General features: G+C 52.9%; 37 protein-coding genes, 1 tRNA gene and 2 pseudogenes (1 of these 40 only partly in view). 13 read left to right on the top strand and 27 right to left on the bottom strand.

The features are described 5' to 3' along the window. Together BLO43_RS09410 and BLO43_RS09415 are read right to left on the bottom strand one after the other, a co-directional pair. A protein-coding gene (locus BLO43_RS09410) for a ribonucleoside-diphosphate reductase subunit alpha (protein WP_090906842.1) crosses the window boundary here: on the bottom strand, positions 1-2,150 show its 5' portion. It extends 685 nt beyond the left edge of the window; the window shows 2,150 of its 2,835 coding nt (coding positions 1-2,150); it begins with the start codon at positions 2,148-2,150; the stop codon falls past the left edge of the window. Between the two features lie 239 nt (positions 2,151-2,389). Then, positions 2,390-3,475: a rhomboid family intramembrane serine protease gene (locus tag BLO43_RS09415; RefSeq protein WP_090906843.1), complete on the bottom strand. Its 1,086-nt coding sequence runs from the start codon at positions 3,473-3,475 to the stop codon at positions 2,390-2,392. A 207-nt stretch (positions 3,476-3,682) separates the two neighbouring features. Here BLO43_RS09415 and BLO43_RS09420 point away from each other — a divergent pair, with 207 nt between their 5' ends. The 5 genes from BLO43_RS09420 to BLO43_RS09440 all read left to right on the top strand — a co-directional run bounded on the left by BLO43_RS09420 (position 3,683) and on the right by BLO43_RS09440 (position 9,053). Further along, positions 3,683-4,918 carry a TIGR03790 family protein gene (locus BLO43_RS09420; protein ID WP_090906844.1) on the top strand — a complete coding sequence of 412 codons (1,236 nt, stop codon included), beginning with the start codon at positions 3,683-3,685 and terminating at the stop codon, positions 4,916-4,918. Between the two features lie 121 nt (positions 4,919-5,039). Next, entirely contained in the window at positions 5,040-6,788 is a 1,749-nt protein-coding gene (argS, locus tag BLO43_RS09425) for an arginine--tRNA ligase (protein ID WP_090906884.1), read from the top strand. 210 nt (positions 6,789-6,998) lie between these two features. Beyond that, entirely contained in the window at positions 6,999-7,541 is a 543-nt protein-coding gene (locus tag BLO43_RS09430) for an SPOR domain-containing protein (protein ID WP_254773409.1), read from the top strand. 60 nt (positions 7,542-7,601) lie between these two features. Next, entirely contained in the window at positions 7,602-8,252 is a 651-nt protein-coding gene (locus BLO43_RS09435; RefSeq protein ID WP_090906845.1) for a thiol:disulfide interchange protein DsbA/DsbL, read from the top strand. Between the two features lie 48 nt (positions 8,253-8,300). After that, positions 8,301-9,053: an SDR family oxidoreductase gene (locus tag BLO43_RS09440; RefSeq protein WP_090906846.1), complete on the top strand. Its 753-nt coding sequence runs from the start codon at positions 8,301-8,303 to the stop codon at positions 9,051-9,053. Between the two features lie 112 nt (positions 9,054-9,165). On the opposite strand, the gene BLO43_RS09445 is transcribed toward BLO43_RS09440, so the two are convergent. The 3 genes from BLO43_RS09445 to BLO43_RS09455 are packed head-to-tail and all read right to left on the bottom strand — an operon-like array spanning position 9,166 to position 13,330. Next, complete coding sequence (locus BLO43_RS09445) at positions 9,166-10,398, bottom strand: multifunctional CCA addition/repair protein (protein ID WP_090906847.1); 1,233 nt, start codon at positions 10,396-10,398, stop codon at positions 9,166-9,168. Positions 10,399-10,419: 21 nt separating this feature from the next. Next, a complete protein-coding gene (locus tag BLO43_RS09450) occupies positions 10,420-11,358 on the bottom strand; it encodes a complex I NDUFA9 subunit family protein (RefSeq protein WP_090906848.1) in 939 nt (312 codons plus the stop codon). Further along, complete coding sequence (locus BLO43_RS09455) at positions 11,345-13,330, bottom strand: lytic transglycosylase domain-containing protein (RefSeq protein ID WP_090906849.1); 1,986 nt, start codon at positions 13,328-13,330, stop codon at positions 11,345-11,347. The genes BLO43_RS09450 and BLO43_RS09455 overlap by 14 nt, the downstream gene beginning before the upstream one ends. A 108-nt stretch (positions 13,331-13,438) precedes the next feature. Between BLO43_RS09455 and BLO43_RS09460 the strand changes: the two genes are divergently transcribed. Then, positions 13,439-14,803, top strand: a complete 1,365-nt coding sequence (locus BLO43_RS09460) for an NAD-dependent succinate-semialdehyde dehydrogenase (RefSeq protein ID WP_090906850.1) — start codon at positions 13,439-13,441, stop codon at positions 14,801-14,803. A gap of 102 nt (positions 14,804-14,905) precedes the next feature. Here the strand turns inward: BLO43_RS09460 and gdhA are convergent, their stop codons facing one another. Then, on the bottom strand, positions 14,906-16,249 hold the full coding sequence (gene gdhA / locus BLO43_RS09465; RefSeq protein WP_074630340.1) for an NADP-specific glutamate dehydrogenase: 1,344 nt from the start codon (positions 16,247-16,249) through the stop codon (positions 14,906-14,908). A 260-nt stretch (positions 16,250-16,509) separates the two neighbouring features. Between gdhA and BLO43_RS09470 the strand changes: the two genes are divergently transcribed. Next, entirely contained in the window at positions 16,510-17,700 is a 1,191-nt protein-coding gene (locus tag BLO43_RS09470) for a murein transglycosylase A (RefSeq protein ID WP_090906851.1), read from the top strand. A gap of 67 nt (positions 17,701-17,767) precedes the next feature. Here BLO43_RS09470 and BLO43_RS09475 read toward each other — a convergent pair whose 3' ends face one another. Further along, a complete protein-coding gene (locus BLO43_RS09475) occupies positions 17,768-18,484 on the bottom strand; it encodes a DsbC family protein (RefSeq protein WP_090906852.1) in 717 nt (238 codons plus the stop codon). Positions 18,485-18,565: 81 nt separating this feature from the next. Next, positions 18,566-19,735, bottom strand: coding sequence for a UbiH/UbiF family hydroxylase (locus tag BLO43_RS09480; RefSeq protein WP_090906853.1), 1,170 nt, complete (start codon positions 19,733-19,735; stop codon positions 18,566-18,568). A gap of 239 nt (positions 19,736-19,974) precedes the next feature. Between BLO43_RS09480 and BLO43_RS09485 the strand changes: the two genes are divergently transcribed. After that, positions 19,975-20,050, top strand: a tRNA-Met gene (locus BLO43_RS09485). 1,287 nt (positions 20,051-21,337) lie between these two features. Here the strand turns inward: BLO43_RS09485 and BLO43_RS09495 are convergent. Further along, on the bottom strand, positions 21,338-21,619 hold the full coding sequence (locus BLO43_RS09495) for a hypothetical protein (RefSeq protein WP_090906855.1): 282 nt from the start codon (positions 21,617-21,619) through the stop codon (positions 21,338-21,340). Between the two features lie 331 nt (positions 21,620-21,950). On the opposite strand from BLO43_RS09495, the gene BLO43_RS09500 reads away from it, so the two are divergent. Then, the gene (locus BLO43_RS09500) at positions 21,951-22,277 is read left to right on the top strand and encodes a BON domain-containing protein (RefSeq protein WP_090906856.1); all 327 of its coding nucleotides are present in this window, start codon (positions 21,951-21,953) and stop codon (positions 22,275-22,277) included. Between the two features lie 77 nt (positions 22,278-22,354). Here BLO43_RS09500 and BLO43_RS09505 read toward each other — a convergent pair whose 3' ends face one another. Together BLO43_RS09505 and BLO43_RS09510 are read right to left on the bottom strand one after the other, a co-directional pair. Further along, positions 22,355-23,794, bottom strand: a complete 1,440-nt coding sequence (locus tag BLO43_RS09505) for a LeuA family protein (RefSeq protein WP_090906857.1) — start codon at positions 23,792-23,794, stop codon at positions 22,355-22,357. A gap of 151 nt (positions 23,795-23,945) precedes the next feature. Then, complete coding sequence (locus BLO43_RS09510) at positions 23,946-24,719, bottom strand: Kazal-type serine protease inhibitor domain protein (protein ID WP_090906885.1); 774 nt, start codon at positions 24,717-24,719, stop codon at positions 23,946-23,948. A 189-nt stretch (positions 24,720-24,908) separates the two neighbouring features. Here BLO43_RS09510 and BLO43_RS09515 point away from each other — a divergent pair. Both BLO43_RS09515 and BLO43_RS09520 read left to right on the top strand, forming a co-directional pair. Then, a pseudogene (locus BLO43_RS09515) lies at positions 24,909-25,088 on the top strand (integrase core domain-containing protein); the annotation flags it as partial. Positions 25,089-25,190: 102 nt separating this feature from the next. Further along, positions 25,191-25,451, top strand: coding sequence for a hypothetical protein (locus BLO43_RS09520; RefSeq protein ID WP_074630330.1), 261 nt, complete (start codon positions 25,191-25,193; stop codon positions 25,449-25,451). Positions 25,452-25,758: 307 nt separating this feature from the next. Here the strand turns inward: BLO43_RS09520 and BLO43_RS09525 are convergent, their stop codons facing one another. The 16 genes and pseudogenes from BLO43_RS09525 to BLO43_RS09605 all read right to left on the bottom strand — a co-directional run. After that, positions 25,759-27,513, bottom strand: coding sequence for an FAD-dependent oxidoreductase (locus BLO43_RS09525; protein ID WP_254773410.1), 1,755 nt, complete (start codon positions 27,511-27,513; stop codon positions 25,759-25,761). Then, the gene (locus tag BLO43_RS09530) at positions 27,513-27,836 is read right to left on the bottom strand and encodes a UBP-type zinc finger domain-containing protein (protein WP_090906858.1); all 324 of its coding nucleotides are present in this window, start codon (positions 27,834-27,836) and stop codon (positions 27,513-27,515) included. Before BLO43_RS09530 ends, BLO43_RS09525 begins: the two co-directional genes overlap by 1 nt. A gap of 595 nt (positions 27,837-28,431) precedes the next feature. Beyond that, entirely contained in the window at positions 28,432-30,264 is a 1,833-nt protein-coding gene (gene nhaA, locus BLO43_RS09540) for a Na+/H+ antiporter NhaA (protein ID WP_254773411.1), read from the bottom strand. A 719-nt stretch (positions 30,265-30,983) separates the two neighbouring features. Beyond that, a complete protein-coding gene (locus BLO43_RS09550) occupies positions 30,984-31,313 on the bottom strand; it encodes a P-II family nitrogen regulator (protein ID WP_254773412.1) in 330 nt (109 codons plus the stop codon). A 58-nt stretch (positions 31,314-31,371) separates the two neighbouring features. Continuing rightward, positions 31,372-32,352, bottom strand: coding sequence for a sodium-dependent bicarbonate transport family permease (locus tag BLO43_RS09555; protein WP_090906860.1), 981 nt, complete (start codon positions 32,350-32,352; stop codon positions 31,372-31,374). Positions 32,353-33,108: 756 nt separating this feature from the next. Further along, the gene (locus tag BLO43_RS09560) at positions 33,109-35,763 is read right to left on the bottom strand and encodes an EAL domain-containing protein (protein WP_175443918.1); all 2,655 of its coding nucleotides are present in this window, start codon (positions 35,761-35,763) and stop codon (positions 33,109-33,111) included. Between the two features lie 586 nt (positions 35,764-36,349). Further along, a complete protein-coding gene (locus tag BLO43_RS09565) occupies positions 36,350-37,030 on the bottom strand; it encodes a hypothetical protein (protein WP_090906889.1) in 681 nt (226 codons plus the stop codon). A 78-nt stretch (positions 37,031-37,108) separates the two neighbouring features. Continuing rightward, a complete protein-coding gene (gene pstS / locus BLO43_RS09570; RefSeq protein WP_090906862.1) occupies positions 37,109-38,158 on the bottom strand; it encodes a phosphate ABC transporter substrate-binding protein PstS in 1,050 nt (349 codons plus the stop codon). 21 nt (positions 38,159-38,179) lie between these two features. After that, positions 38,180-38,941 (bottom strand): phosphate ABC transporter ATP-binding protein PstB, encoded by a 762-nt coding sequence (gene pstB / locus BLO43_RS09575; protein WP_254773414.1) that lies wholly within the window; start codon positions 38,939-38,941, stop codon positions 38,180-38,182. A gap of 73 nt (positions 38,942-39,014) precedes the next feature. Then, the gene (gene pstA / locus BLO43_RS09580) at positions 39,015-39,911 is read right to left on the bottom strand and encodes a phosphate ABC transporter permease PstA (RefSeq protein ID WP_090906864.1); all 897 of its coding nucleotides are present in this window, start codon (positions 39,909-39,911) and stop codon (positions 39,015-39,017) included. Beyond that, complete coding sequence (gene pstC / locus BLO43_RS09585; protein WP_090906865.1) at positions 39,908-40,876, bottom strand: phosphate ABC transporter permease subunit PstC; 969 nt, start codon at positions 40,874-40,876, stop codon at positions 39,908-39,910. Before pstC ends, pstA begins: the two co-directional genes overlap by 4 nt. A gap of 124 nt (positions 40,877-41,000) precedes the next feature. Further along, entirely contained in the window at positions 41,001-42,023 is a 1,023-nt protein-coding gene (gene pstS / locus BLO43_RS09590) for a phosphate ABC transporter substrate-binding protein PstS (protein WP_090906866.1), read from the bottom strand. Positions 42,024-42,128: 105 nt separating this feature from the next. Next, positions 42,129-42,284 carry a transposase gene (locus tag BLO43_RS17255; RefSeq protein WP_175443919.1) on the bottom strand — a complete coding sequence of 52 codons (156 nt, stop codon included), beginning with the start codon at positions 42,282-42,284 and terminating at the stop codon, positions 42,129-42,131. Positions 42,285-42,584: 300 nt separating this feature from the next. After that, entirely contained in the window at positions 42,585-43,103 is a 519-nt protein-coding gene (locus BLO43_RS09595; protein ID WP_139149263.1) for a hypothetical protein, read from the bottom strand. A gap of 977 nt (positions 43,104-44,080) precedes the next feature. Beyond that, complete coding sequence (locus BLO43_RS09600) at positions 44,081-44,455, bottom strand: DUF2513 domain-containing protein (RefSeq protein WP_090906868.1); 375 nt, start codon at positions 44,453-44,455, stop codon at positions 44,081-44,083. 910 nt (positions 44,456-45,365) lie between these two features. After that, positions 45,366-45,571: pseudogene (locus tag BLO43_RS09605) on the bottom strand (transposase); the annotation flags it as partial. 615 nt (positions 45,572-46,186) lie between these two features. Between BLO43_RS09605 and BLO43_RS09610 the strand changes: the two are divergent. Together BLO43_RS09610 and BLO43_RS09615 are read left to right on the top strand one after the other, a co-directional pair. Further along, the gene (locus BLO43_RS09610; protein WP_090906869.1) at positions 46,187-46,390 is read left to right on the top strand and encodes a hypothetical protein; all 204 of its coding nucleotides are present in this window, start codon (positions 46,187-46,189) and stop codon (positions 46,388-46,390) included. Positions 46,391-46,597: 207 nt separating this feature from the next. Then, the coding region (locus BLO43_RS09615) for a PAS domain S-box protein (RefSeq protein WP_175443920.1) at positions 46,598-47,346 on the top strand (749 nt) is incomplete at its 3' end.

Consider the following 47,346-nt stretch of genomic DNA (forward strand, 5'->3'; position numbering starts at 1 on the left):
ATGCCGCGATCCCACAGACTTCCGCGATAAGAGGCATAGCGGCCGCGTTCCTCGGCCAATTCTGTGGAGGCCCAATAGGCATGATAGGCGACTGCTTCCATGGCATGGTCGGCAAACTCAACTGCTTCCTGCGAGGCATAGGGGACACGCAGCCTGTGCAGGCAATCCTGAAAACCCATAATACCCAGCCCCACCGGACGGTGCCTGAGGTTTGAATTGCGTGCCTTGGCGACAGCATAGAAATTGATGTCGATTACGTTGTCCAGCATGCGCATGGCGGTGCTGACAGTGCGCTTGAGCTTGCCGGCGTCAAGCTCCCCTTCATTGATGTGGGCCGCCAGGTTGATCGAACCCAGATTGCATACCGCGATTTCATGATCATTGGTATTCAGCGTTATCTCCGTACAGAGATTGGAACTATGCACTATACCGGCGTGATTTTGCGGTGAGCGGATATTGCATGGGTCCTTGAAAGTGATCCACGGATGTCCGGTTTCAAACAACATGCTGAGCATTTTGCGCCACAATTGTTGCGCGGGAATTTTCTTATGCAGACTTAGTTCGCCGCGCGCAACCTTCTCCTCGTAGGAGAGGTAGGCCTGCTCAAATTGCTTGCCAAACTTTTCATGCAAGTCAGGCACGTCGGAGGGTGAAAAAAGCGTCCATTCGCCTCCTTCCATCACCCGCTTCATAAAGAGATCCGGAACCCAGGTGGCGGTATTCATGTCATGGGTACGACGGCGGTCATCGCCGGTGTTCTTCCGCAGTTCCAGAAATTCCTCAATATCCAGATGCCATGATTCCAGATAAGAGCAAACCGCGCCTTTACGTTTGCCGCCCTGATTCACCGCCACCGCGGTATCGGACACCACTTTGAGAAACGGTACCACGCCTTGTGATTTGCCATTGGTACCCTTGATGCGCGACCCCATCGCTCGTACTGGCGTCCAATCATTACCGAGTCCCCCGGCATACTTGGCAAGCAAGGCGTTTTCCTTGATTGCCTCGTAAATGCCATCGAGATTATCCGCCACAGTGGTGAGATAACATGAGGATAGCTGCGAGCGGCGGGTGCCTGAATTAAACAGGGTTGGGGTAGAACTCATGAAATCGAAATTTGACAGTACGTGGTAGAACTCTATGGCGCGTGTCTCGCGGTCAACTTCGTTCAGCGCAAGCCCCATTGCCACACGCATGAAGAATGCCTGCGGCAACTCGATACGCCGGTCCTGTACATGCAGAAAATAACGGTCATACAAGGTCTGTAAACCGAGATAACCAAATTTGAGGTCGCGGCCGGCATCCAGTGTTTTAGCCAAACGCGGCAGATCAAACTGTGCCAGACGTTCATCCAGCAACTCAGCCTCGATACCCTGCTTAATGAAATCAGGAAAGTAATCCGCGTAGCGATCCACCATGTCCTGCTGTATGACTTCTTCGCCCAGCACCTCGAAACGAATGGTATGCAACAACAGGCGCGCAGTGACGTAGCTGTAGGCAGGTTCCTTCTCAATTAAGGCGCGTGCCGACAGGACGAGGGACTTTCTTACCTCTTCCACGGGCACACCGTCGTACAGGTCTTTCAGTGTGGCCTTAAGTATCAGCGTGGCGCTCACCACCTCGCCCAAATTTGCGCAGGAAGATTCGATCAGCGTCAGCAACTGCGCCGTGTCAAGCGGAATTTTGTGTCCATTTTCCACTACATTCAGAATACTGGCCGGCAAATCCACCACCGCCATTTCCTTCTGTTTTGCCCGCTTGCGCGCACGATCCTCGCGATAAAGTACGTAAGAGCGCGCCACATCGTGCTCACCGGAGCGCATCAACGCCAGCTCTACCTGATCCTGGATATCCTCGATATGAAAAGTACCGCCCGCAGGCTGGCGGCGAATCAACGCATTGACCACATCATCGGTCAATCGCGCCACCACTTCGCGGACTCTGGCGGAAGCCACACCTTGGCCGCCGTTGACGGCGATGAATGCTTTCGTCATCGCAATGGAAATTTTGTTCGGCTCGAATGCCACAACAGAGCCATTGCGGCGAATGATCTTGTATTGGGAATAGCGAGAATCCGGCATGGAAGGGGCTGAAGAAAAGTCGTACCCGGGTACTGCCGGGTGGGTTGTATTATCTGTTACAAGCTGCATATCGGATCTCCTCATCGGTACGGAAAATGAATGCTTTCCCATTGACTGAAGTGGGATGCGTGGCGTTACCAAACCACTACATCTAGTATTCCTCGTCAGCACAGTTTACTATTACTAGTGCATCGCGCCATAGTGCAATATTTTTCGAGGTGTGTCAAAGGAAAATATTGAATGGAGTTACCCGTGGCGTTCTAGCTATGCTTGGCTACGATAAGCGACTTCTGATCTGTCAGGCTGGATCATTCCGGCTTGGACGGTTGCCGCGCCTGCTTTGCCATTTCAAGGGCATCACGAATCTGTTCCGGTTTTTGGGCGCGCAGTCCTTCCGCCAAAGCGCGCGAGGCATCCCTGCGGCGCTCGGCATAGTGACGCAGTATTTCCACCGTCGCGGCGGAAGGCAGAGCAGGATTGGGAGGAAGGTGGGAAAGTTGCTCAAAACTTTCTTCGTAACGATCTCCAACCGCTGTGTCGATGCGCCCCGCAAGTTCATCGAACGAGATGCCGCCACGCTTGCCCTCGTCGAGTATGCCTTGCCACGCCTGGCTGATCGCCACATCGTCACGCAAAAATTCCCCAATCTCCTTGCGTGCCAACACCTCTTCGCTCCATCGGTAGGTCCGTACGGGAATCTGACTGATCAGGATGACGAGAGCCAATGCAAAAGCGCTTGCCGCGAGCAGGCGGTTGCGATGGGATACCCGCTTTATTCCATTCACCGGCCGCGCAAGTATGACTCCCCCCAGCATTCCGGTTAAAAAGCCTCCTATGTGCGCGGCGTTGTCGATACCGGTAATTAGAAAACCGAGAATAAGGGTGGCTGCAGTGAAACCGGAGGCTCCCCAGAAAAACCAGCGGAATTCCTGTGGATGAAGATTGTGCCGCTCACGCCAGAGAAATATCAGCAGGGCACCATATATGCCAAAAATGGCACCCGATGCGCCGCCGGACACGGCTAATCCTCGATGTGCGACAAGCGATAGCAGATTACCGGCCAGTCCGCTAACGAAATAGATACCGGCAAAACGAGCGTGTCCATACATGCGCTCAACCAGTTGACCTCCATCCCAGAGAGCCCAGAGATTCAGCGTCAGATGGACAGCGCCGAAATGGAGGAACATGGCGCTACCGAGCCGCCACCATTCTCCATCCTGCGTAGCCGGGCCAAAATTTGCTCCCCAGGCCAGCTGCACGCTGTTGGACGAATGCCACAGGCCCGCGCCGCCGGCGAGCATCGCGACGAAAACCAGTAGATTGATACCCACCAGCAGTTTCGTTACGGGCACCCGTGGCGTTTGCTGGTAAAGAAGATCATGGAGAGGCAGCATGGAATCGTGGATTCATTTTTCTGGAGCCGCTATTATGCATGAGGATGAAATTCGCTTATCCGAACTCGATAAAGTATAAATACCCCTCAATTCTCGATTTGCAACCATCGACTCCGCGGACGATTCTCCAATCCGGTATAGCGTGCCGAAACAGGACTGCCCGAAAATGATTAGATGTCCCCGTGCCATATTGCTTGCCGGTTACCCATGATAAGACTTTTATCACAACTCGCCGTCGCTCTGCTGGTCACGCTGCTGTTCAGGCCCTTGTCTGTCGATGCGCAGGCAAACATCCAGTTGCAGCGCACGGGACTGACGCCGGATGATCTTGCGGTCATTATCAACGACGACGATCCGTTATCACGGCAGATCGGAGATTACTACCGGAAGGCGCGCCATATCCCGGCGGCCAACATGATCCATGTGCGTTTTCAGTCCGGCCATCACGCGTTTTCGAAGGAGGAGTTTCAGCAACTGAAAGCGAAGATCGACCGGGTAACGCCTGCTCATGTTCAAGCCTACGCCGTGGCCTGGGCAGAGCCCTACCGGGTGGATTGCATGTCTCTGACTTCCGCACTGGCTTTTGGTTTCGACGCGGGCTACTGTTCGTCCGGATGTGGCCCGACTACCCCCAGCCCGTATTTCAACTCAGCTAGTCTCAGCCCCGCCAGCGATCATAAATTACGACCCGCAATGATGCTGGCAGGGACCCGTTTCGAAGAGGTTAAAGCGCTGATCGACCGGGGTGTCGCCGCTGACCACAGCTTCCCGGAGGGAAGTGCTTACCTGGTCATTACGTCCGATAAAGCGCGTAGCGTGCGAGCAGGTTATTTCGAACAGACCGCAAAAGAACTGGCTGGGGTTTTCCCCATCGAAATCCTCGAGACCGACGCAATTACCAACCGTCACGATATTCTATTTTATTTCACAGGACTGGCGCATGTGCCGCAACTCCATACGCTGGGTTTCCTGCCGGGTGCGTTGGCTGATCATTTGACATCAGCTGGCGGCCAGCTTACCGATTCAAGCCAGATGAGCAGCTTGCGCTGGTTGGAAGCGGGTGCCACGGCAAGCTATGGTACCGTAGTGGAGCCCTGTAATCATAGGCAGAAATTTCCTTTGCCAGGTATTGCCATGTTTCACTACGCGCTTGGCGCAAGTGCCATTGAAGCCTACTGGAAGAGCGTAGCGTGGCCGGGAGAAGGTGTATTTGTGGGCGAGCCGCTGGCCCGGCCATTTGCACCCAATCTGCGGGAAGTTCGCGCCGGGCAATTCGAATTGCGTATTTTCTCGCCACGCGAACGGCTGCTGAGGATCGAACGATCTCATTCAGCCGCCGGGCCGTTCAAACCCATTGCGCAGCATCCGTCATTGCACCGCGGTGCGAATCTGGTACGCTTTAATTTTGCTGAAAAAGGAGGCTATCTTAGAGTGCGATGGTGATGACACCATTTTTTTACCGATGAGTCCTGCTACATTGCCGCGTAAATCAAACTGGCGAGCGTAATCTGCCTCAACATCGTTATAATAACGATTGCAAATAACCCGTCATTATGACAAAGCCATGAATCCGCCAGCGCAGCCCAACTTCAAATCTCATTTCACCGAACTTCTGCGTCCAATTCTAAGTGAGATCGCCCCGCTAGATTTAGATGTGGATATCGAGTTCGCACGCCCCAAGCAGGCTAATCATGGCGATTACTCCTGCAATCTCGCGATGCAACTGGCCAAGCCGTTGCGTCGGAACCCCCGCGATATCGCCGGTCTGCTCATGAATGCGCTATCCACCTCGCCTTATCTGGAGAAAGTCGAGATCGCGGGTGCCGGGTTCATCAATCTGTTTCTCAAGACGTTCGTCAAACAGTGGTTTCCGCGCTATGTACTGGAAGGTGGCGGAAAGTTTGGTCATGGCAACATTGGTGCGGGTATAAAACTTCAGGTGGAATTCGTTTCGGCCAACCCTACCGGGCCGCTGCATGTGGGTCACGGGCGTGGTGCCGCATTTGGCGCAAGTCTGGCGAATGTGCTGGCGGCCGCCGGATTTTCCGTCTCGCGCGAATACTATGTTAACGATGCGGGGCGGCAAATGGATATTCTGGCGCTTTCCACCTGGCTGCGTTATCTGGAATTGCATGGGGCCGTGTTGCACTTTCCCGGTAGCGCCTATCAGGGTGAGTACGTACGCGATATGGCGCGGCTGATTCATAAGGCACATGGGGAGCGCTATCTGCATCAACCTGATTTGCTGTTTGAGGGCGTCTCCCCCGGAGCGGATGCGGATACCGAGGCCCAGCTCGACCGGTTAATCGCCACGGCCAAAAAATTGCTGGGACAGGATTATGCATACATCCATAATTTTGTTCTTACCGAGCAACTGGGCGATTGCCGCAATGACTTGATGGAATTCGGAGTTGTTTTCGATACCTGGTTTTCCGAGCAATCGTTATTTGACAGCGGCGCAGTAGCGCAAGTGGTGCAATTGCTCGAACAACAGGATTACCTGTATCAGCAGGATGGTGCCAAGTGGTTCCGTTCAACGCATTTCGGCGACGAAAAAGATCGGGTTGTGCAACGAGAAAATGGACAGTTCACCTATTTTGCATCCGACATCGCCTATCATCTCAATAAATTCGAGCGCGGCTTCGAGCGTGTGATCGATGTGTGGGGAGCCGATCATCATGGTTATATCCCTCGGGTGAAAAGTGCCCTGCAGGCATTGACGCTCGACCCGGAAAAACTCGAAATCGCTCTGGTGCAATTCGCGATACTTTACCGTGATGGCCAAAAAGCCTCCATGTCTACTCGTTCGGGAGAATTCGTGACGTTGCGGGAATTACGCCAGGAAGTGGGTAATGATGCGGCAAGATTTTTTTACGTCCTGCGCAAAAGCGACCAGCATCTGGATTTTGATCTGGATCTGGCCAAATCGCAAAGCAATGATAACCCGGTATATTACATCCAGTATGCCCATGCGAGAGTTTGCAGCGTGCTAGAACAATGGGGCGAAGCTTGTGAGACGCTTGTTACCGCGGATATGGCTCCGCTTACGAGCCCGGCGGAATTATCTCTGCTGCAAAAACTGATTGATTATCCCGAAATGGTGGAAGCGGCGGCGAGGGAACTCTCTCCTCATCTGATCGCCTTTTATTTACGGGAACTGGCGGGGGAATTTCACAGTTATTATAATGCTACCCGATTTCTTGTGCCGGAAGTTCCGTTGCGGCTCTCCCGGTTGGGACTGATTGCCGCGGTAAGGCAGGTGCTGATGAATGGGCTGGAGCTGCTGGGCGTGAGCGCTCCCGAGAAAATGTAGAAAAGCATATTCATCCGGTGGTGAGTGGCGAACTCATCCGAAAAGTAAAGGTCAAGTCATGCAAAAAGTCATTATGCGCCATGGCGCTCAGCAAAAAAATGAGCAGCTCATGAGCGGTCAACTGCCGGATTTAGGATAATATTTCTCATGAGTCGAGATTACAAAACCCGTCCTAATTCTCCAGCCTCCGGCATAATGGGGAATCCTCTTTTGCTGGGTTTGTTTATCGGCTATGCGCTGGGTCTACTCAGTGCCATTGGCATGTGGATGGTTATTAACAATGCGCCAAGTCCATTCATCTCCCAGGACAAGCTCGCCGATGGCGAGAAAAGCGCCGCAGGTCAAATTGGCCAAATACAAAAGAGTGCAGCATCCGGTATTGAAGACAAATCGGCGAAAACGCCTGATGGCAAGCCTCGCTTTGAGTTTTACAAAATGCTGCCTGGTGCCGAGGAGTCTGTAACAGAACAGCAGTTCAAACAGGCGGCACAGCAGCCGTCGTCCGGAGATAAGTATTTTCTGCAAGCAGGATCTTTCCAGAATAGCGACGATGCCGATAATCTGAAAGCGAAACTGGCGATGCTCGGCGTAGAAGCGTCTGTGCAATCCGCCGACTTGTCGGAAAAGGGGATTTGGCACAGGGTACGTGTCGGGCCTTTTACCTCAATGGCCGACATCAATCAGGTTCGTGCTTCCTTGCAACAAAATGGCGTTCAGAGCAGTCTCATGAAAGTGCATGAAGGCGCGCAGTAAGGGGCGGCTTATTTTGCAAGCGCCGCAAACAAGGTACTCTGTTTATCTCAAGGAGAAAAAATGAATTCAATGCGTTTATTTGCGGCGGTTCTTCTGCTTATCGGCATGGGTATCACAGGTATCTCCAGCGTTCGGGCCGAACTCGTGGAAGGCCGTGATTACACGGTTCTGACTCAACCCCAGCCAACGGACAGCGGGAAAAATATCGAGGTTCTTGAATTCTTCTGGTACGGCTGCCCGCACTGCTACGCTTTGCATCCACACATCAGCGCCTGGCTCAAGAGAATACCGAAAGATGTAAGCTTTCGTTACGTTCCCGCTATCTTTCGCATCAACTGGACTCCTGGCGCAAAAACTTTTTACGCCCTGGAAGCGCTTGGAGCACGAGACAGGTTGCACGATAAAGTCTACGACGCGATTCATATCGGCAAGATTGACCTGACTAAAGATGAGGTATTGTTTGATTGGGTAGCCAAACAGGGAATAGACCGGCAGAAATTTATCGACGCCTACAATTCTTTTTCGGTGCAGAACCAGCAGGTGCCCCAGTCCGTACGTATGTCGAAGGAGTACCAGCTCACCGGTGTCCCCGCTCTGGTGGTGGACGGCAAGTACCTGACCAGCGGAAGGATGGGTGGCACACCGGAGGATGTCATTAAGATACTGGATGAGTTGATTGAGAAAGTACGCAAGGAGAAGACAAAAAAATAACGTGATATCTCCCCGGCCCGCTTGTTTCACGCAAACCCGGCAAACTTAATGCCGTTAAAAGTGATAATTAGCGGCGCGTCCAGCGGCTTGGGCCGGGCACTGGCGCAACACTATGCAGGCTTGGGTGCAACGGTTGGTTTGATCGCAAGGCGCCAAGACCTGCTGGAAACCCTTTCCGCGGAGCTATCCGGCGCGTCGACCTATGTCGCGGATGTGCGCGATGCGCTTTCAATCCAGGCGGTGGCGCAAGATTTCATGCAGCGCTATGGCTGTCCCGATATCGTCATCGCTAATGCCGGCATCAGTCGCGGCACCCTCACGGAGTACGCCGAAGATAGCAAAGTTTTCGAGAACATCCTCACCACCAATGTCACGGGGATGGTCAATCTTTTTCAGCCGTTTATTGTTGCAATGCGGACATCGGGCCGAGGCAGTCTGGTCGGTATCGCCAGTGTTGCCGGCTATCGAGGTCTTCCCGGCGGTGGCGCCTACTCGGCATCCAAAGCCGCCGCCATCAGCTATCTGGAAAGCCTGCGCGTGGAAATGCACGGCAAGGGTGTGTCCGTCATTACCATTTGTCCCGGCTATGTCGTCACACCGATGACAGCGAATAACCCCTATCGCATGCCATTCATCCTGACGGCGGAAGACGCTGCCGGAAAAATCGCTCGTGTTATCGGGAATAAAACATTGTTCGCCGTGATTCCCTGGCAAATGGCAATCGTCGCACGGGTTTTAAAGTTACTTCCTGATTTTCTCTATGATTGGCTGTTCGCCAAGGCACCACGCAAACCGCGATAAGAATAATTATCACCTTGTCATTTCTTTCAAGTCTGGCAGGCTGCTGCGCGCGACGATAATCAGGCAGGGCAATGGTATTGCGCTTCGCTTATTGACGCGCTACGCGCTGAACTTAAGCCAGTCGTGCCTTGATTTCGTTGATGCGCGCTTCGCTCACCTTCGTATTGATTGCAGCCGGTAAGCGGGTAGAGTCAGCAACGGACCCGGCTAATTCCGCGGCGATTGCACCTGCATCCACACTTCTGGCTGCATAGAACGCTTCGCGCAACCGTTCAGCCTGAGGGTAAGGCCTTTCGGCATAACCGGGCCGGCCGTGAAAGTCGCACGAACAGGCTTGCAGAAATTCTTCGAAGCGTTCCGGCTTGCGATAGGCGTCCACGCCTTGCAGCATGTTCGCAATGGTTGCGGGACGCAGTTCCGCCGCGCGGTGGACGTCACCATGGTAGCGTGCGACAAGCAATGCCAGATCACGCGCATCATTGGGAGTCCGGATGCGTTCGCTTAAGTCCCTCACCAGCTTCACGCTGCGGGCTTCGTGGCCGATATGGCGCGGCCATTCCTCGGGCGGCGTGGTGCCTTTGCCGAGATCGTGGGTCAGCGAAGCAAAGCGTACCGGCAGGGAATAGTCCTTTGACGCGGCGTGATCGATAACCATCATTACATGCACCCCGGTATCAATTTCGGGATGATGTTGCGCCGGCTGGGGTACGCCGAACAACGCATCCACCTCGGGCATGATGCGGGTTAGCGCACTACATGCGCGGAGCGCATAAAACATGCGCGAAGGCTTGTGTTCCATCAACCCGCGAGCAAACTCCTGCCACACGCGTTCCGGCACCAGCGCATCCACCTCACCGTTGTGCACCATCTCGTTCATCAGGGCAAGGGTCTCCGGCGCAATATGAAAGCCGAAGCGCGCGGCAAAGCGCGCTGTTCGCAGTACTCGCACCGGATCTTCGGTGAATGCCGGACTGATATGGCGCAGCACCCCGGCTTCGAGATCGGCCACGCCGTCAAATGGGTCAATGATATTGCCATCCTGATCCTCGGCGATGGCGTTGATGGTGAGGTCACGCCGTGCCAGATCCTCCCGCAACGTGACTTCGGGGGAGGCGTAAACTTCAAAGCCCTTGTAACCGCGCGACACCTTACGCTCGGTACGGGCGAGCGCGTATTGCTCCTGGCTTTGGGGATGAAGAAAAACGGGGAAGTCCTTTCCTACCGGGCGATAGCCAAGCCGTACCATCTCGTCCGGCGAAGATCCCACAACGACGTAATCGTGGTCGGTCACCGGCAGGCCCAGAATCTCGTCGCGTACAGAGCCGCCAACCAGGTAGATTTTCATGAGTGTCGGAGAACGATTTTTTTATCGTCCCGCCCGATGGCGGAAGCGATCGTACCGCTCACGCGGCATATGGTTTGCCAGGTACAGCGGTGCCGCCTCTTCCAGTGCGGTGGGCCGGATACCCCAGACTTCCGCGAGATTACTATGATCAGGACCGCATACGCTATCCGTTTTCATCGAATAATAATTGTCGCGGGTCATGAGCTTGCCGGGCAGAAACTCCATCATCAGTGCCTGCAGATAGGAGAGACTGTCACTAAGGCCGATAATGGCCGGGTTATGTCCCGTTATATGCGCTGCATACGCTACCAATTGCCGCAGGGTGTAGCATTGGGGACCACACAGATCGTAACTCTGACCAATGGTGTCGGGATTCTCCAGGCTTGCCGCGAAGGCCTGTGCCACGTTCTCGACAAACACCGGCTGGAATTTTGCGTCGGGCGATGCCAGCGGCAATACCGGCAGCCACCGTGCCAGCCTAGCAAATAGATTGAGAGAAGAATCCCCGGGTCCGAAGATGACCGATGGCCTGAAAGCAGTGGCCGTCAAGCTGGACGTCATCACGATCCGTTCGCCTTCCCCCTTGGAGCGCAGATATTCGCTGGGGCGATCAATGCCCGCGTTGAGCGCGCTCATATGCAATAACCGCGTTATTCCATTACGCGTACATGCAGCCACGATTTTTCGCGGCAGTTCCACGTGCACGGCTCTAAAGTCACCATGCAGAATGCCGGCCAGATTGATCACCGCATCCATGCCCACCAGCAGGCGATCAAGCGCGGCGGCATCGTGCACGTCGGCTTCCACGACATCCGCTGTCGGCAGCACCAGCAGTTCTTTGGCGCGTTCGCGGTGGCGAGTGGGGATACGTACGTTGATTTCCCGTGTTGTCAGCAGGTTTGCGATATGCTTGCCGACAAATCCGCTGCCGCCAACAATGCATACGTTATTGATTTTCATCTGGCTTGTTTTCTTCCTCTTCAGAAACATTTACGCCGTTCGATTTTGGCGGGATGATGCCAAGACGTTGCGTCAGAGTCCTCATCTGATGACCGAAGGTGCTGGCATAGTACATGGAGTTGCTCATCACCTTTTTTACGTAGTCGCGGGTTTCATTGAAAGGAATGGTTTCGGCATAGATGGCGCCTTCCAGCGGTTTTTCATCACGCCATTGCCGCGCCCGTCCCGGACCGGCATTGTAAGCCGCGGAAGCCATCAGCGACTGGTTGTCGAACAAGGTCAGAACATGCTTGAGATAGTACGTACCCAACATCAGATTGGTATTGATATCGGTGACAAGGGTTTTATGATATTTCTGCATCCCCATTTTTTTTGCTACCCATTTTGCGGTACCCGGCATCAACTGCATCAGGCCCATTGCCCCGGCGCTGGATCTGGCATCGCTAACAAAGCGGCTTTCCTGGCGGATAAGACCGTACACCCAGGCTTCGTCAAGCTCCTGCTGCTTCAAGGCGTCGCGCATCGCCTCGCGATGAGGGGCGGGGAAGCGCAGGCTGAAATCATGCTGTAGCCGGGTTCTATCAGCGGTATGAATGGCGCGATCATAGAGTCCGTTACGTCGCGCGACTTCAGCCGCGGCAAGTAGCTGCCGGTCGTCGAGATCGCGTATCGCCCAAGCCCATTCACGGATGGCCTCGATACGCAGATTCATGCGATACAAAGCGAGCGCCCGCTGAATTCCTGGCGACCGCTCGATAACGGCAATTTCCTCCCTTGTGGCTTTATAAGGTTCGGTAAGCGCACTCATCACGACCCCTAAATCTTCTTCGGCCAGTTGACCATAAAAATTATGCTCGGCACTTAATGGAGCAAGGATGGCATTGGCTTCTACTGTCTTGCCCTGGGCTTTCAGGGCCCGCGCTTTCCAGTAACGCCATACCCCTGTCTCTTTTTCTGTGTCCGACATGGCCTCGATGGTCTCCAATACCAACCCCCAGTCCCCAACGCGCAGCGCCGCGCGGGTTTTCCAGCCAAGCTGTGCATCCGATAGCGGAACCGGTGTGCTGCTGGTACTGGCAGCTTCCCTGAACCAGTCCAGTGCACGCGGGTTAAGTCTGCGCGCAGCCTGATCCGCCAATCGCACCATGAAGTACGATCGGTCCTTCTCGTTGAATTGTCCGCGTATCCGGGTCCAATACACATAAGCCTGGTCAGGGCCGCTGCGAAGCAGGCGCAGCATCGCGAAAAGGGCAATTTCCCGGTCGGCGCGAGTCTTGATCTCGTTCCGATGCTTTTCCAGATAGCGGAGGGGATTGTCCGTGGCGGCGGTCAACTTGCGTTCATTGAGTGCCTGATTACCTGGCAGGTACTGGTTGATGCGTTTCGCCACGCTCACGTTGCCTGTTTCCAGCGCCAGGCGGAGGCGTGTCCACACATCGTCCGATGTCAGTGTTCCCGCGCTAAGAAGTATCTCGAATACCGGTGTACAGCTTGCCGGCAGGTCGCGTCCGTTGAACCATAGCGGGCGCGCCGCGTTAAACGCATTGTCATCGTTTGCGCCAAGGCGCTGCTGCAGGGAATAGCAGGTGAGTTCGGTATCTCCATTAATCCCCCCGGGATACGCCTCCACGAATAGCTCCCATTGCTGAGTCTTGCCTAAAGCTTTCAGCCATTCACCCTGCAGGCGATCACTTAGTGGGCTGTCCTGATAGCGGGTAAGAAACTTTTTAATGGTATCCGCACTCATATTGATATTTTCCAACTGGGGACGGAGCTGGTAGTAAGCGGCGTATGGTTCCAGCACATGTCCTTGAAACCGCTGGGCGTACAAGGCTACGCGGGCGGAGTCTCCCACCTGAAATGCCTGCCTCATGGCGATGAAATCATCGTCCGGGCTGGCCGCGAGGGTACCTGCATAGAGCGCAAAGAATAATCCCGCTGCGCTCGCTGTTCTCGCAAAAAACTTTTTCATAACCTGCTATATATAATAAATATCCGGAATGAAAAATCGAACGGAAAGCGGCTGGAATTTTGGCCGCTGACCATCCTTTAACTTTGACACTTTAAAGAATAGCACATCATGCCGTATATCAGTCTGAACCCCGCGACCAATAAAACCTTGAAAACTTATACCAGCTGGGATAGCCATCATCTCGCGTCAATTCTGGAGCAGGCGTACAACGCTCAGCAACGCTCATTGCACACCACATTTGCTGAACGGGCGGAGCATATGAACCGCGCCGCCATGCTGCTACATGAGCGGGTCAACGAATATGCCGGGCTGATGGCGGTCGAAATGGGGAAGCCGCTGCGTGAGGGTCGCGCGGAAGTGGAAAAATGTGCGCTTGCCTGTGATTATTATGCAGTGCATGCCGAACATTTCATGCAAGCCGAGATGGTCCGGACGGATGCGGGCAAGAGTTATGTTTCTTATGATCCAATCGGTGTCGTCCTGGGCGTGATGCCCTGGAACTTCCCGTTCTTTCAGGTCATCCGCTTTGCGGCGCCCGCGCTGATGGCGGGTAACGCCTGTGTCCTGAAACACGCCTCCAACGTACCGCAATGCGCATTGGCGCTGGAGCAATTGTTTCTTGACGCGGGATTTTCTCCCCACCTCTTTGCCGCGCTCATGATCGAGTCCGCCGATGTGGCTGAAGTCGTCGCCAGCCACCACGTTCATGCGGTGACACTCACCGGTTCGGAGGCTGCCGGGCGTGCAGTTGCCTCGCATGCGGGCCAGCATTTGAAGAAATGTGTATTGGAGCTGGGCGGATCGGACGCGTTCATTATATTGAAGGATGCGGATCTGGAACAGGCCGCCAGTATTGCGGTCAGATCGCGCTTTCAGAACTGCGGTCAATCGTGCATTGCAGCCAAGCGCATTATTCCCGTTGCGGATATCGCTGACGAGTTTTTATCGCTGTTCATCAAGAAAACGGAAGACTTGAGAATGGGCGATCCACTGGACGAAGCAACCCAAATAGGTCCAATGGCGCGGCTTGATTTGCGGCAGGCGCTGCATGAGCAGGTAACTGACTCGATCGCGCAAGGTGCACATGCGGTTCTCGGATGCGTGCCGATATCGGGAGAGGGGGCATTCTACCCGCCATCGATACTGGAGGGAGTAACGGCAAAAACTCGGGCGTATCACGAAGAATTGTTTGGGCCGGTGGCTGCGGTGATACGCGCCGCTGATGAAGAAGAGGCCGTTCACATTGCCAACGATACCCGTTTCGGTCTTGGTTCCAGCGTCTGGAGCCGTGATACCGAATATGCGGAGAAAATCGCGCGGCAAATTCAGGCCGGTTGCACCTTTATCAATGGCATGGTTCGATCCGATCCGCGCCTACCCTTTGGTGGAACGAAGGCTTCCGGTTTTGGCAGGGAACTGTCGTACCATGGCATTCGAGAGTTTGCTAATATTAAAACGGTCTGGATACGGTAAAGCTTCCGTGAAGTCACGCATCCCCCAGTGTGGATGGCACAGCGGCTTTTCACCGATCGGCCGATCGAAGGATTCTGTCAGAATCTACTCCATGGAGTTTTCTTAGACCACTCCCTGACCGATCATTGCGTCGGCCACTTTGACGAAGCCAGCCACATTGGCGCCATCCACATAACTGATACTTCCATCTTTGCGCTGACCATATTTCAGACAGGATCGGTGAATGGCCTGCATGATTTCGAGCAATCGGGCATCCACCTCTTCGCGCGGCCAGGAAAGACGCATCGCATTCTGGCTCATTTCCAGGCCGGAGGTCGCCACTCCGCCCGCATTACTGGCCTTACCGGGGGCGAATAGCACCTTGTTGTGCTCAAAGTGTTTCACAGCCTCCGCCGTGGAGGGCATATTGGCGCCCTCGGCGACGCAGATTACGCCATTCTTGATCAGAGCCGCAGCATCTTCCTCATTCAGTTCATTCTGCGTGGCGCATGGCAAAGCGACGTCCACCGGCACATGCCACGGGCGCACGCCAGGAATAAATTTGGCTTTCGCGCATTCGGCGTAACTGCTGATTCGATCATAGCGAAGATTTTTGCATGCCATCAGCTCACTTAGCTTTTCAGGGGTGAAACCTTCTTCATCAACCACGGTGCCGCTGGAGTCGGATACAGTAATTACTTTGGCGCCGAGCGCCATTGCTTTCTCCACGGCATATTGTGCGACGTTCCCCGAGCCCGAGACGGAAACCCGTAAACCGTCAAGCGAGCGGCCAGATTGCTTGAGCATTTCTTCAGCAAAATATACGGTGCCGTAACCGGTGGCTTCCGGGCGTATCAGAGATCCGCCGAAACTTAGACCCTTGCCCGTAAAAACACAGTCGGCGCGATTGGACAGCTTTTTCATCATGCCTGCCATGAAGCCAACCTCCCGCCCGCCAACCCCTATATCGCCGGCCGGCACATCCGTGTCGGAGCCGATATGACGAAACAATTCGGTCATATAAGCCTGACAGAAACGCATGATCTCGCCCGGGCTTCGACCTTTGGGGTCAAAATTGGAACCCCCCTTGCCGCCACCCATCGGCAGCGTGGTCAGCGCGTTCTTGAAAGTCTGTTCGAACGCCAGAAATTTGAGGATGGAGAGATTTACCGAGGGATGAAAGCGCGTGCCTCCCTTGTAAGGGCCAATGGAGGAACTGTGCTGTATTCGGTAACCGCGGTTGACATTCACCTCTCCGTGATCATTTACCCAGGCAACCCGGAAAATGATTATTCGCTCCGGCTCGATTAGGCGATCCAGAAGACCGTGTTCGGCATAACGAGGGTGCTCGGTGATAAAGGGCCAGAGGCTCTCCATGACCTCGGCAACCGCTTGCAGATATTCGGGTTGACCGGGATTGTGCTCGGCTATGTAGGCGCAGAATTCTTGAAAGCTTTGGTATTTCATTGTGATCTCCCCTTTTGTCCCTTTGTACAAAACCATTCTATCAAGATGCGTATTCTGCCAAATGACTTGTCGAATCGTACCGCGTTCGCTACCGCATCAGTTGGATTCATCGTCTTTTTTTTCGTCATCTTTTTTTCGCGGCCGGGTCCACCAGACGATGAGAATCAGTAGCGATAACGCTACGCCCGCTTCTAGTAGTAGTATCCACATAGGGTCCGGCATGATGTATATTCGTTAAATGCAACTTTAACCAAAATTCAATGAAAAACCAATTAAGTTTTCTTGTCATCGCTTCGTTGCTGCTACTCAATGCCTGTACGACCATGCGCACGAGCGTTCCCGTTGTTCCGGAAAAACCAGCAGCGTCCACGGTTCCGCCAGCCTCGCTTCCCATGACCGTGCTCAAACCCGCTGACTGGAATGCGCTCACGGGTTGGACGGATGACGATATTCTGCCCGCGTTGGATACATTCCTTCGAAGCTGCGCCGTCCTGAAAAATCAGCCGCTATGGCAGGAAACCTGTTCTCAGGCTGATACCATGCGGGGGCAGGATAGCGCCGCGCTACGGCAATTCTTCGAGAGCCGTTTTGTGCCACATCAGGTATTGAATGCCGATGGCAGTGGTGACGGCTTGATCACCGGCTATTATGAACCCTTGTTGAAAGGCAGCCGCAAACAGTCGAAGCGTTACCGTTTTCCACTTTATACCACGCCCGATGAGCTTCTCGTGATTGATTTAGGCGAGGTTTATCCCGAGCTCAAGAATATGCGGTTGCGCGGACGTTTGCAAGGACGCAAGGTGGTACCGTATTACAGCCGCGCCGAAATAGAGAGAAATCCGGCGTCATTGCAGGGAAAGGAGCTTTTGTGGGTAGATGATGCGATTGATTTATTCTTCCTGCAGATTCAGGGCTCGGGCCGGGTTGCGCTTGAGAATGGCGAGATCGTGCGTGTTGGTTATTCCGATCAAAATGGTCATCCCTACAAATCCGTTGGACGGTTGCTGGTGGAGCGCGGGGAATTGCCCCTGGAAAAAGCTTCCATGCAGGGGATCAAGGCATGGGGCCAGAAAAATCCGGCCAGATTGAATGAGTTGCTATATCAGAATTCGAGCTTTGTTTTTTTCCGGGAACTACCCGCAGGGGTGCCGGGACCCCTGGGTTCGCTCGGCGTACCCCTGACCGCGGGCAGGAGTCTCGCCATCGATCCTCGCGCAGTACCCCAGGGAGCGCCGGTGTTTCTTGCCACGACCTGGCCAAATACCGACAAACAGCTTCATCGGTTGATGGTGGCGCAGGACACGGGTGGCGCCATCAAGGGAAACGTACGTGCCGATTTCTTCTGGGGTTTTGGTCCGGAGGCCGGAGATCAGGCGGGGAAGATGAGACAGAGCGGCAGAATGTGGGTATTAATGCCCACCGGTTATGTCCCGCAAGTCCAGACACGTTAAACCCGGATTATCCGGGTAAAAATGTGTTGACCTCTCCACAGGGGTTGTCCGCAAGCCAGTACATTTGTTATTTTGCGGCAGCTCCCCCGCTTAATTTCTTTTCTATCGTATCAGCAGTTATCATTCCGGGTATGATCGAGCCATCGGCAAAGATCAACGTCGGAGTACCATTGATACCGTTTTTCTTACCCACTTGAACAAGTGTCTCAAGGGGCGTTTCACAATTTTTTCCGGTTGGAGCGATATCTCTCAGCATGAAGTCATCCCATGCCTTGAGGCGGTTCGTGGAACACCATATCGAAGTGGCAGTGGGTAATGAACCATTAAGTATAGGGTAGAGCAGGGTATAAATGGTCACATCGGTAATCTTGGTCAATTCCTTTTCCAAGCGCTTGCAATAAGGGCAGTTCGGATCGGAAAAAACTGCCAGTCTGCGTTTTCCGTTGCCCTTGACCGTTTTAATCGCATGATCAAGCGGGAGGGAATCAATACTTATCCGCCGGGCATCCTTTATCTGCTGCAAGCGTTCGCTGGTCAGACTCTGCCTGGTTTGGGGATCAACCACATGGCCAAAAAAGAAGTAGGTCGCTTTTTCGTCGGTATAGAGTATCTCACCCCCAACCACAACTTCATATAATCCGAAATAGGGGGTTTTTTTAACGCTTTCAATTTTCTCACCAGGAAAATGTGTCCCAACCTCCTTTTTTACGGTGGCTTCATCGGCCAGAGCCGCGCCAGAAAGGATGCATAGCAATAAGGCGGGAAAAGTGAGCTTCAAGCGCATGATGTGGGTCACTCCAGTTCAAGTAAATATTGCGGCGTCTCGCCGTGCTTGTTGTCAAATTTCCGACTTGCTGGATCAGCTTCAACTCAACGCATGCTGTATCAATCGGTCTTTCAGCAGGGGTAAGCGATTGGTGATTTCCAGTCCCAGGTTACGCCAACGAACTAGCGTCGGGTTAGTGTTGTTGAATAATTTCTGCAGTCCATCGGTGGCAAGTTCCATTGCCAGAATGTCTTCCTTGCGTGCACGCTCATAGCGGCGCAGCAGCAAATAATCGCCGCAATCGGGTTCCAGCCCGCGTGCAATGATCGTTGCGGCCAGTTCGCGCGCATCACGCAACCCCAGATTAACACCTTGCCCGGCAAGAGGATGGATGCCGTGGGCGGCATCGCCGATGAGGGCAAGACGCGGCTGCACCAGTTTCTTCACGTGCACGAAATTCAGCGGAAAAGCGGCAGGCCGCGTAACGAGCCGCAGCTCACCTAATGCGCGGCAGGAAGCCTGGGTAACCTGGTGACACAATTCCGTTTCAGATAAATCGAGCAACGCGCGAGCCCGCTCTTCATTTGCTGACCATACCATCGATACCAGCGTCTCCGGCAATGGCAGCAGCGCCAGCACGCCATCCCGCCGGAACCATTGGTGAGCCACATTACGGTGGTTTTGTTCCGCGTTGAAATTGGCTACCACCCCTATCTGTTGATAGGAATGTCGCACGACCCCAATCTCCGCTTGTTCCCGCACCCAGGAATTCAGGCCATCCGCACCAACAATCAATGCCGCTTGCAGCACATTGCCATCCGCCAGATGTAAGTCAGCGTGAGACTCGTTCCAGGTTATCGAAGCACACTCTGCGGGGCAGAATATCTTGACATGTTTTTTCTGGCGCTTGAGCGCATTCCACACAGCGGTCTGGAGCTGGCGATTTTCCACAATGAACGCCAGTTCCGTCAACCCAATATCGTAGGCGCTGAAATCAAGGCGTGCGGCGCTATCATCGCCGAATACCGCCATTTTATAAACCGGCGTAATCCGATCCTCGTCAAGGGCTTGCCACACGCCAAAGGCTTGCAGAAATTTGGCGCTCCCAGGACTGATTGCATAAACTCTGCTGTCCCAGCTGTCATCAGCGGGAAGAGGAGTTGGCAGACGCGACTCCACCAATGCGATTTTGAGACCGGTATCCTTGAGTGCAAGCGCCAGGCTTGCCCCAACCAGTCCGCCGCCAACAATCACGACATCGAATTTCATGAGGGCATTATACAGCCGGTTTTAAGACGCCGGCTAAGGTATGTCACTTTCCCAATTTGATTCAACAGAAATGACAGACTCTTTATGCCGGTTTAAATCCACAGGCTAGCTAGAATCAGTCATTTAGAACCTTTCCGGGCTTCCTGAAGTCTCATGTAAAGCTCATGCAAACCCTTGTAAATCTTGACAGAGTAGGTCTCTGAAGGCACAATGCCAACCCCTTGGATGGTCTTACATGTGGCGAATTAGCTCAGTGGTTAGAGCAGCGGAATCATAATCCGTTGGTCCCCAGTTCGAATCTGGGATTCGCTACCAAATAATCAAAGCGTTATGATTAGTATGGAGCAAAGCATTTATCCTATTGCTACCATATTGCTACTTCGTACATAAAAGAAGTGGGCTTTAAAGCAAGCGATTGCTGGCTTGATAACGGGAGAGGAAAGAATAGAGTTAAGAGCTAGGTAAGCCTACTCGCCCTGCCACCCTTTTGGATCATAAGCAACCGCGTCTCATCCTCCACTTTCAAAAATTCTCGTTTCTGAAAGGGGTGATTCCCCATCTGATGGCTGCTGGGGTTACATCATGATTTTTGAGAAGTTATCTGCTGAACTGACTGAATTTCTAAAACGCCTACGATTTGCCGAAAGGGACGCGGATCCCAAGAACCGGGCAGGATTTTTAGATTTCCGATGAAAACAGTCGGGAGATGAGTAAGAGAGATCTCAACGCATCGCTCAGCATACGGAAACCAACATTCCCCAAGCAATTCCGTGCTCGAATCCCAAGTGCATACAAGGGGGCTTTCCGCTGCTCCCGACCTGGGACACTATGGCTGGCGGAAAGCAAAGAACCGCTATCGATGCTGGACAGCGGTCAAGGCAGTCAAAATAGCTTGAGGGTGAATACACTCACGAATGTGGAAGGCATGAAGAAGCCCGGTGGAGGGATCACCGGGCTGAAGACATCTATCAAGGGGGTAATAAATGTCAGTCGGCTTCTACAGAATAGGGATAGCCGCCTGAGTCAATAATCTCACAATGAGATTACATTTTTGTGACAATAAAACCCGGTACAGTTTCCGGGCCGGGGGTGTCACTCTGTCAAGGCGTGACACCCGCAGGAATACGAGTTTGTTACAATTTGCTATGATACGGATGAACTAATAATTAGCAATGAAAAGCCCGGCAGAGATACAGGGAGAGGGCTGCCGGGCAGGCGCCACAAAGGAGGAAAGGCGCATACTTATAAGAGGAGCTATTCGCCGAAAAGTTCCTCAATGAAAAACCCGCCGAAGCGGGTTGGAAGCGATTAAATCCGCTCATTATTTATTCAACTGCTTATTCAACCGCTCCATGTGAAGATTCCGGTTCCTTGGTAGTTGCGCGCTGATTTGCCATGTTCTCTCCCTTGTTAGTAGCACCCTTTTCAAGGCGACACGAGGACTTGCCTTATCGTCCCTTTTATTGCATTGCATGCTTCGCTGCTCAAGGAGTTTTACAGAACTCAGAGTAGTGGATACTGGCCTGAAGTACATCAGAGAATCAGTGCGGGTATTTAAACCGGTCCATTGGCTTCTTTCCAGCTAAAGTCGATAAAGCCTGTTTAAGTGGTGGGGTTCCACAAATCATTGATAGCATCTAGAGGAGGACCATCCCAGGTACTGACCAGACCATCTTTGGCATCAATGACGGCGAGTTTGTCAGTCGATCCCATAATGGACATAAGCATCGAGTAGATGTCCGCAGGTTTAATGGCTGTGTTCAGGTAAAAGAGTGCGCGCTGGAACTGATACGAGGCTCCCAAGGATTTTATTTTATTCTTTACCTCGTCGTAGTTCTGATCTGGGCTGCTCAGATCAAACGAAATGAATAAATTATATGTCATGACTCGTTCCGAGAAATGACAACAATTATCGCTATTACGGATGAGCTTGTCTATTGTACCGAGGTACACCTGAAGGGATGGTGGGGGCCTTCGCAGAAGCGAAACAGGCGGACCATAAGCAAGTCATACGCAGCAGCCTTACGTAGCCTCTTTAACCTGCACCGTAAGTGTTGACACATCAATATTGTTTGTCAGGCTGCCGCTCGAAAGATCAAGTTTGAATAGTGCCAGATAGAGCATTAGATAAGGTTCAGTTTTGTATGGAACCGAACAGACCGGGGCCGAGAGAAGCTGCATCCTGTCGACTCATCAACCTCCAAAGGAGAAACTCATGAAAACAATCAAATTTCTGGCAACTGCGTTTATGATTGGCGCATTTCTGACGCCTATTGCAAGCTTCTCCGCAGATAAAGATTCAGATTCCAGTGTGGGCGAATATGTTAAGGATTCGGTAATCACCAGCAAGATCAAAACCAAGCTTGCGACCGAAAAGGATCTCAGCTCGATGCATATCTCGGTTGATACCGATAAGAATGGTGTAGTGGTCTTGGGCGGCACAACCAAAAGTCAGGCTGAAAAGGATAAAGCGCATTCGGTCGCGCACTCTGTCGAAGGGGTTACAAAGGTCGTGAATCAAATAAAGATTAAGAAAGAGTAGTAGAAGTCTGCTCGCGTCCTGGGCGCCAGGAATGAATTGGCCGGGATATCTCGGCCAATTTTCGTCGGCTCCAAAAATCACCCGGCATCCATTACTGGCTCTATCGGGACGCCAGGGCTGCTTCGGAAGATCGCTGAGTCGAGCAGACTCGAAGTGTAATCTCCCGCTTGCACATGGTTGATAAATAGGCCAGCGCCAGCTAGCACGCGATAGCTGTGCAAGAGTCCGGACGGGATAAAAACACTACCCGGACTTTCGACAACGAACGTATCAGCACCTAAGCGCACCTCTACTGTTAACCCTTTCAAGTCCGGGTCATTTCCGATGAATAGAAAAACGCTATCGACGCAGTGCCGATGAACATCGATATGCCTTTCCCCATAGTCGTTCATCTCGGGTATGCGTCGGACAATGCAGTATTGACGCGCATCCGGTACAACACTGTTATCAAGCATCAGGTAGCGATCGCCAGGTCCTCGCCGATTAGGCTGTAACCCCGTGGCGGACACCACTTGCGGATGGTTAATGAGTTGCTCCCGCGCGGACGGCAGGATTTCAGGAGCCGTGGAATTCAGGCGTCCGATAGTTTCGGGAACGGTCCAGGCATAGGCCTGCTCATCGCTAGCTACTGCGCGCCGATGTAACTTGGCGACGTGGGTAAACGCGTTTGTTCCCGTGATTGGGTGCCAGCGATCAACCACGAGTCGTGAATGAGCCTGGACCAGTTTGCTAACATTCGGGAGTGCATGGCCATTTCGCAAGCGGCGCCATTTTAGAACATCCAGATTTGCCAATAGAGTAAGCGTGTCCGGGATTCCACAGCGCTCGCCAATGCCGTTGACCGAAGAGGAAATCCAGCGGGCACCGGCCCGCACAGCGCTGAGAGCGTTAGCAATGGCCATCCCCCGATCATTGTGGAAATGTACCTCCAAGTCATGGCCGGCGAATTCGCGGCTCAATCTCCCGATCAAATCCTCCACTTCCCAAGAGCAGAGGAGACCGACAGTGTCGGCAAAACACAAACGGTCCGCTCCCGCGTCAAGCGCAGCGCGGTATCCTTCCACCAATTCGGACCAAGGTGTGCGGCTTCCATCCTCGATCGTGAATCGAACTTTTAATCCGATGTTCTTGGCGTGGCCGACGGCCGTGCTGAGCACTTCGGGTATGGGCCGTTCAAAACGGATGCGACTGTTCCTCGATATCGAGTTGACACCCGCGAAAATACCAACCCACTGGGCGCCGGTGGCCTTGACACTATCGATGTCCTCGCAACGAGCACGTGCGTGTGCAAGTACCGGAACTGCTCCGCAGGCGGCGACGGTTGCGCGCACCCGGCGAGCCTCCGCATCACTTGCTATGGGATGTCCGCACTCAACCATGTCGATACCCAAAAACACGAGCGCATGTGCGATTTCCGCGCTTTCTTCCTCGCCAAACCGGACACCGGGAGCTTGGACGCCTTCTCTCAAAGTCGTATCAATGATGTAGGGATTCAGTTGAGGTCTTGTCTCATTCATTCACATTTGATTCCCAGGTTGTGGGACGCAACACCCGTCGCATTTTCTCCCGCCCGCGGTCAACAGCATCATTGCTCCATCGACCGCAAGATCAACCATAGGCGTTGCGTTCCTCTACAAAAACAAGAACTTTTCCTACATCCATGTGCTGTTATTTCACACAAATACCGCTGCAGTCAGCGCCACCCCGGGTCGGATCGCAATTGTCTGAGGGATCATCCACACAAGTCTTACCCGCGGGGCAGGGGAATCCGGCTATTCCGCCGCACATTTGTTTAGATTCCTTATCACCGTACGCAGGGCTTCCTTTGGGCGGATAATCGACACGTTTCCCACCGCCTGGTTTGGTGGGCTCTGTCGATCCTACCTTAACCATCTCGCGAACTTGCTTGGGCTGCACCGTTTCGACGTCAATGGATTCGACGTCTCCATCCGTGTGGCGGGCGGTATATACGCCGACAACATCCAAGGGTACAGGACTTTTTATAACCAGAAACCCCTCCAGGAACGCGAAATCGACACAAACCCCGTCGATCGGACAAAAGTAGCCGGCGACGTCAAAGCAACTCATGCCAACCGCGCCGTCCGGCTGGAGAACGGCCTCCTTGAATGGCGTAACGCCGAAGGGGCCTGGCTCCGAGCCAAACTGTGTGGCAAGCGCTACCTTGGCGGCAACAGTGATCTGCTTGTTGGTGGGATTGTGTATATTGATGGTCGTACGATAAGTGCCTCTTGCCAAGGTACCATCCTGATGCGGCAACAATAGCGAACAGACGACTTTTGCGGCATATTGATACTCGGTTTTGATTGTTTTCGCGGGTTTCGTTGTTTCCGCCTGGGCTATGGAAACAGTTCCAACCGTGCCCAGCCCAACCCATAGACCTGCCAAAACCGACAAGACTCCGATTATGCGCATCTGTTTCATGATAATTACCCCCTTTGGTTTGAGTAAGGCGTGGATTAATTCGGCAATTAATGCCTGAAAGTCAAACGTCATGAACTGGAACAATTTACATCCCTTAAATCACCATCTATATTTAATTCATAGCAGTGTTTCTTTTATAGTCAAATTTATTTCTCGAATTGTCCAAATGCAAAGACAAAGCGGGTTTGGTCGTATTATGTGGAACGATTCAATCGCACCGTCCGGCACGAATGGCTTGATGTCAGGATTTTGGAATCCATAGCACATGCGCAGAAAATCGCTACGCAATGGCTGTGGCGTTACAACGAGGAAAGACCGAGCATCATCGGCGGAATAACACCCTGTCAGAAGTTCGCAATGATCGCCTGAACACTACTTCTAAATCCGCCACGGCTAAAAGCGGGAAGAGTACCGCAGTCAAGCTGAATCAATTATCATAAGCTGGGGATCGAATATTTACCGGAGGGAATTATGAAAACAGCACTTCTTTCGGCTACACTTGTTTTACTCATATCGTCAGCAGCATTTGCCCAGGAATCTGGCCAAACACTGGAGCAACGGCAACAAAATATGATTGATCAAAGTAATGAATATCTGCTGAAGCAGCAAAAATCGCAGCAGATGCAACAGCAACATCAGGAGCAGTTGATGGATCAGAAGAAGCAACGGTTACAGCATCCGCAGCGGCCCCAGTCACAGCAGATGCCGCAGCAAATACCCTATATAAAGTGAGATAGCTATAACGACCTGCATTTGAAACAGCGTCAACCAGCATTCAGCACCAATCGCGACAGGGGCGCCCAGCTCAATGAATTTCTTTGCGGTCGCCAGCGTAGCGTAAACCCGGATTACTCTCATGTTCGCCTAAGCACCGCGGTCTTCACGCACTCAGGCAGCGGTGATATTAAGTGTTTTCAGTACGGTTGAGACAGCCTCGTCGAGCGGAGTATGGGGTTCTTCACCCAGGAATGCGCAGAGCTTACCGTTATCGAGCTATATTGGTTCCTCCGTCATGGTCCATCGTTTGCACCGGAATAGCTTAATGCAATGCAAGCAAGGTGTGTAACTGGTCGACCACTGCGGCACCTTCACCCACAGCGGCAGCGACACGTTTGGTTGAGCTGGCACGCGCATCGCCGATCGCGAATACCCCTGGTACCGAAGTTTCGAGCGGTAGGGGTTGGCGGCCGTTTTTCGAATGCGCGGACTGCGTATGGTCGGCAGGCGAGAGGTCCAGGCCGGTGCAGACAAAACCCTTGTCATTTAATTTCACGCCGCAATTCTCAAGCCAGCCGGTGTTCGGATAGGCCCCCACGAACACGAAAATGCGCCGGGTTGATTTCGTCTGCATGCTGCCGTTTTGGCGATGGCGCCAATGAACGGCGCTCACCCCTTCTTCGCAGCCTTCGATTGCAACGATCTCGGATTCCCTATGTAAGGTAACGTTCGGCAACGACCCAATACGGTTAATGAGGTATGTCGACATGCTTTTTGCCAGATCGGCTCCACGAATCAAATGATGCACGTGCGCCGCGTGGCTTGCCAGGAATACAATTGCCTGTCCGGCCGCATTGCCGCCACCCACGAGCACTACTTCTTCCTGTCGGCATAGCCCTGCCTCGATCGGTGAAGCCCAGTAATAGACGCCGCGGCCTTCGTATCTCTCAAGTTCGGGTATGGCGGGATGCCTATATTTTGCACCTGTCGCAATAACCACGGTTTTTGCCGAAACCCGTACGCCACAATCCAGTTGGAGCGCGTGAGGAAAGCGTGTGCAATCGAGTGATGTCACTTCGACGGGCACCACCATTTCGGCACCGAATTTCAGCGCTTGAACATAAGCGCGTCCAGCGAGCGCCTGACCGGAGATACCAGTCGGGAAACCGAGGTAATTCTCGATTCTCGCGCTCGCACCTGCCTGACCGCCAAATGCATGAGTGTCGAGTACAAGCACGGAAAGCCCTTCCGATGCGGCATATACCGCACAGGCAAGGCCGGCGGGGCCGGCGCCAACGATCGCAACGTCGTAGACACGGTCAGGGCCCAATTCGATATACAAACCGAGGTGATGCGCAAGCTCCCTTTCGGTGGGGCACTTGAGGACCGTTCCATCGGGACAAACGACCAGTGGCAATTCGTCTGGACGCGGTTGGTGGAGCTTCATCACATCTTCCGCGACGCTATCCTGTGCCGGATCCAACGCAAGATGAGGATGACCATTCCTTGAGAGAAATCCCTGCAACCGCACTATGCCCGCGCCGCCGGGGGCACCAATCAGTAGCGGACCGCCTCCGCCAGTTTCGATCAACGCCATGCGCCGCAGGATCAGGGCTCTCATGATACGTTCCCCGAGCTCGGCCTCGGCCACGACCACTGCGCGCAAGGAAAGCGGATCGATCACCAGTGCTTCAACGACTTCAAGAGCCCGTCCATAGGCAAGCGGGGGACGGCCTGAAAGCTGGCCGACTTCGCCCGTGAAGTGGCCCGGCCCACTTTCAATGATGGGAATCTCGATGCCCAGGCCATTTTTGCGCGTAATCAGGATGCGCCCGCTCAGCAAAATGAACATGCCTACTCCGGGCCTGGAGGGATCGAATAATATTTCACCGGGCTGCCAAGTGCGCACCGTGCCAAAACGCAGTAGCCGATTAGTTTCTGCGGGGGAAAGTTTGGGAAACATCTGCCCGCGGCGCGATTCCAGGCTTGGAGGCAATGGAAAATCCGTCGTACTGGTTGGAACATCGTCCATCTGGCCAGACGCTGGCGAGAGCAAACTGTCAAAGGCCTCGTTCATCACCATTTGCGATCCTCGAAAGCAACCGATGAAGCATGGCGGTGTATGGTTTGGTGGCCGCTAAAATCGAGCATCTCCTGATCGATGTAGCGCCAGCCCCACGGCTCCTGGGGATCGCAGGACTCCATGACCGGATGGCCTGTCGCATGATAAGGCCTGGTCGCGTGCCTGTTTATGTTGATCGAGCTATCACGGCAACCGATGTGACCACACTGGCGGCACGCGTGAAGAAGCGCCCATGAGTCTCCGATCTTCAGACAAGCCTCACAGCCATTCGCAGAAGGTGTGATCTCGCGAATGCTATCGAGACGCGTACAAAGCATACAACCTCCATGCTCAATATTTCTCAATCGATCAAACCGTCCATTTCGTCAGTACGATGGCGAAATCCGCTTGACTATGATCTTGCGCCTTCTGAAAAATCATGAACCGCTAATTTTGTTGGGTCATAAAAACATTATAGGTTCATCTTTGCCTTCTTGTATTTGAATAATTGCAGTCATGGCCTTTACGGCCTCATGTCCCCGTTTCATGCGTTTAGTGACCCATGAGATATTCAACAGCACTAACGTGCTTCAGATATTTCATACCAGATTAAAGTGAAAATCATGCTTGGAAATTCCCCTTTAAGGGAACCATTAAATATTGGATCAGTACCGGCGCAGGATTTATCACGGTTTGATTGTTTCAAAAATACAGAGGGATATTCTGGGGATTGGCATCGACTGGGCGGAAAATTCACTTCGAGACAATAAACGTCATGTGCATTCGCAACGAGAAATCACCGATCACGAAGGAGCTGCGAATCTCTTTTCTCTTCTGCAGCAATTCAGGCTGATACCGCTTTGCTGACCCCAACAAGGAATCAGGCTGAAGGGAAGAGTCATGCCTGAACCAACACAATCCAAATCGTATAATCTAGGGGCTGCCTCGTCCGCGCCGCCCGTCTGCGTTCCACAAGATAGCCACGCCGAGGATCGCCGATACTATTGAGGCGGCAAACACCGCGATCTTGGCCGCAGCGAAATCGCTCTCTGCCGGGAATGCTTGGCTGGCGATAAACAGCGACATAGTGAAACCGATCCCGGCCAGTGCGCCGGCTCCGATTAATTGCCGCCATGAATATTCGTCAGGCTTGGTGGCGATTCCAAGCCGCACTGCAATCGCCGATGCCGACACCAATCCCAGGGGCTTGCCGATCACCAATGCTACGATAATCGCAAGCATAAGAGGTTCATGGGCGGTGAGGGTATCCGCCGTAAGCGCGACTCCTGCATTAGCCAAGGCGAACAACGGCAGCACAACGTAGCTCGAACGGCCACCAGCGTTTCGCAGCAGGCGATCGGCTGGCGATTCCAGGCGATCGTGGATGGCATCGAGCGCTCGAATAGCCGGAAGAGAAGGACCGTGCCGCAACACCTCGCCGCTACGTTGTGCTTCGGTAGTCAGGATCGCGTCCGCCTGGACCATCAACGCCGTCAGATTTGGGGGCGGCCTCGTCGGAATGAACAGCGCCAGGATCACGCCCGCCATGGTGGCGTGAAGTCCGCTTGCGAGCACGCAGGCCCAGAGCACGACGCCCAGAAGGACGTAGGGCGTGACGTTATAGACGCGGGTGCGGTTGAGGAGAGCCAGCGCCCCAACAGTGGCCGCGGCGCTCGCGAGATAGCCGAAGTTTATTGTGCTGGAGTAGAAGATCGCTACAACGATGATTGCACCGATGTCGTCGACGATAGCCGCCGCCGTCAGGAAGACGCGCAGCTCGGCCGGTACGCGGTTTCCCATCATCACGATCAGCGCCACGGCAAACGCCGTGTCTGTGGCCGTCGGAACGCCCCACCCGTGCGACCAGGCTCCTGCGGGTGTCAGCAGCACATAAAGGATCGCCGGCACCACCATGCCGCCGACAGCCGCAGCAACCGGCAGGGCTCCCGATCGTATACTGGCGAGGCGGCCGACGGTAAATTCGCGTTTGATTTCCAGTCCCACGACCAGAAAGAAGATTGTCAGCAAGCCATCGTTGATCCAGTGGAGCAAGGACATCTTGAACTCGGCACCGCCGATTGAAATGCTCAGATACTGCTCCCACAGCGCCAGGAAGCCCACATCAAGACTGGAATTTGTCAATGCCACGGCAAGTATCGTCGCCAGCAGAAGCAGGACGCCCGCCGAAGGCGCCCAACCGGCAAAGTCGAGCGCTAAGCCCTGCAATCTGTGGCTGGGGCCACCGAGCATCGCATCAGTGAAAGAACTTTCATCCCAAGGGCCGTCATAGCGGCGACCATTGATAAAGAACGTTGGTGTGACTAAGGCGTGGCTGACCTGGGCGCTCTTCACGTCGGCCTGGACGCGCGCCTTGGCACGCTCGTCGGCTTCGCTAGCCTCACCAACGTCAGGCAGGGGCACGCCCAGATCGCTGGAAACGGCAACCAAATCCTCTTCTGTCAACGCTTCCGAACGTGTCATCAACGCGATATGCGCGTCCCAGAAGGTTTTAGTGTCTTCCGCATGCTCCACTAACTCGGCAGCCCTGAGAGCAATATCGCTTCCCGTTAACGGGTAGTGCCGGAAGACGTAACGAAGGCGATCGCCCAACTGATCCCGAACCTGAGCGATCCTTTCATTCGCAGCCCGGCAATGCGGGCACGCGTAGCTCCCGTACTCCACAAGAGTGATCTCAGCGTTCTCCGGGCCGAGCATGTGGTCGTAGTTGTTATCGACCGGGCGATTGAGCTTGCTGCTTAATTTCACCTGCGACACCGAATGGCCCCCATCCTATGAACAATATTCGCGATCATTTCGTCTTTGGCTGACTAGCTGATGAAAATATTATACATAGTAGCTCGGGGAACCTGAGGCGGTGGTGTGTTCAATATCATTCAAGGCCAGGGAGAGCGGATAATCATGAGCTTCGGTTTACCGCAGTACCCGGTCCCTATCCGTTCGGGAGTGGATCAGGCCTATGCCCTGTTCTGCGAAGAAAGGTAGCACCTGATCATTGAGCAGATCGGCTGTAATAATAGGCGTTTGGTCGTATGGAGTCTGGCAGCGGCTCACCTGGAATAGATGTCAACGAAGACGTTTGCTGATAATTGGCGAAGCTTGCCAATCATTACGCCAGGAAGCAGCCTCAGTTCAGTGGCGTATGTGATTTCACGCGCAAGAGAGATGACGAGCTGGATATCGTTCTGGCGACACTTCCTGTCTCATCGGTTTTGCGGAGATAGACCGAAGGCTGGAAAACAGTCTGAAAGTGCTGGGTGTGGAAAATGTATTGCGATTGACGCGTGCCTATCTCAGAAGGATTCAGGATACAGCGTTCTTTTGTGAGTAACCCGAAGGGACGGGACGGATTTCATCCAGCCCTTCGTTACTCGCCGCTTACAGAGGCCTGCTCCGCCGCGCGGCTCATGCCTCGTGCTGGATGAAATCTATCGCCGTTGCGGGTGCGAAATAAGCGTTAACAGGCCCTAGTATGAGACCGCTGGTCCTATGACCCACTGGCAATCGGAAACCAGGCACATTCCTCCCCAGTCTTTCAACTTGGGGCGAAGCAGCATGATAAGCCTCTCCGCCTGTTCTTCCCCGCAAGCTACAACCATTACGGCATTTTCTTCCTCAAGAGAATAGTCTTCGGGGTTGCGTTCTCCACGGGATCCCAGGCCGCCAGCTTTTTTGATGACTGTGTAGCCGCGTATCTCGGCTTCCTGGCACAAGTCGATGAGCTCTTCCAGCGATTCTTCATCCACAACAATCTCGATCCGTTTCATGGAAATAAAGATGTCTGCTCTTAACGTCATGATTTTTCCTCTAAGATGTTTGCATGATAGTCAGGGATTTGAAATCAGTCCGATAGCATCAGGTTCCGGCCAGATACTGGGCACCTGCATAATACAGGGGGATTCCAACCACCACATTGAACGGAAAAGTACACCCGAGCGACAGCGTCAGATAGAAAGATGGGTTGGCCTCGGGTATCGCCAGACGCATCGCCGGCGGCACCGCGATATAGGAACAACTGGCCGCCAGCACCGTTACCAGAGTGACGCCGCCTATCGAGTATTGGAGGTAGTAGTGACCTACCAATATCCCGATAAAAGCGCCGATCAAAGGCATCACTACGCCGAAACCGACCAGGAAGACGCCTACCTTCTTAAATTCCGACAGCCTTTTCCCGGCCTCCATACCCATATCGGCCAGGAATATGCATAAGGCGCCCATAAAGATCGTTTCAAAGAACGGTTCAATCTTTTTGTAGCTCGTGTCCGACACCGCTGCTCCAATCGCCATGGAGCCGAACAGCAGCAGAATACTGCCATTGGTAAAGGCCTCGATCATCAGGTGTTTCATCATTCCCTTTTCGCCCTTTTGCGCCCCCCCCATGATTTTCCGGGAATAGCCAGCCAGGACCAGGCCGATCATGATCGCGGGAGATTCCATGATCGCCAGCATGATCACGGGATAGGCCTCATAGGTCACGCCGATGCCGCCCAGGAATGCCACTGCCGTCATGTAAGTCCCCGCGCTCACGGAGCCGTAATGCGCCGAGATGGCCGCGGCGTTAAGCGGGTCGATCCTTCCGATGGCCCGCAAAATAATGTAGGCAATGATAGGCAGTCCGATACCAAACCCGAGTGCCGCCCATACCGCGGGCAGGGCATCGCCCATATTTGAAGTGGCGAGCGCCTTGCCGCCATGCAGACCAATACCGATCAGCAAGTAGATAACGATCATCTTGTGCATGTCGGGCGGAAACTTCAGATCCGACTTGATGATGCATGCGAACATACCAAGAGCAAAAAAGAGTATTGCTGGTACGAGAAGACTGGAGATCGACATTGTTACACCCCTCTTATAATAAAATTAGCTACCTGGACTTATCGGCTTCCCATGCAAGATAGCTTTATGGGCACGTGGAATTATTAAAGCCGGAATGAATTGCGCATAAAGTTAACATACCGCTTGTCAAGAAAATCTTTTGAAACTGTGACCAATTTGTCAATGTTATAAGTGTTATAAGTGTTACAAGTGGCAATGCGTCAACGCCATCATTCCTGATCGGATGCATCCGTTTGTCATTTTGATGGGCCGCGATGGGATTGCCTCGGAACGAGGCCCGGTGCGGCTCCAGCTGCCGCCTGGAAGGTGCTTTTAATCCTTTATTGATGAGCTTGTACCTGGATATTTACAAAGCAAAGCCATCTCTTCGTTACATCAAAAAAAAACCATAACCTACCCCGGGAGAGGCAATAAAAAACTCCCCGTTATTTCTCAACAATATTGCGTGAATCAAGTCATGGCATTCTGGGTGCGTTTCAAGGGGGTTTTTAGGAATAAAAAAACCCGCCGAAGCGGGTTAGTTAACGATTGTAGGAGCCTCCTTGTTTTCAGTGCAACAACTGACGGTACGCAAGGCTAGCGGCAACGTAGAATTTTCCTGATTTTTTCGTATTGTATTAACTTCTAGCCCAGTCAGGTAGTCGAGCCGAATCAATTATCATATATCTACCCGAGGGGATTATGAAAACAGCACTTATTCCATTTACAATTGTTTTACTCATAACGGACAGCCGCGGCGTGGGCCAGCAGAGTCGTTCAGCCGGCTAGTGGTGAAGCCAGGAATCTTGTTTCGAAGGAATCGCTCGGCAGCGGCTTGCTGAATAAAAATCCCTGCATTTCGTTGCAGTTCAATATTCGCAGCAGACGCAATTGCTCCTCGGTTTCAACCCCTTCGGCCACCACCTTGAGCTTTAATGCATGGGCGAGGGTGATGATCGTTGATACCAGCGCAAGCCCCTCTTGCGAGAGAGTCATATCGAGAACAAACGATCGATCGATCTTGAGCGTGTCCACGGGCAGCCTGGAGAGGTAGCTCAGCGAAGAAAAGCCGGTACCGAAGTCATCTATGGCTATGCTCACGCCCATGGCGCGGATCGCTTTCAGGCTGACGATGCTGTGCATGACATCTTCCATGATCAGGCTTTCGGTGATCTCCAGTTCCAGTCCGGCCGCAGCATGCGTATTTATACCGATTACCTGCCCAATTTCATTGACGAAATCGCGGTGGCGGAGTTGCAGCGGCGATACGTTCACTGCAATGCGTACGGCGGGCAGGTTCGTGGCGCGCCAGCGCAGATAGTCTTCGATGGCTTTGTGCAAGGCCCAGCGTCCGACTTCGTAGATCAATCCGGTTTCTTCCAAGACAGGAATAAAGCAGCCCGGCGGCACCAGGCCCGTGAGCGGATCGTTCCACCGGATCAGCGCTTCAGCGCTGACAAGCTTGCCGCTCCCGATGTTGATCTTGGGCTGATAGTGGAGCACGAATTCTTCATTTTCGATCGCCCGGCGCAGCTGGTTTTCCAGAGTCAGTTTGTCAGCTACCGATGCGGTCATTGCCTTCGTATAGAGAAGATACCGGTCGCCGGTGACCTTCGCCTTTCTGAGCGCGGTTTCGGAATTCCTGAGCAGCGCTTCGGCATCGGTGCCGTCGTCGGGATAAAGCGCTATCCCGCACTTGAAGGCTATCCGGAACACGCCGTCACTTAACTGAAGCGGATGATTCAGCAGGGATTCTATTTGCTTATGCAGAAGCGCAACGACGCTTCCTTCCTTTTCCACTACCGGGATCACCACGGCAAAATGATCTGCGCCCACTCTCGCTGTCAGGTTGGCGTCGCCCAGGCTGCACGTCAGCCATTCCGCCACCTGTTTCAGAAGCGCGTCGCCAGCCGCCCGGCCAAGACTGTCATTGATGTTCTTGAACCGCTCCAGATCAATCAGGGCCACGGCAACCTTGTAGCTGCCGCTGGCAGCGCTGCGCAGGTATTGAGCCACGCGCTCAAGAAACAGGCTGCGATTGGCAAGTCCTGTCAGAACATCATAGTAGGCCAGGTAGTCGAGCTGCGCCTGTTTGGCGATGTGATCGATCGCGAACGAAATGTCGCCGGCCAGTTCCGTCAACAACTTCAACCCTTCTTCTTCGAAGAATTCGATCTGGCTGGCATACAGCGTGAGCACGCCTATGGTTTCGTCCGCGACGATCAGCGGCAAAACGGCCAGCGAGCGGACGCCCGGGTCGGTATATTTCTTGAGCAGCAGGATTTTGGGATCGTTTTGCACATCGTTGGATACGATCGCTTTTTTCTCCTTGATCGCCTGCGCGACCATCGTGTTGCTCAGCACGGTGCCCATGTCCGATGAAAAGAGTTCCTTGAGACCGGCCAGGTGCTGCGCCTCGATGCCTGCCGACGCAACCGGGACAATTTTTATGACGTTCGGATCGACAATTCCTATCCAGGCCATGCGGAAACCGCCTTGCTCGACAGCAATCCGGCAAGCCTCGCGGAACAGGGATTCACGGTCGCATTCGCGCACCATGAGGGCGTTGATGCCGCTCAGTACCGCGTAGACGCGGGCCAGGTGCTCAATCTTCTGCAATTGCAGCCTGCGCTCGGTAGTGTCCTGGAAAAAAATTGAGAAGCCGTCGAGCGTGGGATCGACGCGCTGCTCGAACCAGCGATCCCAGGGTGGGAAATAATATTCGGTATGCATCGTGACGCGCTCGGCCATTACTTTTCGGTAAGCGAGTTCGAACGGCGAGCCCTCGGCCTCGGGAAAGACTTCCAGGTACTTCCGGCCAACCAGCGATGCCGCCTCGCGCCCGAGGATTTCCGCCGCCTTCGCATTGACGTAGGTGAACCGCCAGTCGTGGTCCAGTGCGACAAAGCCGATCATCATGCCTTCAAGGATGCCGCGGATAGAACGTTCGCTATCGCGCAGCGTCCGTATTTCCCGGTCCCGCGTAATGGCGATGGCAGCGGTATGGGTGGCCATTTTGATGGTGTGCAGATGACGCTGTGCCGGGCGGCCGGGCACACGCAGATAAATGGCGAATGTCCCCAGCACGGCGCGATTGCGGTCAAAAATGGGTGTCGACCAGCAGGCGCGCAACTCGTGCGCCCTCGCCACCTCGCGGTAAGGCGACCAGAGCGGATCGGTCTCGGTGTCCTCGACGATCACGCTTTCGCCACGATATGCCGCCGTACCGCAGGATGCTGCGGCGGGGCCGATTTCAAAGCCGTCGATCAGTCGGCGAAGCGCCTCCGGCAGTGCGGGCGCCACTATGTGACGCAAGCGCCTGCCTTCTTCGTCAAGAAGGAGGACGGAGGCCCGCGTCCCCGCTATGTCGGCCTCGATCACGCCCACGAGCGCCGCGAGCGTCTCGCCGAGCGAAGCGCCGGTTGCGATCATCTCCAGTACGCGACACTGGCCTTGTACAAGGTTGGAGGCCCGTGCAGCGTCGTCAGCCGCGTTGCGGCGCGAAGCGCGGGGGGGGCAGTCTGGCTTTGGGACAGGCTTTGCAGCGCGCGGCATTTCAGGTCTTCTGATGGGTTTGCTCAGCATGCCTCCAGACGTTGGTCCTTGCAATGCAATGAAAGGGGTTTGAAATGTGAAGGAAAACCGCACGGCAGTGAAATGCGTATGCGGGCCCGGTCTGCCGAGCGCTTTGCAGAGATTTGTAACCTGAAGATGACATGGTTTTATTACATCATGCCGTCAGGTTTCTGAACAGCTGTAGAATTTTACAGGTGCAATGATGGGAGAAGCGAACCCAGTCGTCACTGCCATATGACTGCCTTGGGCTCTTCTAAAGGTTTACAGCAACCTGATAAACAAGGTCATACGATTGATTTCTATTTCTCCCCAACGCGCAATATCAGGTCGCCTTCCCCTATGGAAATTGGGCAACGGTCTCACAGGGGAGATCCGCTTCATCGAAAGGTAATTCAGTATCTACAACGGATAGGCAAGACCCATCACATGCATAAGTTCTACTTTACATTTTTTTTGCAACAGAGCCTTTGAGAAGGAACTCCGACGATGATTGCTCTTCGAGAAAAGCAGCATATTTTTTCTTGATTTTCGGCAGCTGGAATAGCGCCGCCAACCCGTTTTTTGGCATGCGTCGAATAACTGAAGCCGGGTTAAAGAAAGCGACTACGTTGTCGGTCGATAGCACGAATGGTGGTAGACCCTCTCGCATCAAGAGAAAACTGACGATGAGCGAAGCGCTACGGTGATTCCCCTCAATAAACAGCTGAGGCTTGCTGAGAATGTACACAAAAACACCCGCAGCCCGCTTCCATGCTGATTTGTTGCGGTGCAAGTTATACCATTCCAGTAGGCCGCGCACGCCACCCTCATGGTTGTCAAAGAACCGTGAACTAGTCATGGCTATGTGCTGGGAAAATTCCTTATGTTGCTCAGGATCGGCACCACACAATACCGTTGTATTGATCTCGATCATCCAGTCGATCTGCTGTAGATCGAACAAATCGACACCATCAACGACAAGCCGGTCGATCAGCGCATAGCCCTGTAGCATATTACGGCAAACGACATCGTCGAAAGGATCACGCCGTTCATCAAGCCGGGTGTTTAGCAACTCGAATTGCGCCTGCACTTCCTCCAGGGAATTCCTGATGGCGTCCAGGTCGAGGATACGACAGGAATTCATAGAATCGGCCAAGAAAAGAGCATCTGGAACACCAATCACGGTCGCGGGTTCCTCGGACTCGCTCTGTTGAAGATGTAACTAGGGGCTAGTATATACTCTGGCCAACGCCTCATTGCTGCGTTTCGCGACTTCAGTGGGCAAGCGGATGTAACCCAACTCGCCGCTAAAGTTCTGGCCTTCCTGCAGGCTCCATGTTATGAGGCGCTTCAGCGCCTCGCCCTTAGATTTGTCGGAATAATGCTCCTTAAGCAGCAACCATGTAAATGATATCAAAGGATATGAATCGGTTCCGGCAGGATCCGGTATGTAAGCGCGCATGTCAGCAGGAATGCGTCCGATATTTGCTGCCAGTGTTGCAACGCCAATACGCTCACTCGGCGCAACGAAATGACCTTCCTTGTTTTCCAGGTGCGCTACCTTCAGGTCAAGGCGTTTGGCAAAGTTGTATTCAACATAGCCAATCGATCCCACGCTGCGTTGCACCAGCGCCGAGACACCCTCATTGCCGCGGGCAAACATCGCATTGCGGGGCCATCTGACAAGATTGCCGGTGCCAGGACCATCGCGCCATTCTGGACTGGCGGCGCTCAGATGATTGGACAGTACAAATGTCGTGCCACTGCTGTCCTGGCGCACGGCCAGTAAGATTTCACGATCAGGCAGATTGAGTCCGGGATTGGTGGCTTGGATGCGAGCATCGTTCCAGCGTGTGATCTTGCCCATCAATAATGCAGCATAGGTATTCCGATTCAGCTTCAGCAGACCATTCAATCCCGGCAAATTGTAAGCGAGCGCCACCATGCCTGCGGTAACTGGCACCATTACCACCCCATGCTGCGCAGAAGCAATCTGGGCATCAGTCATGGCGGCATCGCTGGCGCCGAAGTCCACAGTATTGGCAAGAAAACGCTTTACCCCTTCACCACTGCCGACTTCGGCGTACTTGATTAACGTCCCTGGCTCAACCTTGTGATAAGCGGCAATCCATGTTTTATACAATGGTGCTGGAAAAGTCGCCCCCGCGCCGTTGAGGACCAGCGAATCCATGTTGCTTTGCGCTTGCACTGTCGATGCTGCAAACGAGGCGATTGCCAAGATAGCGTTAACAACGCCGATATGAAGCTTCATACCTTTTCTCCTCGCCGAGGCTCAGCTGAACTGGCCACTGATGTAGTCTTTAGTCAGCTTCTCGCGTGGGTTCTCGAAGATTTGAGAGGTCGGCCCAAATTCCACCAGGTAGCCAGTCCGGGATCCTCCCGAGATGTCAACGGAGAAGAATGCGGTGGTATCCGCAACGCGCGTCGCCTGCTGCATGTTATGGGTCACCAGGGCGATGGTGTAATGCTCCTTCAACTCGACCATTAACTCCTCGACGCGGCGAGTGGCGATTGGGTCCAGCGCAGAACACGGTTCGTCCATCAATAACACCTGGGGTTGGGTGGCAATGGCGCGAGCAATGCACAGGCGCTGCTGCTGGCCGCCGGAAAGTGCCAGGCCGCTGACCTTGAGTTTATCCTTGACCTCCTCCCACAATGCCGCCCCCTGCAGTGCCTGCTTGACTCGGTCGCCAATATCGCCCTTATAACGATTGAGACGCAAGCCGAAGGCAACATTGTCGAAAATGCTCATTGAAAAAGGATTGGGCTGCTGGAACACCATGCCGATGTAACGGCGCACGACCACAGGATCTACCCCCTTGCCATAGACATCCTGCCCGAGAAACAGCACATGTCCGTCGAAGCGAAAGCCATCAACCAGGTCGTTCATCCGGTTAAGGCTGCGCAGTACGGTGCTCTTGCCGCAGCCGGACGGTCCAATGAAACCGGTGATTTTGTTCTTTTCGATTGGCACATGGCTGTCGCGTACGGCCAAGAAGTTGCTATAGAAAATCTTGTCCAATTTGCAGTCCATTACCAATGTAGCTGGCTGGGTATCAGGAGCTGCCTGCTGCATTGTTGAGTTCATAATTCCGTCACTCCCATACTCAAAATTTTGGTTTGCCAAAAATTCGGCTGACGATATTAACGATTAGCACGATCATCACCAATACCAGCGAACCTGCCCAGGCGAGTTCAAGCTGGTTATCGAAGGGCATGCCGGAGAAATTGTAAATCAGTACAGCCATTGAGGCCGTAGGGCTCATGACGGCCAGATGGCCTTCCTGGAGCAACCAATAGTTGCTGAATAGCGCTGTAAAAAGCAGGGGCGCAGTTTCTCCAGCTGCCCGTGCAATCGCCAGCATCACGCCAGTAAGAATGGCGGGCATCCCGGTCGGCAACACAATCTGCCAGATTACTTGTGTATGGGTGCAGCCCATACCATAGGCGGCGTCCTTCATGATTTTTGGGACCATTCTCATGGCTTCCTCGGCGGTCAAAACGACAATGGGCAGCATCAATACCGCCAGCGCTACACCACCAGCGGGCGCTGAGTAAGTGCCGGTGGTAATCACCACCATCGCGTAGGCGAAGACGCCGGCCAGGATCGAGGGCACGCCGGTCAGCGTCTTTGCCGAGAAGCGGGCGACGGTAGCAAGTTTGCTGTTGGGCCCCAGTTCGGCCAGAAAAATGGCTGCCAGAATGCCTACTGGGATGGCGATCAGTGCAGCAATACCCACCATGAAGAAGGTACCGACGAGCGCGTTACCGAAGCCCCCACCCATCTCGAAACCGGCCGGTGGAAGCTCGGTAAAAACTTCCATATTAAGACGTGCGCCGCCACGGGTAATCAACATATACAACACGGAAAGTAGGGGCACACTAATCAGTATCGCATTGAACCATACCAGGCTACTCAGCACTATGCTGCGCAATGCCCGGCCTTCAATCTTACGCTGCAGGCTCGGAGTTGGCCCAGAGAGGGGAAGCAGCGTATCACTCATGATTTTGTTCCACGCTGGGCGTACATGATCATCATCGAGCCAAGGATATTGACCACCAAAGTAATCAGCATCAGAACCAGGGCGGCATACATCAGCACTCCAATTTCATTTGGCCCTGCTTCGGGGAAATTCAATGCCAGCAGGGCAGCCAACGTATTCGCGGGCGCGAACAGAGAAAGCGAAATCTGGTTCGAATTGCCTACTAGCATGGCGAGCGCCATCGTTTCACCCAGCGCCCGGCCCAGACCCAGTACCAGGGAGCCAAAGATACCGGTAGCCGCCGTCGGCACCATGACCTTGAGAATGGCTTCCCAGTGAGTCGCCCCCATGCCATAGGCGGCCTGCTTGGTCTTTAAGGGAACTGAACGCAAAGCATCCTGAGACACGGCAGCAATGGTCGGCAGAATCATGATGGCAAGCACCAAAGCGGCGGGCAGTAAGCCAGGGCCACTCAGCGTAGAGCTAAAAAATGGAATCCAGCCAAGAGACTCATTCAGTACATCAGTTAGCGGGCGGATGAATGGAATCACGACGAAAATTCCCCACAGTCCATATACCACGCTGGGTATCGCTGCAAGCAACTCGACGATAGTGCGAAAAACGGCGGCCAGGCGTGGAGGCAGAAAATCCTGTGTCAAGAAAATCGCCATGCTAATTCCGAAAAAGCCACCGATTAGCAGGGCAATCAAGGAACTATAGAGCGTTCCCCAGATAGCCGGGAGAATGCCGAACTGTTGTTGACCCACATCCCAGACCGTACCGGTGAGCATGTCCAGTCCGTATTTCTGGATGCCTGGAATCGCCTTAACACCGATTTCCAGAACGATAGCCACCACCAGGGCAAGAATGATGATAACGCCCAGGCGCGCCAGCATGCGGAATGTCCGATCAACCAGTAGAGTGGACGATGAGGGGGGCTGGCAGATGGAATCCGTATCAACATTCAGGGTAAAGGGCTTTTGCATAAAGCGACCCATTTAATTTATTTAAGGGCGAAGGACTAAGGGGTCTTTGCAACCCTCTTGCTTTATAAGCCTTGTTCGTGGATCTGAGGTATGACACGACCTCGGATCCACGTAGAACTTTTGCTTACCTGATGTTGGTAGCAGCCTTGCGAACCTGTTCAACCACCGACTGCGGCAACGGGATGTAGCCCAACGCATCCGCCATCTTCTGTCCTTCGGTGAGCCCAAATTCGACCATGTCGCGCATGGCTTTGGCCTTCTGTGCATCGCTGTTGTTCTTGCGGAAGATCATCCACGTATAGGTAACGATGGGGTAAGAGTTTGCACCCTCCGGATCTGGTGCCCAAGCAATCATATCTTCAGGGATCTTGATGGCGGCCAGGGTTTCAGCACTATTACCCGGAGTCACAAATTTACCGTCTTTGTTCTGCAATAGCGCGGACTCGACCTTGGCTAGTTTTGCGTAGCTGTATTCAATGTAGCCGATGGCGCCCGGTGTCTGGCGTACGGTAGCGGTCACTCCATCGTTCTTTGGCGATTTTATGAATTTGTTGGTTGCGGGCCAATTCACAGTATTGCCTTCGCCAAGCGTGCTCTTGAATTCGGCATTGATGGCCGACAGATGTTTAGTGAAAACCGCGGTCGTGCCACTGGAATCGGCGCGTACTACGACGGTAATCGGCGTGTCAGGAAGCTTTACACCAGGGTTGGCTGCAGCAATCTTAGGGTCATTCCATTTAGTGATCTTGCCAAGAAAGATGTTAGGATAAACATCACGTGGCAACTTTAGTCCTTTGGGGTTGCCCGGAATGTTGTAGGTGACGATGATTTCTCCTGCGGTCATCGGCAGAAGTTGCACCCCTTCAGAAACCTTGGCCATGTCTTCCGTTTTCATCGCCGAATCGCTCGCAGCGAAATCGACCGTTTTATTTAAGAAGTCCTGTACACCGGCGCCGCTACCCTTGGACTGATAATCCACGACGAGATTAGGGTTTGCTTTGTTAAGGTTCTTAAACCAGCTGAGGTAGATCGGCGCAGGGAAACTCGCGCCGGAACCAGTCAGCCGGACTCTGTCTGCGAAAGAGGGAGAAGATGTGGTTAACGTAACAACGGCAACAAGAACAGTGTATAGAAATGGCTTTTTCATGAATGCTCACCTATATATGATAGTGACGTTTCCCCGAAAACCGGACAGCTTGAAACTATAGACAGGCCGCTTCGGTGGTTTGCACTGCTGCTTGAGCTTGTGTAGCTAGCTCACACCCAAGTCCGCGTAGTTCTCCTTCCACATGTAGAACGTGGCCCTCCGACACGCTGATCTGTCGGCACATATCGACCGCCGGCTGCCGCTGTCGGCCAGCCGAAATGCATTGATGATCTGCTCCTTTGAGAATCTCGACTTCTTCATCACTGATCCTTGCCCCTCGGGGTCTTGGGAAGCCACTCTATCTCCAGTTCTCACCGCTACCAATCTTCCGGAAGAACATCAATAGCTTTTAGATTCTATGTAGCATTTGTTACGTAAATATTACAATTTGCAAAAACATTAATTTGACTAGGGATATTTTCCTAATTCGATGGTTTTAATATGCTGAATGCGAGGGAACGCTGCCCGGAGTACACGCGTAACCCAGTTGCGCTGAAAATGATTGTTCCGGAAATTTTCCCTGACTTACCTTTTTGGCACTCCCCAACAAGTCCTTCGAAATCAGGCATGTCTGAGCGTGGCAACAGCATCTAGCACTTTTTCCATCCAGTGCTCGTCGTGGGGATGGATAACCAGAACCCGGAAGCCGAGTTCGTCTCCTTCCATCTTCACGCCCTCCGAGTCATCGACATGAAGGTCGATACCAAAGGCTGGCGGAAACTTCGAAGGTAAGCGCTGGAGGTAGTGCCAGTTTAACGCGCGGTGGTGACGGTTCCCGTTAACGACGCCGTCGATGCGAATACCGTGAAGTAAGAACCAGCGTTGGATGTAAGCGGATGATCGTCCAGAACTCGTATATATCCAGACGCTGCAATCACGGTGACGCAACTCGCGAAATAACCTTTTGGTCCCACGGCGTAACGGTTCGCCCAGCCACTGATGAATGAAGGTAGGGAACAGGCTTGTTTCAATCGGTACTTTGCAGCAATGGCTGGTCAGTGTGTCGTCGAGATCGAACGACACACGAATGCGATACCGCCATCGAGAGGCATTCGCAATCGAATGGGTGGATGACTTCATAATTTCTTACAATGCGGTAGATAGCGAAATAATAAGGCTTTTGTTGCAAAAAAATGTAAGGTAGAACTATGCGTGTATTGGGTCCCGCCTATGTATATTGAGTAAATAAAATAGGATTCATCGCCTTTCTTATTTTGCCGCATATGTTTGTGGAGCCACCAATCGCCCCCCAAGGAACTTGATTATAGTTATAGCAGCTGATTTGTAATTGTCGAATGGCCTCAATAAAAAAGTGGGTATGCGTTAGCTTGTCCCGGCATTGACACTCCCTTCATTTCTCACTCTCTATAAATAATTTCTATATAGAGAGCAATTCCATGAATATGAACCCGCAAGAATCGGCCATTAGCCTCGCCGCGTGCGGCAAGTTAATAGCACTCGGATTAGCCGCAATAGGGGTTGATTTATTGATAATTAAAGCCTTTACATCCACTATTTTCAGTAGGCAATAGGTGGATTTTTTTATGGTAGGCGTAGTTGCTTTAGTGGGAAAGGGAATAGGGATGTTGACCCACCCCTTTCGACATTACACGTCAGCACTTCCTGGTGAGATATTTTGGGACCATCTAGGATTACTGGGGCGACTTCTTGTGACGAATCGGGTCGCGAAGGACTGTAGCACCACTCCGTTAAGCATGCTTCCGAGCAATAGTTTCATGTGGGTACCACAAAAGCACCCCCACACGGAACCCAAGTCCTACGTAACTTATTGAATAAACTAAATGTATTAGTTCATCCGTGGTGCGGGAGGGTCAATCGAATTAATGATATAAGAGCATGTGAAATATAAGATTGATTATCAAGTGCTAATGTACATACCGTCATAAATACCGTCAATTGTTAGTTACTGCCTGCCTGGAAGGCAAGGGAAAAGTCGCTATCCATTCCAGTCAAAATACATTCAGAAGTATAAATTCAAGAATACTTACGCCCGTTGGGCGGGGCTCGACGTGTGCTATTATGCAGCGCGCATGAGCTTAGGGGATACCTGTCTTTGCCTTTATCTGAATCTTCAGCCATTCGACCAGAAGCCCAAACGTGAATGAAGCCGAGGGCATGAGAATCGTAGCTTTTGCCTTGCGCCAAATGGTGTCATCTTGGATAGAAGAAAGAAAATCATGCCCATCCCACGTGAGGCGAGCTACCATGACCTCCATATCTACATACAGGGGAGCACCAGCGCGATGGCGCGGATTTCCCTCAAGCAGACCGGATTCAATCAATAATTCTACATGCTCATCAATGGTGTCTTGATCGGACTCAGGGAATTGCACTCTGTATGGGCGCACGTTAGCCGGTGATGCCTCTACATGCAAAAGGATTTCTCGGATTAAATCAAAGTCACGTTTCATTTTCTTTCGGTAAGCCCTTGGAACTTCAATTCCACGCTTTCAGATAAAAAAACTTTCGGATGAAGGCGGGTTGAGGGCCCAGAGGGTCTTTAGACCCCCCGGGTAATGCTAGAGAAAAAGTTGCACGATGAACGCTAACACTGAAAGTGTTTGTGCCACCGACAACTTCACCTCTACCGAGATCCTAACCATATGCTTACGCCTTTAGGGTAGGCCCGTACCGGTACAGGCAAATTTCACCTGGATTTATATTCACGCCCTGGCCGGGCGCTAGCTCTCCGCGTATCGCGAATGGCGTTGAGCGATTCGGCGTGAAGCTACCATTACTGATCTTTGGTGTCGCGGTTGCCTCAGTCTCGGATATGACTAGGTTATCCTCCCTCAGGAGGGCCCGGCCTTCCGTTGTCCAAGGCCGCGTCCAGATTTCAGGGCCAATAGCTTTCTTAACCTTAAGCCATGCAGTTACACGGCAAACGGGGAGTACTAATCCCCTAAGCGCAATTGTTCAGGCTGTAAGCCTGTCGCGCCTGATTGAAAATCACAGGTTACGGATAAGCTAGTCAAGCGGATAAAATAAAACCCGCCGAAGCGGGTTGGGGTATTGCTAAGATGCTAGTTTTTGCTTTTGTCTTCCACTGCCTTTCCGTTGAATGCCTCTAATGCTTTATTGGCTATAACAGGCGGAACAGTGCCCCTATTTGTTTGTCCTAATAGATACTTAGGGAATTTCGTTGTAATATAAGTTTGACTTAGCCATCCTCTAAATAAGCCAAGGCAGGAGTCTGGGTATGCAAATGCTGGCTGTGGGTTGCTCTTGGATTGCGGATAATATAGAGGATATTCGTGATCGTATTGGATACGATCCCCGTGCTCGCCTTCCAGGTTATTTTCCAGAGAGCTGCCGTTCTGTCTTCAGAACCACAACCGCTTCCCGCCGTGCCTGTGGGCTTACCACTTTCGTGAGACCACATCCTTCAATGCAGCATTGTCGAGCAGTGCATCAGCCAGCAGTCGTTTGAGCTTATTATTCTCTGCTTCCAGCGCCTTAAGCCGCTTGGTGTCAGAGACTTCCATGCCGCCAAACTTGGCCTTCCACTTATAGTACGAGGCATCGGAATACTTTATGTCGGTAGGTTGGTTCTGTAAGAATGCGCAACTAGCTGTAATCTACTTCATAGGTCAGCCTTAGAAGCCTGTGGAGCCCGCCGAGGTTTAACAGGATATTGAATTCCCCTGATGCCTTCGGCTACCGGTTATTAAATGGCGGCGAGTTGGATTCGGCAAACCCCATAGCCGGGCATGAATCGGCATTTCAGCCGTCTTTTAACCTTTTGGGTTCTGACCTTAGTGGACGTCAATATTGATCCTTCCGTATCTCCTATGCAATTCCCTTCCATCTCATACTGTACCTCCTTAGGTCCAGTTGAAACTTGGCAGATCATTTGCTACAAGTCCGTACAATTTTATTTGTTCACTGCAGGAAATGCGAAGAAAGCTTGACAAAATACTCTCGGATCAGTACCGTATCTATGGGGAATAATGGTTTGTCCGATAATAAGCCATTTCGGCCCTTACCCATTCGTCCAGCAGCAAGGTAGCAATGGACTCTGAACACCTGTCCATCGGCGCAATGCCGGTTTATTTAAGGACTCTGACCATTCGTCCGGTAGCAAAAAGGACTCTGACTATCCGTCCGATATTGATCTAATCAATTGGAACAGGAGAATCAAAATGGCAACGACACTCGGCACAAAGGCAAAAGATACTTTTGCGGTTTTATCCCCGTTTGGTTTATTGGCCGTTGGTGCGCCAATAAGCACCGTAAAGGCAGACAATCTTCCTGATCATTCAGCTAGTCAGACTGCAGTACCCCAAGTGAACATAGCGTTTTGGCGAAGCGTTTTGGTGGTTAATGTCGTAAACAGGAAATACTAATACAGACTGTATGGAAGGCAAGCTTGGATGTCGCAGTACGCATACAGATTTGCCTGTCATCTTCCGCTTACTGGCGTGCCCGTGAACGAAAGTGTGAGATCGCCATTCAGTTATCTTAAAAACCGCCGACCACTTTCACGGCATCATTAAATCGCGTCTTTCCATATTATGCTATCTTTAAGGTTAAACCAAGAAATAGGATATTGCATGATGATAGACGCCTCCTATTTTAATGATGAGGATGCGCTTTTCAAAAGCGCTTTTGAGCATTCTGCCATAGGAATGGCGCTCGTTGGACTGGACGGGGACTGGCTGAAAGTCAATTCCGCCCTATGCCGCATTGTGGGTTATGAAAAAGAAGATCTGCTGGCAACGAATTTCCAAACGATAACCCATCCGGACGATGTCGACATCGATTTGAAGCTCGTGAAGCAGTTGGTGAACAACGAGATCACTTTTTTTAACCTCGAGAAACGTTATTTCCACAAAGAAGGACATGTCGTCTGGGTGCTCCTGACTATCAGCTTGATCCGGAATCCAGACCAAACGCCGCGCTTTGTCATCTCCCAGGTCCAGGATATTTCAGCGCGAATGAAGGCGGAGGCCGAATACAAAGCATTGCTAATGGAAAACCGCATGCTCATGCAGAATTTGTTCGAGGTTCAGGAAAAGGAACGCCGCTATCTTGCCCGCGAGTTGCATGATGAACTGGGTCAATGGCTTACTGCTATCGATGCGGAATCCCAAACGATTTCCCGACGAGCCGACAGGCATCTTGATCTTCAGGTCAGCGCTGAAACTATAAGTGGAAGCGTAAAAAAAATGCATGGGGTGATCCGTAGCATGCTGCGCCAATTGCGTCCTGCCTTGCTGGATATTCTGGGACTGACGGATAGTCTGCGAGATCTGCAGAAACAGTGGAGGATGTATCACCCGGATACACTTTGTGAATTCTC

Origin of the sequence: Nitrosospira sp. Nsp13 (assembly GCF_900101945.1) — a bacterium.
GTDB lineage: Bacteria > Pseudomonadota > Gammaproteobacteria > Burkholderiales > Nitrosomonadaceae > Nitrosospira > Nitrosospira multiformis_D.

Bases quoted from the DNA above. Each gene is read 5' to 3' on its own strand.
- BLO43_RS09415 (WP_090906843.1), bottom strand. From the start codon at position 3,475: ATGCTGCCTCTCCATGATCTTCTTTACCAGCAAACGCCACGGGTGCCC.
- BLO43_RS09420 (WP_090906844.1), top strand. From the start codon at position 3,683: ATGATAAGACTTTTATCACAACTCGCCGTCGCTCTGCTGGTCACGCTG.
- argS (WP_090906884.1), top strand. From the start codon at position 5,040: ATGAATCCGCCAGCGCAGCCCAACTTCAAATCTCATTTCACCGAACTT.
- BLO43_RS09435 (WP_090906845.1), top strand. From the start codon at position 7,602: ATGAATTCAATGCGTTTATTTGCGGCGGTTCTTCTGCTTATCGGCATG.
- BLO43_RS09440 (WP_090906846.1), top strand. From the start codon at position 8,301: ATGCCGTTAAAAGTGATAATTAGCGGCGCGTCCAGCGGCTTGGGCCGG.
- BLO43_RS09445 (WP_090906847.1), bottom strand. From the start codon at position 10,398: ATGAAAATCTACCTGGTTGGCGGCTCTGTACGCGACGAGATTCTGGGC.
- BLO43_RS09450 (WP_090906848.1), bottom strand. From the start codon at position 11,358: ATGAAAATCAATAACGTATGCATTGTTGGCGGCAGCGGATTTGTCGGC.
- BLO43_RS09455 (WP_090906849.1), bottom strand. From the start codon at position 13,330: ATGAAAAAGTTTTTTGCGAGAACAGCGAGCGCAGCGGGATTATTCTTT.
- BLO43_RS09460 (WP_090906850.1), top strand. From the start codon at position 13,439: ATGCCGTATATCAGTCTGAACCCCGCGACCAATAAAACCTTGAAAACT.
- gdhA (WP_074630340.1), bottom strand. From the start codon at position 16,249: ATGAAATACCAAAGCTTTCAAGAATTCTGCGCCTACATAGCCGAGCAC.
- BLO43_RS09470 (WP_090906851.1), top strand. From the start codon at position 16,510: ATGAAAAACCAATTAAGTTTTCTTGTCATCGCTTCGTTGCTGCTACTC.
- BLO43_RS09475 (WP_090906852.1), bottom strand. From the start codon at position 18,484: ATGCGCTTGAAGCTCACTTTTCCCGCCTTATTGCTATGCATCCTTTCT.
- BLO43_RS09480 (WP_090906853.1), bottom strand. From the start codon at position 19,735: ATGAAATTCGATGTCGTGATTGTTGGCGGCGGACTGGTTGGGGCAAGC.
- BLO43_RS09495 (WP_090906855.1), bottom strand. From the start codon at position 21,619: ATGACATATAATTTATTCATTTCGTTTGATCTGAGCAGCCCAGATCAG.
- BLO43_RS09500 (WP_090906856.1), top strand. From the start codon at position 21,951: ATGAAAACAATCAAATTTCTGGCAACTGCGTTTATGATTGGCGCATTT.
- BLO43_RS09505 (WP_090906857.1), bottom strand. From the start codon at position 23,794: ATGAATGAGACAAGACCTCAACTGAATCCCTACATCATTGATACGACT.
- BLO43_RS09510 (WP_090906885.1), bottom strand. From the start codon at position 24,719: ATGAAACAGATGCGCATAATCGGAGTCTTGTCGGTTTTGGCAGGTCTA.
- BLO43_RS09520 (WP_074630330.1), top strand. From the start codon at position 25,191: ATGAAAACAGCACTTCTTTCGGCTACACTTGTTTTACTCATATCGTCA.
- BLO43_RS09525 (WP_254773410.1), bottom strand. From the start codon at position 27,513: ATGAACGAGGCCTTTGACAGTTTGCTCTCGCCAGCGTCTGGCCAGATG.
- BLO43_RS09530 (WP_090906858.1), bottom strand. From the start codon at position 27,836: ATGCTTTGTACGCGTCTCGATAGCATTCGCGAGATCACACCTTCTGCG.
- BLO43_RS09550 (WP_254773412.1), bottom strand. From the start codon at position 31,313: ATGACGTTAAGAGCAGACATCTTTATTTCCATGAAACGGATCGAGATT.
- BLO43_RS09555 (WP_090906860.1), bottom strand. From the start codon at position 32,352: ATGTCGATCTCCAGTCTTCTCGTACCAGCAATACTCTTTTTTGCTCTT.
- BLO43_RS09560 (WP_175443918.1), bottom strand. From the start codon at position 35,763: ATGATCGCAACCGGCGCTTCGCTCGGCGAGACGCTCGCGGCGCTCGTG.
- BLO43_RS09565 (WP_090906889.1), bottom strand. From the start codon at position 37,030: ATGAATTCCTGTCGTATCCTCGACCTGGACGCCATCAGGAATTCCCTG.
- pstS (WP_090906862.1), bottom strand. From the start codon at position 38,158: ATGAAGCTTCATATCGGCGTTGTTAACGCTATCTTGGCAATCGCCTCG.
- pstB (WP_254773414.1), bottom strand. From the start codon at position 38,941: ATGGACTGCAAATTGGACAAGATTTTCTATAGCAACTTCTTGGCCGTA.
- pstA (WP_090906864.1), bottom strand. From the start codon at position 39,911: ATGAGTGATACGCTGCTTCCCCTCTCTGGGCCAACTCCGAGCCTGCAG.
- pstC (WP_090906865.1), bottom strand. From the start codon at position 40,876: ATGCAAAAGCCCTTTACCCTGAATGTTGATACGGATTCCATCTGCCAG.
- pstS (WP_090906866.1), bottom strand. From the start codon at position 42,023: ATGAAAAAGCCATTTCTATACACTGTTCTTGTTGCCGTTGTTACGTTA.
- BLO43_RS17255 (WP_175443919.1), bottom strand. From the start codon at position 42,284: ATGAAGAAGTCGAGATTCTCAAAGGAGCAGATCATCAATGCATTTCGG.
- BLO43_RS09595 (WP_139149263.1), bottom strand. From the start codon at position 43,103: ATGAAGTCATCCACCCATTCGATTGCGAATGCCTCTCGATGGCGGTAT.
- BLO43_RS09600 (WP_090906868.1), bottom strand. From the start codon at position 44,455: ATGAAACGTGACTTTGATTTAATCCGAGAAATCCTTTTGCATGTAGAG.
- BLO43_RS09610 (WP_090906869.1), top strand. From the start codon at position 46,187: ATGGCAACGACACTCGGCACAAAGGCAAAAGATACTTTTGCGGTTTTA.